Source organism: Chelatococcus reniformis, from assembly GCF_014640075.1.
Lineage (GTDB): Bacteria > Pseudomonadota > Alphaproteobacteria > Rhizobiales > Beijerinckiaceae > Camelimonas > Camelimonas reniformis.
This window is the reverse complement of record NZ_BMGG01000004.1, coordinates 113,012-167,975: the sequence shown is the minus strand read 5'-3', so window position 1 is coordinate 167,975 and position 54,964 is coordinate 113,012. Positions and strand designations below refer to the sequence as shown.

Here is a 54,964-nt window from a genome sequence, read left to right as displayed (position 1 = left end):
AGGCAGACGCTGGTGTTGGAGCGGGTCTGCGGGACCTTGGCGAGGTTGCCGATCCAGCTGCTGCGCGCCGTCCAGTCGAACAGCGCGGCCGCGTTGGCATTCGCCCGGGCGATCAGCCCTTCCAGGCCGCCGACCGACTGGGCCCATGTCAGGCCGTCGATGTAATCTTCGACGCAGAGCATCGAGGGCGTGTTGATGGTCTCGCCCTCGAACAGCCCCTCGATCAGCTTGCCGCCCGAAGTCATGCGGAAGATCTTCGGCAGCGGCCACGGCGGGGCGTAGCTCTGCAATCGCGCCACTGCGCGCGGCGACAGGATGAGCACGCCGTGGCCGCCCTCCCCGCCCAGGACCTTCTGCCAGGAGAAGGTGACCACATCGAGCTTGGCGAAGTCGAGACGCTGGGCGAAGGCCGCCGAAGTCGCGTCGCAGATCGTGAGGCCCTCGCGATCGGCGGCGATCCAGTCGGCGTCGGGAACGCGGACGCCCGAGGTCGTGCCATTCCAGGTGAACACCACGTCACGGCCGCGGGTATCGACCTGCGACAGGTCCGGCAACTCGCCGTACGGCGCCTTGATGATGCGCGCATCCGCGAGCTTGAGCTGCTTGACCACATCGGTCACCCAGCCTTCGCCGAAGCTCTCCCACGCCAGCATGTCGACCGGCCGGGCGCCGAGCAGCGACCATAGAGCCATCTCGACGGCGCCGGTGTCGGACGCCGGCACGATGCCGATGCGATAGTCCGCAGGCACCTGAAGGATCTCGCGGGTGAGGTCGATGGCGAGCTTGAGCTTGGCCTTCCCGACCTTGGCTCGGTGCGAGCGGCCGAGCGGCGCATCGCGCAGGGCCTCGGGGTGCCAGCCCGGACGCTTGGCGCAGGGGCCGGACGAAAATTGCGGCCGCTCGGGCCGCACGTTTGGCGTCGTCGTCATGATCCATCCTTTCAGATGGGCGCTTCCCGTTGGGGGGAAGTGTCCCGCCGATGCAGGTACGCCCCCCCGCCACTGGGCGCAAGGCGAATTTGAGCCCGCCTGGACGGTCATCTAGCGCTCCGAGCGCCTCTCGGTCTTGCAGTGCGTTGCGGGCGCGCCGCTCGCCGGCGCGGTGAAGACCAACGACGCTCCCAACGTTACGTCCGTTTCATATTTCGGACGAACGGCGGAATGGGCGTCATCGTCTTGATGGTAGCGCGAGCAGCCAGGTCCGGTGCGCGCCGGGAGAAGTAAGCGGCCTCGGCCGCGTTCATAGGCCCTGTCGAGAAAGACAGCATGGCGTCCTTGAAGGTGAATTCGATAACCCCCGCGTTCACGATTTCACCTGGACGAACGCTGAAATGTGCGACGGGAGTACGCAGCTTGAAATGTATCGCGCCCGTGTGACACTGAACAAGATTTACTACATATTTCCCAGCAGGAAGTGTTAGTAAATCGATTCCATATTCTTGTATTATTATACTATGAAGTCGATATAACTTTACCGGTGTTTTTATATTCATGTGGATACTATTTCGATCGACGTCGAAGCGCGCCGCGGGATCGGTGAGGCTCTGGATGCCAAATGCCGGGCTACCGCAAAAGAACTGTGGGGATCGCGCACCCAAGATCACCGCGCCGCGACCAGGCCCACCGAAATCGAACTCCTCGGCGTTGCCGATCGATACGACGCTGAGGAGAATACCAACTGCGCATGCCAGATGCAGCGCAGCCTTGACGACGCAACGCATGACGAACTCCACGCCCTCCGCGGATACCGCGATATCGACAACCGACGGTTGGATACCGCGCATCGCTCCCTAGGGGGTGGATGACTGCTGGCAAGGCCCGCGGCGGAGCGCTGACGGCTCCCACGCCCCGAACGGATCCGGCGCTATGCGCCGTTCAGGCTCCAGCGGACGCCGATGGTCACCTCCTGGCTGTCGATGCTCTTGACCCGCAGCGGCGTCGCGGCCGCGCAGAGGTAGCCGGTGCCGCAGATGGCGGAGTTGCTGCCCGCGGAGCCGACGTTGAGGTAGCGGTAGGCCACCTCAGCGGTCAGCCCGGGCATGATCTCATAGGCGAGGCCGGCATAGAGAGCGAAGGCCGCCTGGGTGCGGCCGCCGCGGGCGATGGCGTCGTAGCCCGCCGCCGGCCCGAGCGGCGCGCCGACGTCGAGCCGGCTGATGCCGCCAAGGCGATTGTAGGCGACGCCGACGCCCGCGCCGACGAAGGGCGTGATGCCCTCCCAGGTGGCAATGTCCCAATAGGCGTTGACCAGGGCCACCGTCGAACTCAGCCCGGCTCGGTAGTAGGCCGCGGGGGAGTTCGGGTTGCCGACATTGGCAGCGTCGATGCCCACGGCACGAAAATTCTGGTTGACCAGGCCACCGACCGTCAAGTCCGTGCGGAAGTTGGCTCCGAAGCGATAGCCGATGCCCCCGCCGATGCTCCAGCCGCTCTCGATGCGCTGGCGGACCAGGGCCGTGTCGACCGGGACGAGGGCGACGGTGGGCGTCCGCGCGCGCGACGTGCTGGTGGAGCCGACCCCCGCATCGCCGCGCAGGTACCAGCCGCCGCCAACGGCTATCGGCGTGCTGGGTTCGAGATCCGGCAGAGGCGGCAGTTCCGCGGCGAGGGCCGGCAGGGCGGCAATGGCCGTGACTGCCACGACAACGGAAAGACCTCGGACCATTGGCACACCGTGTTGGCGCCCCGGGCGGCCAAACGCCGCCGCCGGGGGAACGCCCGCAAGGTGCCAGACACCCGTTAATGCGCGCTTAACCTTAACCCGCATGGTTAAGGGAGGCGGCGCCCCGGGCCTGCTGCGATCCTACAATGCCGCCGGCGGGGTCGCGGCTCCGCCCAGCCCGCCGGCGCCGGTCAGGCGGCAGACTTCGTCAAAGCTTCGATCACGTCGTCGACCACCTGCTCCACCAGCTGGCGGTTGCCGCCCTCGCCCATCACGCGGATGACCGGTTCCGTACCCGACGGGCGGACGACGAGCCGCCCTTCATTGCCGAGACGGCCGCGCGCGGCTTCGACGATCGATACGACGTTTTCCTCGGCGGGCCGTTGGCCAGCCTTGTAGCGCATGTTCTTGAGCACTTGCGGATAGGGCTCGAAGGAATGACAGACCTCGCTGACCGGCTTGCCGGAACGCTTGACCACCGCAAGCACCTGAAGGGCCGACAGCAGGCCGTCGCCCGTCGTCGCGTAGTCCGACAGGATGATGTGGCCGGACTGCTCGCCGCCGACGTTGTAGCCGTTGCGGCGCATGTGCTCGAGCACGTAGCGGTCGCCGACGGCGGTGCGCTCGAGCGCCAGGCCGAGACCGCCGAGATAGCGCTCCAGGCCGAGATTCGACATGATGGTCGCGACGATGGCCGGCTTGGACAGCAGATCATCCTCCTGCCAGCTCCGGGCGATCACCGCCATCAGTTGGTCGCCGTCGATGAGGTGCCCCTTCTCGTCGACGACGATGACCCGATCAGCGTCGCCGTCGAGCGCGATGCCCACGTCGGCGCGCACCTCACGCACCTTGCGGGTGAGCGCCTCTGGAGCGGTGGAGCCCACGTCCTTGTTGATGTTGAGGCCGTTGGGCTCGACGCCGAGCGGAAACACCTCGGCGCCCAGCTCCCACAGAGCCTCCGGGGCGACGCGGTAGGCGGCGCCGTTGGCGCAATCGATGACCACCCGCAACCCCTCGAAATCCAACGCCCGCGGCAAAGTCCGCTTGGCGAACTCGATGTAGCGGGCGTGCACGCTCTCGATACGCTTGGCGCGCCCGAGGTCGGACGAGCCGGCCAGCCGCTTGCCCAAGTCGTTCCCAAGTAGCGTCTCGATCTCCATTTCCACCTCGTCCGACAGCTTGTAGCCGTCGGGCCCGAACAACTTGATCCCGTTGTCCTCGTAGGGATTGTGCGAGGCTGAGATCATGACGCCGAGGTCGCAGCGCATGGAGCGGGTGAGCATGGCGACCGCGGGCGTCGGCATCGGTCCGAGCAGCAGCACATCCATGCCGACGGAGGTGAAGCCGGCCTGCAAAGCCGACTCGATCATGTAGCCGGACAGCCGGGTGTCCTTGCCGATGACCACCCGGTTGCGGTGATCGCCACGGCGGAACAGCAGCCCTGCGGCTTGGCCGACCTTCAGCGCGAGCTCTGGGGTGATCTCGCTGTTGGCGCGCCCGCGGATGCCGTCGGTACCGAAGTAATTGCGCGTCATCTGATCTGGTCTCCGGAGAATCAACGGTTCCGCACGGCGGTCATGCTCTTTACCCGTCGCCACGACGTTCCGACAGTTTCGATATCGGCCGAGCAAGCTTGATCAAAGGGATTTGATGGCGCCCCGAGCGCTTGGCGCATCGACGGGCGGTCACTGCGACGAAAGCGATCGCCGAGATCTCGCCGTCCCCTGACGAATACTCGCCGATCACAAAGCAGTGTCCGCCTGTCTGGGTCAAGATCGCAGATCCCTTCCTGCCATCACAGTTCATAACGGGCTGTTACGAAGGCAGCGAGCCGCCATCCCTCGCAGTCCTCACGCGCCGATGGGGCGCACTGGCGCCGGTTCCCGCCAGAGGCCGGCGCCTCTTTCGATTCCGCCTGATGTCACTTATCACTTGGCGTGCGATACGGATCGGCTGGCCATGTTCTGGATCATTGCAACGTCCATCGACGACGCGGCGCGACGCTCGGATCTGGAGACGCGCACGCGCGGCCAGATCACGGCCGATACGCCCGGCGTTCCGGATGAGGTGGCGCAGGCGCTCGCGCGCAACCGCGCGAACTGGTGGCACCGGATCGCAGTGCTCGACAATACGGCGCGCATGAGCTGGTTCGCCTGCGCTGCCGTCCTCGCGGCTTCAATCCTGATCCTGATCTAGAGCGTTTTCGAGCGAAGTGGACGCCGGTTCGCGTGAAGAAACGCGACAAAACAAAGAGATAGAGCATTTCGGCGTTTCGAAGAAACGCGGAAATGCTCTAGTTGAGCAGCCGCGTCATTGGCTGGGCCTCGCGCTGGCGGAATCATCAATCGCGAAGCGCTCCAGTTTCAGAAGGCTATCTGCCTTTCCAATGACCTGCGGCCACGCGACAAGCGGGAACGCCGCCGCTCCCAGGGGAATGGCGGCGTCCTCATGGGCATCGCGCGTCGGTCAGGCCTGAGGCTGAGGCTCCAGGCCGGCGTCTGGCTCGCCGCGCGGCGGCCGGTTGCGGCCGGCCGACGGGACCGGCGAGCCCCGGGCCGGCGTCACCGGCTCGCCGCTGTCGCGGATCGGCGGCTTGCCGTCGAGCAGGTCGCGGATCTCGTCGCCCGAAAGCGTCTCATATTCGAGCAGCCCCTTGGCGAGCGTTTCCAGCTCGTCGCGCTTCGTCGTCAGGATACGACGGGCTTCCGCCAACCCCTCCTCGACGAGGCGGCGGATCTCGGCGTCGATCTTCTGGGCCGTCGCCTCGGACAGCGTCTGCTGCTTGCCGATGGAATAGCCCAGGAAGACCTCGTCGTTGTTGTCGCCGTACATGACGGTGCCGAGCTCCCGCGAGAAGCCCCACTGGGTCACCATCATGCGGGCAAGCTTGGTCGCCTGCTGGATGTCGGACGCAGCACCGGAGGTGACCTTGTCGGCACCGAAGATGATCTCTTCGGCCACGCGGCCGCCCATCATGATGGCAAGCCGCGAGGTCATCTGCTCGTAGCTCATCGACAGCTTGTCCCGCTCGGGCAGCTGCATGACCATGCCGAGCGCGCGACCGCGCGGAATGATCGTCGCCTTATGCACCGGATCGGTGGCCGGCACGTTGAGCGCGACGACCGCGTGGCCGGCCTCGTGATAGGCGGTGAGGCGCTTCTCGTCGTCGGTCATGACCAGGGTGCGGCGTTCGGCGCCCATCATGACCTTGTCCTTGGCGTCCTCGAACTCCGCCATGGTCACGATGCGCTTGCCACGCCGCGCCGCAAGCAGCGCCGCCTCGTTGACCAGATTCATCAGGTCGGCGCCGGAGAAGCCGGGCGTGCCGCGCGCAATGGTCTTGAGGTCGACGTCGGGCGCCAGCGGCACCTTGCGCACGTGCACGCGCAGGATCCGCTCGCGGCCGATCACGTCCGGGTTGGGCACGACGATCTGGCGGTCGAAGCGGCCGGGGCGCAGCAGCGCGGGGTCGAGGACGTCCGGCCGGTTGGTGGCGGCGATGATGATGATGCCTTCATTGGTCTCGAAGCCATCCATCTCGACCAGCAACTGGTTCAGCGTCTGCTCGCGCTCGTCGTTGCCACCGCCAAGGCCCGCGCCACGGTGGCGACCGACGGCGTCGATCTCGTCGATGAAGATGATGCAAGGGGCATTCTTCTTCGCCTGCTCGAACATGTCGCGCACCCGCGAGGCGCCGACGCCGACGAACATCTCGACGAAGTCCGAGCCCGAGATGGTGAAGAACGGCACGTTGGCTTCGCCCGCCACGGCACGCGCGATCAGCGTCTTGCCGGTGCCGGGGGGGCCGACCAGCAGCACGCCACGGGGGATGCGGCCGCCCAGCCGCTGGAACTTCTGCGGGTCACGCAGGAACTCAACGATCTCCTGGAGGTCGTCCTTGGCCTCCTCGACGCCCGCCACATCCTCGAAGGTGACGCGGCCGTGCGCCTCGGTCAAAAGCTTGGCCTTCGACTTGCCGAAGCCCATGGCGCGGCCCGCCCCGTTCTGCATCTGGCGCGACAGGAAAATCCAGGCACCGATGAAGACGAGGATGGGCAGCCAGTTGACCAGCAGCGCCACGAACCAGGGCGTATCCGACTGCGGCGGCCGGGCGGAAATCTGCACGCCCTTGGCCTGGAGCTTGGAGATCAGGCCCGGGTCGAATGGCGCGTAGGTGTGGAACGACCGGTTGTCGGTGTAGGTGCCGTTGATCTCCTGGCCGGAGATCACGACGCTGGCGATGCGGCCGTTGTCGGCGTCGCTGAGCAGCTGAGAATAGGCGATCTCACTGCCGCCCGACCGTTGGCCAGGGTTCTGGAATAGCGTGACCAGAGCCAGAACCAACAGGAAAATGATGACCCAAAGGGCAAAGTTCCGAAAGTTGGGGTTCATCTTATTGCGATTGTCCTGGTCCATCCGGCCCGCTCGACATCTGCGAGCGCTCCCTGATCAATGTAAGTCGGTGCAGGCTTATTGCCAAGTGAATGCACGGTTCCGCGGCAAAACCGTGTTAACGGGGTCAGACTTGGCCGAGCGTCTTTCCGCCTGCGCGGCGCCCTCGCCTGCGATCACCCTCAGGGAGGATTGTCGCCTCTCCAGCGGAGTCGAGGCATAAGATCGTGCCGGCGAGTGACGATTTTAAGGGGCTGCGGCGCGCTTGCGCATCGGCGAAACGTCGCGCCAGCTCTTCCAGCCTCTCCAGCCGCAACGGGGCTCGCGGGCCCGGCGCAGCCGCCCGCGCCGCGTCGATGAAGGTGCCGAGCACGCGCGCTACGATCTCCGCCGGCTGCGCGGCGAGGGCTGCGGCGGTGAAGCTGAGGCCCTGGGCCGTCGCGCGGGGCGCGCAGGCGGCACAGGCGGTGTCCGTCATCTGCCGCAGCGCCGCGTCGGCTCTGGCGGCTCTGGCGGCCAGCCTCAGCAGACGGCCGCGGTCGAGGCCCTCGGCGGCGAGGGCCGTGCTGATCCGGCGCAGCCGCGGGCGCAGGAAGCGTGCGTCCGCGTTGCTCGGATCGCTGACGTAGCGCTGCCCAAACGCCCGGCAGGTGGCGATTAACCGCTCCTTGGGTACATCGAGCAGCGGGCGGGCGAGGACCAGTTCGTCGAGCGGTGACAGCGGCGCCATCCCCGCCAGGCCGGCGATGCCCGAGCCGGCGAGCAGCCGCAGCAGCACCGTCTCGGCGGCATCGTCGGCGTGATGCGCGACGACGACATGGCTGGCACCGATGGTCCGGGCGCGCTCGGCCAACAGGCGATAGCGCGCCTCGCGCGCGCGTTCCTGCATGGCGCCGACGGGCTTGTCGCCCTCCCAGGTCAGGATCGTGGCGGCGAGGCCCGCCGCCTCAGCCCAGCGCACGACCGCCTCGCACTCCTGCCGCGACTCCGCACGCAGGCCGTGATCGACGGTCGCGACTTCGACCCGCGGCCGCCCGGCCGCCCGGGCCCAGTCGGCCACGAGGCGCAGCAACGCCATGGAATCGGGACCGCCGGAGACGGCGAGCAGCAGCCCAGGGGCACGCTCGAGCGGACGCAGGCGCTCGGTGGCAGCGACCAGGTCCATGGGCGCGCCTTCGTCGTCGCGCCGGCTCTTCGCCCTGACCGGGCGCGGCATGGCATCGGGCACCGGCGGGCGGGCGGCCGGATCGCCCGCCGTCAGCACTTGGTACGGCGCCGCTCGCGGTCGATGGCCGAGCGGACCTCGGCGGAGGCCTGCGGATACCTGCGGATGACTTCGCCGTAGGTTGCGCAGGCCTGGTCGTGGGCACCGATGCGGTTCAGCGACATGCCGAGCTTCACCAGGCTGTCGGGCGCCTTGCCGGAGCCGCCGAAATCGGTCGACACCTTGAGGAATTGCTCCGCCGCTTCCCGGTAGCGGCCGCGCTGATAATAGCTCTCGCCGAGCCAGTAGGTGGCGTCGGGCACCAGCCGATCGCGCGGGTGCGATTGCAGGTAGCGCCGGAAGCCCATCTCGGCCTGATCGTAATGCCGCTCCGACATGTCGCTGAAGGCGGCGTCGTAGTCGGCACGCGGCGAGGCCGGATTGCCGGTCGAAGCGATCGACGTTCCGCCGCGGGGCGGCGGCGGCGCGCCGCTGTCGTCCATCGGCGCCTCGGGGTCGGCGGCAGCGACGCGGGTATCGCCGTCCTGGTCGTCGATGATCTGCACGCCGCCCGTCGCGATCGCGCCCTGCGGCACGCCGGGGACACCATCCGGCGCGAGCGGCGGCGCGGCGGAGCGGGGCGAGCCGAGCGGTTGAGGGGCGCCCGGAGCGCCTGGGCTGCGGCTCGGGTCAAAGGCGTCACCACGGCGCTGGGAGCCGCGCGGCGGCTGTTGCGACGCGGACGGCGGGCTCTGCTGGGGCGCCGAGCGCGCGCCGGCCCCGCCCCCGGGCTTATCCTGGAAGCGGAACTCGACGTCCTCCTGGAACTTGCGTAGTTGCTCGGTCAGGCGTCGGTTCTCGAACTGCAACTGCTCGATCTGTCCCGCCATCTGCCGCAGTTGGTTCTCCAGACGGCCGATGCGAACGATCATATCGCCCGGATCCTGCGCCAGAGCCGGAAAGGCGAACGCGGCAAGGGCCAGTACAGCTGCGATGTTGCGCACGAGCGGCCGGAGGACGGTCATCGATGAGTGGTCCGCGGGTTCATGGATGGCAATTGGCAGACGCCGCCTGTCTGGTTAGCACAAGCGGCCTCCCAGGGCCAAAATATGACTGCGGACGCGGAGTGAAGTGCTCCGTCGCACGGCCCGGCCAGACGATGGCTCCCGACCGGGCAATGATTCTCCGAGCTCCCGAATCCGGAGCCCTCCGTTCGATCGGATGATTCCATCCGATCAACTGCACAGAAGATTTGACCTTTTCAGCGGATGGATGGTCGGGGCAAGCCCGACCATGACGGGCTGGAGGCGGAAAGCCTTTTAGTCTCAACGTCATGATCGGGCTTGACCCGACCATCCATGGACTTGAAAGCCAGACCCCGTCGCCAGGGCCAAACGGTCACGATCCCAGTGCTGCGCCGCTACGAGGCGCTGCCATCTAGCACCGTGACGGCGCGGCGGTTCTGTGACCAGCAGGAAATGTCGTTGCACACGGCGACCGGCCGCTCCTTGCCATACGAGATGGTGCGCATGCGCGAGGCCGAGATGCCGCGGGTCGCGAGGTAGTCCCGCACCGCCTGGGCGCGACGGGCGCCGAGCGAGAAGTTGTACTCGCGGGTGCCGCGCTCGTCGGCGTGGCCTTCGATCAGGAAGGTGTAGCGAGGATATCGCGACAGCCACGCGGCCTGCTTGTCGAGCGTGGCCACGGCCTGGGGCGTCAGATCGGTCTGGTCGGATTCAAAGAACACGCGATCGCCCACATTGACGACGAAGTCCTGGGCGCTGCCCGGCGTCGCGCTGCCGGCGCCGAAGCCCGCCCCCCCGGCGACGTTGGAGGAGTCCTTGGCGCAGCCGGCCATGGCCAGCGCGGCGAGCACCGCAAAGGCAAGGGCTACGGAGCGCCGGCGCCCACCGCCCATCGCCCGGCTGCCGGTCCGCCCGGCCGAGGCCGCCGCCTGATCAAATCCCGTCAGCGACATCATCAACCATCCTTCAACTCTAGGCTCTTCGCGGATCCCAGACCGCGCCCAGGCCGCATGTTCGTTGACATAGGGATAGCCTCGCCCGGTTAAGCGAACGTTCCGTCAACCTTGACGAAGGCTTTCATCTGGGAGGCCGCGGCGCTGCGCGGGCTTGAAGCTGTCAGCAACGTTAATCGAGGGTAAATCGGACCGTTTGGTGACCTCGCCGCCCGGTTCATAGGCCCGTCGTCGCCCCGCGACAGCTTTGCTAGAGCGTTTTCGAGCGAAGTGGACGCCGGTTCGCGTGAAGAAAACGCGATAAATCAAACAGATAGAGCATTTCGGCGATTCGAAGAAATGCGGAAATGCACTAGAACGGGACAGGAGGGGCCGACATGAGCTTGACCGAGATCGATCCGCTGATTGCCTTGGGCGTCATTCTGGCAACCGCGGTGACCGACATGGCCTACGTGTTCTTCAACGCCGCGGTCGTCGCCCGCCATCGGATGCGGGCCGCCAACTGGAGCGCCGTCTGGTATCTGCTGTCGGCCTTCGCGGTCATCAACTACACCGGCAATGCCGCCTACGTGCTGTTCGCGGCGCTAGGCTCCTGGCTCGGCGCCTATGCTTCGGTCACCTGGCTCGTGCGCGGCGCCGCGCCGACGCTGCCGCCCCACCCGTGACGGAGGCCCGACCCGGCTGGGCCTTAGCGCATCTCGCTGAGCAGGCCCGACCATGCGGGATCCGAGGCGTATCCGGGCGTCGGAATCGGCACCTCCACGCGGCCGGTGACGTCGACCATGTAGAGCTTGCCGCCCGCCTCGCCGCCGGGATCGCGGAAGAACATCAGGAATTGGCCGTTCGGGGCCCAGGTCGGGCCCTCGTTGTGGAAGCCCTCCGTCAGGATGCGCTCGCCCGTGCCGTCCGGCTTCATGATGCCGATGGCGAAGGTGCCGCCCTTCTGGCGCGTGAAGGCGATATAGTCGCCGCGCGGCGACCACACGGGCTGGCCATAGCGGCCCTCGCCGAAGGAGATGCGCTTGGCCTCGCCGCCGGACGCACTCATCACGTAGATCTGGGGGCTGCCACCGCGGTCGCTTTCGAAGACGATGCGCTGTCCGTCCGGTGAATAGGACGGCGAGGTGTCGATGGCGCTCGCGGTCGTCAGACGCGTGGTCGTGCGCGAGGCGAGGTCCATGACGTAGATATTCGCGTTGCCGCCCTGCTGGAGGCTGAGCAGGATGCGTTGGCCGTCCGGCGAAAAGCGCGGGCTCGAGGTCATGTCCGGGAAGTTGCCGACCACCTGGCGCTGGCCGGTCTCGACGTTGACGATCTGCACGCGCGGCTGTTCGCCGCGCCGCTGCGACATGAAGGCGACGTCCTGCGAATTGAACGAAAACCGCGGCGTCACCACCATGTCCTCGCCGCGGGTGAGGTAGCGGACGTTGGCGCCATCCTGGTCCATCATGGCGAGCCGCTTGCGGCGGTTTTCCTTCGAACCGCTTTCATCGACAAAGGCGATGCGGGTATCGAACATGCCCTTGAAACCAGTGATGCGAGTCAGCACCGCGTCCGCGATGATGTGACCGATACGGCGCCAGTTGTTGGCGTCGGTGAAGAACTGCTGGCCATCGAGCTGCTGGCCGGCCGCGGTGTCCCACAACCGGTACTCGGTCTTCAGCCGGCCGCTGCCGTCGCGGCTCACGCGCCCCGTCACCAGGGCCTGGGCGTTGATCGCCTGCCAGGCGGCGAACTGCGGCGCCGCGTCGAAATTCATGGAGCGCTCGGGAAACGCGGCCTTGTCGATGGGGACGAAATAGCCGCAGCGTTTGAGGTCGGCGGCGATGATGCCGGCGATCTTGGCGCCGAGCTCGGGATCTCCGCTGAAATCCGTGACGGCGATGGGCAGCGGCTGGAAATTGCTCCGATCCACGGTGATCGTGATCTCGGCCGCGGCCGGCGCGGCAAGGCCGGCCAGGGCAAGCACGAGCATGACGAGCGCCCGCGGGCCGGCGACCAGGGCACGCCAGGCGCGGCCACCGGTTGCACCGGAACGAAAGCCGGGCGCCGTCGCCGGGCCGAGCGTTGCAAGCGTGGCGGCGCAGCGATCGCGCCCGGTATCAACAGTCATCGACCAGATCTTCTTTTGGAACGGCGGCTTGTCGCGATGGGAGATGGCAAAAGCATGTCGGCTCGGGCGCCAGCTCGGCTGTTTGGGGCGCGACGGCTGCGATATCGGGGCTGGTACCGGCAAAACGGCTCATGATGATGATCAGGCGGGAGGGTCGAACCAGATGTTCCAATCGCGCCAACCGTCCGCACTGTTGTAATAGGGCAGGTAGTTGGCCGGGATCCTATAGGGCGCACACTTGCGAATCGCGCGAATGGCCGCCTCCGCAGTCGAGCGGTCGCGGGGATTGCCCGAGGGATTGCTCCATACCGGCAGGGCGCCGAGCGTCCCGTCCTGGTTCAGCACCATGTGGATCAACGGCTTGAACGACTTGCCCGCGCCCAGGTCATCGTAGCATTGGGTGATCTGCTCCTTGATGATGGCGCCCAGGGCGTCCTTCATCGACATCGACATACGAGGCGCCCGGCCGGTCTGACTGCCGAGCGAGGCCGTGCGGCTCAGTTGATCGCCTGTCGCCGCCTGGCGACGCGGCTCGTTGTTGATCGTTTTCATGATCTCGCTCGGATTGAACGCCTGCTCCGGGGGCTTGGGTCGCGGCTTGGGCTTGGGCTGAGCCTTGGGCGGTTCGGCCTTGGGCTCCACCTTGGCGGGCTCGGGCGGCGTCGTCTTTTCGATCAGTCTGGCCAAGTCCTGTGGCTTGGGCGGCTCCGGTTTAGGCGGCTCCGGTTTAGGCTGGGCCTTGGGCGGCTCGGGCTTGGCCGGCTCTGGTTTGGCCGGCTCTGGTTTGGGCTCGACCTTGGCCGGCTCGGGCTTAGGTACCGGCTTGGGCTCCGGTTCGGGTTTAGGCTCAGGCTTGGGCTCAGGCTTGGGCTCGGCTTTGGCCTCGGCTCGAGCCTCGGGTTTTGGCTCGGGTCTTGGCTCGGGCGTAGGCGCAACCTTGGGCGGCTCCGGCGGCTTGGGGGCCTCGGCGGCGATATCCGGCGGACGCGGCGGCGGTGGCGGCGGCGCCTGCTCCTGCTGCTCCGCATCCTCGCCGGGGGCCGGCGACGGCAGCTTCAGCTCCGCGACCTTGTCGGCGCGCGCCTTGGGATCGGGCTGCACCTCCCTGGCGGTCCTGTCGCCCTGGGTGATGGCGCGCAACTGCTCTTCGGTGATGATCTCTGCCGGAACCGCCTCCTCCTGGTCGTCGAAACGCGGCGCAGCGGCAAGCGCGACGAGGCCAGCGACGACGAACGCCACGTGCATCACGCTCGAGACCGCCAGGCCAGGCTCCTGCCGGGAAAAGGGAAGCCGCATCGGCCGCGCTCAGCTCTGGTCCGGCTCGGTGACCAGGGCGACCCTCTTGAAGCCTGCCGCCGTGATGAGCCCCATCACCTGAGCGACGCGGCCGTAGTCGACCTTCTTGGCGCCGCGCAGGTAGATGCGCTCATCCATGCCGGCCTTGGCGGCCTGCTGCAGGCGGGCCACGATGTCGCCGTCGGGCAGTGGCTGCTCGCCGAGGAACACACGGCCCTGCTCGTTGATGGACAGGGTCACCGGCTTGTGGTCGAGGTTGAGCGGCTTGGCTGCGCTCTGCGGCAGATCGACCGGCACGCCCGCCGTCAGCAGCGGCGCCGCGACCATGAAGACGATCAGCAGCACCAGCATGACGTCGATGAACGGCGTCATGTTGATGTCGGCAAAGCCGGCTCGCCCCGCGCGGCGCCGGCGACGGCGTCCCCCTGCCTGGCCCGGCGCGCCTGCTGCCATACCCATGCGCTCAATCTCCGATCATCGTCGTCGGCCTGATCCGGTCAGGCTGCCATCCGCTCATCGATCTGACGTGACAGAATCGACGAAAATTCGTCGGCGAAGCCCTCGAGCCGCGCCTGGGCCTTGGCCGCCTCGGCCTGATACTTGTTGTAGGCGATGACCGCCGGCACCGCGGCGACCAGGCCGATCGCGGTGGCGAACAACGCCTCGGCGATGCCGGGCGCCACGACGGCGAGCGAGGTGTTCTTGGAGGCCGCAATCGAGCGGAACGAAGTCATGATGCCCCAGACCGTGCCGAACAGGCCGATGAAGGGGGCGGACGAACCGATCGTCGCCAGGACCAGCAGCTTGGATTCGAGCCGCTCCATCTCGCGCTGGATCGAGACGTCGAGCACCTTGTCGATGCGCTGCGGCAGCGAGGCGATGGAGCGCCCGGTGCCCTCGAACGAGCGCTTCCACTCGCGCATGGCGGCGACGAACAATGCTGCCATGCCGGTCGGCATCCCGGCGGCCAGCGAGCGATAGAGCTCCTCCAGCGACTGGCCCGACCAGAAGGTGTCCTCGAAGTCGTTCATCTGGCGCCGCGTGCGCGAGAACAGCAGCTCCTTGTCGATGATGATGGCCCAGGACCACACGGACGCTGCGGTCAATCCCAGCATGACCAGCTTCACGATGAAGTGGGCCTGCCAGAACATGTGCCACAGGGAGACTTCGCCTATGGGCAGGGCGCCCTGGGCCACGTCGGCGGGATTCATCGGCCATTCCTCTCGAACGGAAGCATCGGGATGCCGTGCGGCCCGACCGGGTCGATGCCGCCGTTCCATCTGAGTTGCGCACCGGACCGATCCAAGCCGGCTTGGCCGTCCAGCTCCGATGCGCGCGGGTAACGTGCCCGACCGTCGGGGTTATGCATCGACCGGCGCCTTCTTTTCGGCCGGCGCGCGCGATGCCCCGTCCGCGGAGCCGGCCGCGCGCGATGCCGAAGGGCTCGACCGCGCCATCACGCAACAACCTCGCCAACAGCCATCCTCATGGAGCAAGGCAAGCCTCATGAGAAATCGATCATCAGCGGACGGGGAGTTCACGACCCTCTCCCTCGTCTCAGAATCTGTCGAAAGCAGGGCCACAGCACGGGCTTACCGAGGCTGCCGCGCCGACGGCAGCCGTGCGCCGGATGAGACGCGATTAATGTTAACGGACGGTTGACGGCAGGGTCGGCCCGCGCCCCCGCGGCGGCCAATCGCGGCCCCGACGGCCGGCGCGGCAAAGCCGGCGCCCGCGGCGTTCCGCGATCGGCGAGATCCGCTCCCGGTTCGAAGACCTGGAGCGTCTCCAGATGCGCAGATGGCCGGGCGAGCCCGGCCATCACGCGGCCTGCGGCCGCAAGGCGGTGCCCGACGGCGCCGCGGCTGCCGCGATCCTACTCGGCGGTGATGTCCTCCAGCGGCACCCAGTCGTTGCCGTCGAAGCGCTGCACCTGCATGCGCTTGAAGGGCACGTAGTCGTCCGGCGTGGTGTTGTACGTAGTGCCGGGCAGCAGCGCCGGCGCCGGCACGTTCTTGAGGTTGATCGCCTGCTTCAGCAGGTTCGCGCGGGTGAGGTCGTCGCCGCTGGCGCGGATGATGTGCGCCATGACGTGGGCGAAGGAATAGGTAACGAAGCCGATCTCGTTCATCGGGTCGTCGTTGGGCAGATACTTCTTCTGGAATTCCTTGTAGGCGATCACGTCCGGATCGTTGGCCCAGCGCGGGCTGGTGAACTGCTTGTAGGCGGTGGCGCCGATAATGCCGTTGACCGTCTCCAGCCCCGCAGCCTCGAGGAAGACCCGGCCCGTCGACGGGCTGACCACCAGCTGCAGCGGCTTCCAGTTGAGCTCGTAGACCTTCTTGTAGACCTGCGAGGTCGCCTTGCCGAGGCTGACGTTAAAGAACACGTCGGCGTCGGAGTTCTTGAGCGCCAGCACCTGGCTGTCGAGCGTCGGGTCACTCAGCTCGTAGGTGACCTCCTTGATGATCATGGTCGACGCCTTGTCGCCGAGCGCCTTCTTAAAGCCGGCGACGTAATCCTTACCGAAGTCGTCGTTCTGGTAGAGGATGGCAATCTTGGCATCCGGCTTCACCTTCATCACGTAGCGGCCGAGCACCTCGCCCTCGGTGCCATAGAGGAAGAAGGCCGGCGTGCTCCACGGGAACAGCTTGGGCTGGTTCCACTTATTGGCGCCGGTGCTGAGCAGGACCTGCGGAATCTTCTTGCCGTTGAGATACTTCTGCACCGCGGACTGGGCGGCCGTGCCGCTCGATCCGAACAGCGCCAGCACGCCGTCCTGCTCCACCAGCTTGCGGGTCTGCTCCACCGTCTTGGGCGGCGAAAAGGCGTCGTCCAGCGAGATCAGGTTGATCTTGCGGCCGTTGATGCCGCCCTGCGTCTCGTTGAGCATCTTGAAATAGGCGACCTCGCTGCGCCCCTGGATGCCGTGCGCCGACAGCGGCCCGCTGTAGGGCATGGTCTGGCCGAGCTTCACCTCGGTGTCGCTGGCGCCCTCGTCGTATTTCTTGACCTGCGCCGTTGCGGCCGAAGCGGCGCAGGCGAGCGCCGCGGCGGTGACAAGACGGATGATCGACATCGTCATCAAAGGCTCCTCGGATCGTCCCCGATCTAACGCTTGTTTGTCCGCCTTGTAGCGCGTCCCGCGCCCCGATCAAGCCGCTAGAGCGCCTTCGAGCGAAGTGGACGCCGGTTCGCGTGAAGAAAACGCGATAAATCAAACAGATAGAGCGTTTCAGCGATTCGAAGAAACGCGGAATTACTCTATATCGCGCTATAGCTATTCGCCGCCGAGGCGGGCCCGCATGGCGTCGGGGATGCGCGCCGGCCGGCCACCCAGGATCGCCGCGACGCGAACCTCCGCGGTGAGCAGCACCTCCTCGCCGCGCAGCAGGCGCTGGTCGATGATCAGCGAGGCGCCGCGCACCTCGCGTGTGCGCGTCTCGACGAGGAGCACGTCGTCCATCCGCGCCGGCAGCCGCCAGTCGACGATCATCTTGCGCACGGCGAAGAACAGCCCGTCGCCGGCCAGAAGCTCCGACTGGTTGGCGCCGAGCAAGCGCAGCGATTCCGTGCGGCCCCGCTCCAGGAAGCGCAGGTAGTTGGCGTGGTAGACGACGCCGGAGAAGTCCGTGTCCTCATAGTAGACCCGCACCGCGAGCAGGTGGCGGCCGCCTTCGGCATGGCCGGAGCCTGGGGTGAGCGCAGCGCCATTGTCCATCGCCTCAGTCATCGGCGCGGCCCTCCCCGGCGAACAGGCCGAACTGCGCCGGTCGCGCCGGCTCGGCCAACCCCAGGTGGCGGAAGGCGTGGGGCGTCAGCAGCCGGCCACGGGGCGTGCGCTGCACGAAACCCTGCTGGATCAGGAACGGCTCGATGATCTCCTCGATGGCGTCGCGCGGCTCGGAGAGCGCCGCGGCGATGGTCTCGACACCCACCGGTCCGCCGCCGAACGAGGTCGCGATGACGCTCAGGTAGCGCCGATCCATGAGGTCGAGGCCGATGGCATCCACGTCCAGCAGGCAAAGCGCCCGGTCGGCGATGGCGCGCGTCACCCGGTCGGCGCCCTCGACGGCGGCGAAGTCGCGAACCCGCCGCAGCAGCCGCCCGGCGATGCGCGGCGTGCCGCGGGCGCGGCGGGCGATCTCGTCCGCTCCCTCGTCGGTCATGCCGATGCCGAGCACGCGCGCGCCGCGCTTCACGATCAGTTCCAGCTCTTCCACCGTATAGAACGACAGCCGCACGGGGATGCCGAACCGATCGCGCAGGGGTGTGGTCAGCAGGCCCTGGCGCGTGGTGGCGCCGACGAGCGTGAACTTGGGCAGATCGATCTTGACCGAGCGGGCCGCGGGCCCTTCGCCGATGATCAGGTCGAGCTGGTAGTCCTCCATGGCCGGGTAGAGGATCTCCTCCACCGCCGGGTTGAGCCGGTGGATCTCGTCGATGAACAACACGTCGCGTTCGTCGAGGTTGGTGAGCTGGGCGGCCAGATCCCCGGCCTTGGCGATGACCGGGCCGGAGGTCGAGCGAAAGTTGACGCCGAGCTCGCGCGCCACGATCTGCGCCAGCGTCGTCTTGCCGAGGCCGGGCGGGCCGACGAACAGCACGTGATCGAGCGCGTCGCCGCGCGTCTTGGCGGCCTGGATGAACACCGCCAGGTTGGCGCGCGCCTGTGCTTGGCCGATGAACTCGCCCAGTGCCAGCGGCCTGAGCGAGGTGTCGGGGTCGTCGTCGCGGCGCTCGGGCGTGACGAGGCGATCAGCCGCCATCGGATGCCGCCCCAAGGCGATCGTCATGATAGGTCAAGCCATCCTCCGAGCCCGCCAATGGTCGTGGGCGGGCAACCGGCCAGCCCTGCCCGGGCCGACGTTACCGCACTGATGGACGGCCGGATCAAGTCCGGCCATGGCCCGCCGGGGCATTGCGCTGGGATCCCCCGAAGCCGCGGCCCTATTTGCCCAGCTCCCGCAGGCCCAGGCGGATCAGGGTGCGCGCATCGGCATCGTCACCCGCCGCCCGGGCCGCTGCGGCGACAGCCGCCGCCGCCTGCGGCTGGGCATAGCCCAGGTTGACTAGGGCGGAGACCGCATCGGTCGCCGCCGCGGGCGCCGTGCCCCCGTCCACGGCGCCGGCGAGGCGGGCGACGATCGGATCGACATGGCCAAAGGCCGGCGCCTTGTCCTTGAGCTCGGCCACGATGCGGGCGGCGAGGCGAGGCCCAACGCCCGGCGCCCGCGCCAGCGACGCGCGGTCCGCCATGGCGATGGCGGTGGAGAGGGCCGGCGGATCCAACGCCGAGAGGATGCCCAACGCCACCTTGGCGCCGACCCCCTGCACGGTCTGCAGCAGCCGGAACCACTCCCGCTCCGCATCGGAGCGGAAGCCGTAGAGGCGGATCATGTCCTCGCGCACATGGGTCTCGATGGCCAGGCTCGCCGGCTCGCCGACCGGCGGCAGGTTCTGCAACGTGCGGGCCGAGCAGTGCACGACGTAGCCCACGCCGCCGACGTCGACGATGACGAAGTCTTCGCCGTAGCCGTCGATCAGCCCCTTGAGCTTGCCGATCATCGCCGCCGCCCGCTTATGCGAGCCCCAGCCGCCGCGCCGCTTGGCGGTGCTGGGCGTGGGTGATGGCGACAGCCAGCGCATCGGCCGCGTCGGCGCTGTCCGGCGAGGCTTTCGGCAGCAACACCCGCACCATGGCCTCGACCTGCCGCTTATCGGCGTGGCCGACGCCGACCACGGTCTTCTTGACCAGATTGGCCGCATATTCGGCCACGGCAAGGCCCGCCAGCCCCGGTACCAGCAGGGCGACGCCGCGCGCGTGGCCGAGCTTCAGCGTGGACTGCGCGTCCTTGTTGACGAAGGTTTCCTCGACCGCGACCTCGTCCGGCTGCCAGGAGGCGATGACGCCCTCGAGGCCCCGGTGCAGCTCGCACAATCGGCTGGCGAGGCTGGCGCCATCGCTCGAGCGCACATGGCCACAGGCGACGAAGCCCACCCGCGTGCCCTCGGACGCGATCACGCCCCAGCCGGTGCGCCTCAGGCCGGGATCGATGCCCAGGATGCGAATCGCATGAAAGCCCATGAGGTTATCTAGCCGAACAAATGACGAACGGCCAGTTAACGCGGCGTCCGGATCTCGACGGGCGCCGTCGCGAGACGCCGTTGCGCGGGAGCCTTCGCGACCGGGACGGACGCCCCCGTCGCGCACGAAGCGTCGCCGGCTTCGAGGCGGGGCATGTCCGTCGGATCGGGAAATGCCTTAGTCGCCGCTGAGCTTGGCCACCAGCGCGTCCGACAGCTCGAAGTTGCCGTAGACGGTCTGCACGTCGTCGTGACCGTCGAGCGCGTCGACGAGCTTCAGGATTTTCTCGCCAGCCTCGTCGTCGACGGCGACGGCGTTCTGGGGGCGCCAGACCAGCTTGGCCATGCGCGCCTCGCCGAACGTCGCCTCCAGCGCCTTGGCGACCTCGGCCAGGCTGTCCTGCGCGGTATAGATCTCGTGGCCGTCCTCGCTCGACACCACGTCGTCGGCGCCGGCTTCGATCGCCGCTTCCAGCACGGTGTCGGCGTCGCCCACCTTGGCGTCGTAACCCACCAGGCCCACCCGGTCGAACATGAACGAGACCGCGCCGGTCTCGGCCAGGCTGCCGCCGGACTTGGTGAACAGTGAGCGCACATCCGAGGCGGTGCGGTTGCGGTTGTCCGTCAAGGCCTCGACGATCAGCGCGACGCCGCCGGGCGCGTAGCCCTCGTAGCGGATCTCGTCGTAGTTCTCGGCATCACTGCCGGAGGCCTTCTTGATCGCCCGCTCGATATTGTCCTTCGGCATGTTCTCCGCCCGCGCCGCCAGGACCGCCGCCCGCAGCCGCGGGTTCATCGCCGGGTCGGGCAGGCCGAGCTTGGCGGACACAGTGATTTCGCGCGCCAGCTTGGAGAAGAGCTTCGACCGAGCCGCATCGGCCTTGCCCTTCTTGTGCATGATGTTCTTGAACTGGGAATGTCCGGCCATGGAAATACTCGATGTCTGAACCCGGCGATCTTAGGTCGGCTCGTGCGGCCCCCGCCCGTGATCCGGCGCCGCTCGAGCGAAGGCGGCCTTATAGGGCGACTTCGCCGCGAAAGGAAGGAAGCCCGCACGCCGCACGCCGTCGCCGCGGTGGCCCGGTGGGTTCGCTCGGAACCTTTGACGCGCCCCCGCGATTGAGGCAAGCGTGTACGGTGCCGGCTACAACCGCACGCCGCACCAATCCCTGAACAATCTTAAGGTGACAGCCATGGCCAAAGCGTCGACCCCCAAGGGCTCGCCCGCCAGACCGCCCGCCGCCCGCCGCGCGGCCGCAAAGCCTCCCGCCAAGAAGAGTTCCGCCGTCGCCCCGTCCAGGGTCGCGCCCAATCGCCTGGACACCCCGACCGACCTGTCGCCCGAAGCGGTGCTGGAGATTTCCGACGCGCTGAAGGCCCTGCTCGCCGACACCTTCACCCTGTACATCAAGACGAAGAACTTCCACTGGCACGTCAGCGGCCCGCACTTCCGCGACTACCACCTGCTGCTCGACGAGCAGGCCGAGCAGATCTTCGAGAGCACCGACGACTTGGCCGAGCGCGCGCGCAAGATCGGCGGCACGACGCTCCGCTCCATCGGACAGATCGCCAAGCTCTCGCGGATCTCCGACAACGAGGCGGAGTATGTCGACCCGCGCGACATGCTGCTGGAGCTCGTCGCCGACAACAAGGCGATGGTGGCCTCGCTGCGCGAAGCGCACGGCGTCGCCGACAAGCATGAGGATTTCGCCACGACGAGCCTCATCGAGAACTTCATCGACGCGACCGAGCGGCGGACCTGGTTCCTGTTCGAGGCGAGCCGGCGGGCGGACAACACCGGCCACTAGGAAGCGCGTCGGCGTCGCGGCCGGTCGCGACGAGGCGCGCTATTTTCCCGGAATCGTGGAGCCCCCCAGGCGGTCGAGCGCGCCCGGCGTCGCCGCCGGTGCACCGCCCTCGGCCGCCGCCGGCCAGACGGCGGCCCACGCCTGCGCGTCGGCGGCATCGGGCCTGGTGCAGCCGATCTCCCGCGTCTGGCTCACGAGTTCGAAGCGATCGCCCGCCGGACGCCATTGCGTCTCGACGGCGCAGGTGTAGCCCATGGACTGGCGGCCGACGAGGCGACGGTCGCGCCCATCCCACACCAGGTTCATGCCGCCGATCGCGGCGAGCCGCTTGCCATCGCTGACGAGCTCCAGCCGCTGGTTGATGGCGCGGCCGTCGGGCAGCAGCGTCACCGCCAGCATCGGCTGGTTGGCACCCGGCTCGCCGCACGGCAGCAAGAACAGCTCGGTTCCGCCGCCCAGCGCGATGCGCGCCGCGCCGGCCCCGTCGAAGTTGTCCGGCCGGATGGTCGCGCAAGCTGCGGCCGGCGCGGCGTAGACGGCCTCGACGGCGCGGGGCAACGGGTCCGATCGCAGCAGCGGCGCGGCATGCGGCGCGTCCTGCGCATCGGCTGAGCCGGCCTTCAGCAGGGCGCCGCTGGTAGCCGTCCGCTCCTGGCGCGCATCCATCCATTCAGCCAGGGCGACGAAGCCGGCGAGCGAGAGCGGCTCCGCCCGGCCGGAGCGTCGAATGATCGCCTGCCGGCTGGTGCCCAGCGCCTTCAGCAACTTGGTATCGGCCGCCGCAGGCCGACAGGCCGCCCGGCCGCTGCGGCCCTGCTGACGTACATAGGCGTCGAAGGCGTGGTGGCCCGCAGCGATCTGCTGGGCACCGACCAGCGACGGATCCGCCACCACGGGGTAGGCCTGCCCGTCGATGTCGACGGCAAGCTCGCCCTCCCCGTCGCCGGCGCCGTAGTAGCAGACCAGCGGCTTGGCATCCCACGCCCAGCCGCGCACGATCTCGACCGGGCCCGACGCAATGACGCACAGGCCAGTGCTCATGCAACGGCCGCTCCAGTCGCCGTGCTGCTTGTACAGCGGCGGCTGATCCGCCGCCGCCGCGGCTGACAGCATCAGCAGGGCCGCCGCAAAGGCGGCCGTCCCGATTCGCATGCGTCTTGCTTCCCTTGAACAGTCTTTCGCCGCCGCGCAGAGGCCGTACATATGGCTCGCCGGCGATCAGGGCTCCCAGAAATCGGGCCGAGCCTCGCCGAGGTGCGGGCCGAGCCGGACCGGCGCGATCCGGATGGCGAGGCCGGTCGCGTCGTCCGTCTCGACGGCGACACCGCACAGGGTGGCCTCGCCGCCGGCGGGCTCGAGCCGGCCTCCGGGAGTCTTCTGGAGGAAACGCCGCACCGGCTCCTCCTTGTGCATACCGATGACGCTGTCGTAGTCGCCGCTCATGCCCGCGTCGGAGATGTAGCCGGTGCCGCCGGCGAGGATACGGTGGTCGCCCGTCGGCACATGGGTGTGCGTGCCGACCACGAGTGACACGCGCCCGTCGACGAAATAGCCGAAAGCCTGCTTCTCGCTCGTCGCCTCGGCGTGAAAATCGACCAGGATCGCGTCGCAGGCGTGCCCCAGCGGCGCTGCCGCGAGTTCCCGCTCGGCAGCGGCGAACGGATCGTCCAGCGCCTCCATGAACACGCGCCCCATGAGGTTGACGACCAGCACGCGTGCGCCCTTCTGGGTCTCGACCACGGTAGCGCCACGCCCCGGCGTGCCGCTCGGATAGTTGGCCGGGCGAACCAGGCGCGGCTGGCGATCGGCGAAGACCAGGGCGTCGCGATTGTCGAAGGCGTGGTTGCCCAGCGTGACGGCATCGGCGCCGGCGTTGAGAAGTGCGTCGCAAATGTCCTCGGTGATGCCGAAGCCACCGGCGGAATTCTCGCCGTTGACGACGACGCAATCGAGGTCCCAACGCGCCCGCAGGTCCGGCAGGCGGTTGACGACCACCTGGCGGCCGGCGCGGCCACAGACATCACCGATGAAAAGAAGTCGCATGTCGAGCCCCACGGAAGCCGATCATGCGGCGGCCGTCAAACCGGTCGAGCCGGTGGGCTCACCCATTCGCGCTCGGTGACGATGGCGTCAAGGGGCCGGTCGTGCGCCTCGGTCGGCACCTGCTCCACCTCCTGGGTGGCGAACGCCAGCGCGATGGCCACGACCGGCCCCTCCGCGGCGAGCCGCGCCAGGGCCCTGTCGTAGTGGCCGGCTCCATATCCGAGCCGCCCGCCGCGGCGATCGAAGGCCAGGCACGGCACGAGCAGGATGCGCGGCGAGACGTCGAGCGCCTCCGGCGACGGACCCCTGGTGCCGAAGCCGGCGTCGTGCAGGGGGTCGCCCGCGCCGTAGGCGCGGAACCGCAGGGTGGGGGCGGCGACAACCGGCAGGCAGAGCGCCGCGCCGCGGCTGGCTAGCGCGACCATCAGAGGGCGCGGGTCCACTTCGCTGCGGATGGGCCAATAGCCGGCGACCGGGCCCTCCAGGGCGGCTTGGCCGAGGTGCGGCAGCAGCAGCGCGTTTGCGGCGATGGCCTGGGCGGCGGCCGCCCGAACCGCGGGGAGAAGCGCGTCCCGGCGCGCCAGGCACGCCCGGCGCAGCGCGGCCTTGCCGTCAGCCGCCGACATCGATGTGCTCTGCCCGGCGGCCGGTAGGCGCAGGGTACGGTCCCACCGCTTCGTCCATGATCTCCCCGCGCGCTCCGAATGCCTTGGCTTCTCGTAGCACGGGTTGCGTGCTGGCCGGTGGTCGCGCATGTCAGCGCCTCCGGCCCGATCCGGCGCGGCAGCCTAGTGCATTTCCGCGTTTCTTCGGACCGCCGAAATGCTCTATCTGTTTGATTTGTCGCGTTTTCTTCACGCGACCGGCGTCCACTTCGCTCGAAAACGCTCTAAAGGGTCAGCCCATGCCCCAGTTCTACGAACTCACGACGCTGTCGTGCCCGGTGGTATCGGTGTCCAGGGCGTCGGACGGCGTACAGGCCTTTCTGAGCACGCCGGATGCGAGGGGCGCGTTGCTCGGGTGCTGGCGAACCGACATCGGCACGCTCGGGCGCCTGCTGATTCTGCGTGCCTTCGCCAGCCAGGAGGATCTGGTGGCCGAGCGGCGACGGGCCCTGCTCGACGCCGACCCGTTCAACGCCGGCGATGCGGTGACGGCCATGGAGATGGACACCTACCTGCCGTTTCCGTTCCTGCCGCCCGTCGAGCCGGGGGCCTACGGCCGCGTCTACGAATTTCGCACCTATAAGCTGAGGCCGGGCGGGCTGGCGCCGACGCTGGCCGGCTGGGAGGCGGCCATGCCGGCCCGGGCGGCGCGGTCGCGTCTCGTCGTCGCTATGTATGCGCTCGACGGCACGCCACGCATCACCCACATCTGGCCGTACGCCGGGCTCGACGAGCGCTCGGCCGTGCGCGCCAAGGCCACCGCCGACGGCATCTGGCCGCCGCCCGGCGCTCCCGAACAGGTGCTGGAGGCGAGCTCCGCCATCGCGGTGCCGGAGCCCTATTCGCCCCTGGCGTGACGGTGGCGAGCCGCCACGCGGGAATGGATGAGAACGGTGCGGAGCCGCGAAAGCCGTTGGAGGATCGATCCCGGGAAACCTACAACGTAGGTGGGCGCCGTGTGCCCAAGTCCACGGACAAGGACAGGTACAGCTCCCGTTCGGATCGATAAGGCCCCGGGGATATGTGTCTCCTGACGCGCCCCACAGCCCCGCCCACCTAACCTAAGGTGGTTCCGGGCGGAATGCTAGATGCGCGCCGCGCCAACCTTGAGCGTGGCCGGCGGCGACACGACGACGTCGGGAGGATGCCTGTGCGGGTAGCAGTGTTCGGCTTGGCCGCTCTGGTGGCGCTTGGTGCCGCCAGGGCGGAGGCTCCACTCAATTCCGGGGGCGCGGCCCCGGCGGCGGTGTCGGTCGCGCCCGTCTTCCGCTCAGATCGGACCGCCGCGGACCAGCCGATCCGGCTGCCCGGCGGTGACGTCGAAGTCGTCGTCTCCCGCTACACCATTCCGCCGGGAGCCAAGCTGCCGGTCCACAAGCACCCCCACCCCCGCTACGCCTATGTCGAAGCCGGCACGCTGCGCGTCTCATCGGCCGACGGCGCGCGCAGCACCCTGTACCGGCCGGGCGATTTCATCGTCGAAATGGTCGACACATGGCATTTCGGCGCGGCCGAGGGCGCGGAGGCCGTCAAGCTCCTGGTCATCGACCAGATCCCGCCCGGCGCCGGCGCTACCGTTCTGCGATCCACGGACAAGGCGCAGTAGACCCGGTCTGGCGCCGCGGCGCGGCGCCCTCAGCCGGCGTTGGAGGGCGCGGGATTAAGCGCGCGCGCCAGCCGCTCGATCCGCTCGGCGACGTGGATGAGGGTTTCCGCCGCCTGCGCCTCGACGAGGTCGGTCCGCTCGTCCCCCGCCGTCAGCGCTTGCCGCAGCGCCCGCATCTCGTGCTCGACATCGAGCAGGCGCTTCTGCGCTTCTTCCAGTTCGTCGAGGGCCATCAGCGCGGCCATCACCTGGAGCCGCATGTCGCCGATCGGGCCGAACGACTCCTGCAAGGCGGCGATGCGCCGGTCGAAGTCCGCCGCAAGGCCTTCGAGGTGTTTCTCCTCCCCGTCCTCGCAGGCCATGCGATAGACCTTGCCGGCGATCGTCACCGATACGTGCGCCATGGCTTGGGGCCCCCAACTGGTTGTCTGGCGGGCACCGCATCCGGCCGGAGCGGTGCTCCCGACCGGGCGGCAGACGCGGCAACGCCTATCCGCCGATCCGAGTGCCTCGACTCGATCGTATTTTAGGACCGGGCGGCGGCCCGATCCAGAACGCCCCCGTGCTAATCCCCATCGTTGCGGAGGGCGACGGAGGCGGTTTCCGCGTCGAGGACCGCCTGCACCGCCGCCATGGCGAGTTCGAGCCTGCGACCGACGTCCGCCGTCGTCGCCTCCATGCGATCGAGCTTGGCGATCGTGCCGTCCAGGTCGACCGCCAGGCGCGCCCGGTCGTCCTGCATCAGCGACAGCTCGGTCTCCAGATCGCCGCTGCGGCGGTCCGCCTCCTCGCGGCGCGCCGCGGCCGCTTCCAGCGCGGTCAGAGCGGCATCGAGCCGCTTCAGTGCCTCGTTGAGGTTCATGGAGCCCCGCTGCACGCACCCCTGGTGGATCGAACCTGTCTGGTCCTTTTCATGACTATCCCGGCTCGCCGGGTGCGCCACCACAGGATTACCGCATATGCGGGTGCTCTTGAAACCCGCCGGACACGAAATCTTGAGCCGGCTCGCCGGCGATCCGGCGCTATCTGACGCCACTTGCTCGACAATTTGACTCACTAAGCTCAACTGCTATCAACCCCGGGCGCGTCCGGGCTCGACCCGAAGCCGGATCCGGATACCCCAAACCCGACGCAGGCGGACCTCCGATGACCAATCTCGTTGAACACCGTCACCTCGCGAACGCAATTCGTGCCCTCGCGATGGATGCTGTCGAGAAGGCCAATTCCGGTCACCCCGGCTTGCCCATGGGGGCGGCGGATATCGCCACTGTCCTGTTCACGCGCTTCCTGAAGTACGATGCGGCGCAGCCGCATTGGCCCGACCGCGACCGCTTCGTGCTGTCGGCCGGCCACGGTTCGATGCTGCTCTACGCCCTGCTCTACCTGAACGGCTACGAGGGCATGACGCTCGCCGAGATCGAGCGCTTCCGCCAGCTCCACTCCAAGACACCCGGCCATCCCGAGAATTTCATGACCACCGGCGTGGAGACGACCACCGGTCCCTTGGGGCAAGGCATCGCCACGTCCATCGGCATGGCGCTGGCGGAGCGCATGCTGGCGGCCGAATACGGCGACGACCTCGTGAACCACTACACCTATGTGCTGGCCTCTGACGGCGACCTGATGGAAGGCGTCAGCCAGGAGGCGATCGCGCTCGGCGGCCACCTCAAGCTCGGCAAGCTCATCGTCTTCCACGACGACAACGGCATCTCCATCGACGGCCCGCTGACGCTGTCCGACTCGGTCGATCAGGTGAAGCGCTTCGAGGCGGCGGGGTGGCATGCGGTGCGCGTCGACGGTCACGACCCCGATGCCATCGCCCAGGCCATCACCAACGCCCAGCAGGAGACCGGCCGGCCGTCGCTCATTGCCTGCAAGACGGTGATCGGCTTCGGCGCCCCCCACAAGCAGGGCACCTCCAAGGCGCACGGTGAGGCGCTGGGAGCCGACGAGTTGAAGGCCGCCAAGGAGCATCTCGGCTGGCCCTACGGGTCCTTCGAGATCCCCGCCGAGATCCTCGAGACGTGGCGCCGCTTCGGCGGTCGCGGCAGCCCGGCGCGGGAGGCCTGGCAGACGCGCTTCGATCAGGCGCCCGAGGCGCAGCGCAGCGAATTTACCCGCCGCATCGAGCACAAGCTGCCCCAGGGCCTGGACACGGCCATCGATGGGCTCAAGCGGCACCTGGTCGCCGAGCCACAAACGGTGGCGACGCGCAAGGCCAGCGAGATCGCGCTGGAGGTGCTGACGGTCGCGGTGCCCGAACTGATTCTAGGCTCCGCCGACCTGACGCCGTCCAACAACACCAAGACCAAGAATCTGATCGAGATCGCACCGGGTTCCTTCGGCGGCCGCTACATCCACTACGGCATCCGCGAGCACGGCATGTCGGCGGCGATGAACGGCATCACCCTGCACGGCGGCTTCCGGCCGGCGGGCGGCACCTTCTTCGTCTTCACCGACTATGCTCGGCCGGCGATCCGCATCTCGGCGCTCGCGCATATCCCGGTCATCTACATCATGACCCACGATTCGATCGGGCTCGGCGAAGATGGGCCGACCCACCAGCCCGTGGAGCACCTGGCGGCGCTGCGCGCCATGCCCAACCTGCACGTCTATCGCCCCGCCGACACGGTTGAGACCGCCGAGTGCTGGCAGCTCTCGCTGGAGCGCACCACGGGCCCCAGCATACTGGTGCTGTCGCGCCAGAATCTGACGCCCGTGCGCACCACCCACGTCCGCGAGAACCTCTGCGCCGCGGGCGCCTATGAGCTGTCGCCCGCCGACGGCGAGGCCGTCGCCACGCTGTTCGCCACCGGTTCCGAGGTGGGCCTCGCCATCCAGGCGCAGGAGTTGCTGAAGCAGCAGGGCATCGCGGCGCGCGTCGTGTCGGTGCCTTCGCTCGACCTGTTCCTCGAGCAGCCGGAGGACGTGCGCCGGGCGGTGATCGGCACGGCCAAGATCCGGGTCGCGGTGGAGGCGGCGGTGCGCTTCGGCTGGGATGCGGTGATCGGCGAGAACGGCGGCTTCGTGGGCATGTCGAGCTTCGGCGCCAGCGGGCCCTACAAGGATGTTTACAAGAACTTCGGCATCACGGCGGAGGCGGTCGTCGAGCAGGTCGTCAAACGCCACAACGCATGACGCATCGGCCGCGGCCGCCGCGGGCATGGCGGCGGGGCCGCCGCCCGGCGGACGGGCGGCAAGCCGTCGCTGATGTGCGATCGAGCATGGCGCTCCACGGCAATCCATGCTTAGGAGCGCAACGAGGGACGGCGGGCCGCCGGCGTCATCGGCGCCTGGGCGGCGTTCCTCCATCGGCCACACCGTTGGTGCCCGGATCGCCGCGATCCCGGGGCATGGTGGTCGAAGCAGCGGCGGCCGGTCCGACGGTGTCGGAGCGCGCCGTCAGGGCACACAACCAGGAGCGGTCGCCTGTCGCGCCGCGCGGTTGAACAGCAACACCCGGCTCCAGAACGTGGCGCCGGCGCTGAACGGGACGAGGAGAGAGGGTCATGACGGTTCGCGTTGCCATCAACGGCTTTGGGCGCATCGGGCGTAACGTGCTGCGCGCCATCGCCGAATCGGGCCGCACGGACATCGAAGTGGTCGCCATCAACGATCTCGGCCCCGTGGAGACCAACGCCCATCTGCTGCGCTTCGACAGCGTGCACGGCCGCTTCCCGAACGAGGTCAAGGTCGAGGGCGACAGCATCGTCGTCGACGGCCGCGCCATCCGGGTGACCGCCATCAAGGATCCGGCGGCGCTGCCGCACAAGGAACTCGGCGTCGACATCGCACTCGAATGCACCGGCATCTTCACCGCCAGGGACAAGGCCAAGGCGCATCTCGACGCCGGCGCCAAGCGGGTGCTGGTCTCGGCGCCGGCCGACGGCGCCGACCTCACGGTGGTCTACGGCGTTAACCACGACAAGCTGAAGGGAGAGCACCTGGTCGTCTCGAACGCCTCGTGCACGACCAACTGCCTGGCCCCGGTCGCCAAGGTGCTGAACGACGCGGTCGGCATCGAAAAAGGTTTCATGACGACGGTCCACTCCTACACCAATGACCAGCCGTCGCTGGACCAGATGCACAAGGACCTCTACCGCGCCCGCGCCGCCGCGCTGTCGATGATCCCGACCTCGACCGGCGCCGCCAAGGCTGTCGGCCTGGTCCTGCCTGAGCTCAACGGCAAGCTCGACGGCACCTCCATCCGCGTGCCGACGCCCAACGTCTCGGTGATCGATTTCAAGTTCGTGGCGCGCAAGGCCACGTCGAAGGAGGAGATCAACGAGGCGATCACGCGCGCCGCCGGCCAGCAGCTCAAGGGCGTCCTCGCCTTCACCGATCAGCCGAACGTGTCGATCGACTTCAACCACCATCCGGCCTCGTCGATCTTCCACCTCGACCAGACCAAGGTGCTCGACGGCACCCTGGTGCGTGTCATGTCCTGGTACGACAACGAATGGGGATTCTCCAATCGCATGGCGGATACCGCCGTCGCCATGGCCAAGCTGATCTGAGCTGCCGTAACGGTGCCCGCGCAGCCGCGCGGGCACCGCGACCGGAGCATTCGCCATCCCGGGTGCGGCATCCGGATCGCGGTGCTCCAGCTCTTTGCATCTGGAGCGCCGTCCGTCGTGCCGGGGATCAGCCCGGCGGGGCGCGCTCTAGCCCAGGAGTAGAGCATGAGCGACGAACCGAGTTCCCGCATCGAACCGACCTGGCCTGCCGGAGCCGTTCGCACCCCGCCCGCGACCTCTCCGTCCCCGCTGTCGGAATCCATTCCGGCCGACAAACTGCTGCACGATCAACTCGCACGCATCGAGGACAAGGTCGCCCGGGTCGAGGAGAAGTTCGCCCGCTCTGAAGCGCTGCTGCTGCGTGTGGAAGACCGGGTCGAGCACACCACCGGGGTCACCGGCGGCCTTGCCCGGCAGGACGAATTGGATCGCCTCGCCGTGCGCGTCGGCCGCCTGCCGGGCTTCGGCGCCCTGATCGCCACCGCCATCATCGCGGCGGTGCTGGCAGCGATCTTCGTCGTGCTGGCACAGCGCTTCGGCATTCCGGGATTGACCCCATGAGTTTTCGCACGCTCGACGATGCCGCTCCGGCCGGCCAGCGCATACTCCTGCGCGTCGACCTCAACGTGCCGATGGAGCACGGCCGCATCACCGACGCCACGCGCATCGAGCGCATCCTGCCCACCGTCCGTGAGATCGCGAAGGGCGGCGGCAAGGTCATCCTGCTCGCCCACTTCGGCCGGCCCAAGGGCCGCGACGCCAAGGACAGCCTGAAGCCGGTCGCGCCGGAGCTGTCGCGGCTGCTGGGCCAGCCCGTCGCCTTCGCCGACGACTGCATCGGCGAGCCGGCGGCGCGCCAGATCGCGGCAATGGCCGACGGTGACGTGCTGCTGCTCGAGAACACTCGCTTCCATGCCGGCGAGGAGAAGAACGACCCGGACTTCGTCAAGGCCCTGGCGGCCAACGGCGACATCTACGTCAACGACGCCTTCTCCGCCGCCCACCGGGCCCATGCCTCGACCGAAGGCCTCGCCCGGGTGCTGCCGGCCTATGCCGGCCGGGCCATGCAGGCGGAGCTGGAAGCGTTGTCGAAGGCGCTCGAGCAGCCCGTCCGGCCGATCGTCGCGGTGGTCGGCGGCGCCAAGGTGTCGAGCAAGATCGATCTCCTGGAGAACCTCGTCGCCAAGGTCGACGCGCTGGTGATCGGCGGCGGCATGGCCAACACTTTCCTTTACGCCCAGGGCCTCGCGGTCGGAAAATCGCTGTGCGAGAAGGACCTCGCCGACACCGCCCGACGCATCATGACCAAGGCCCAGGAGACCAACTGCGCCATCGTGCTGCCCGTCGATGCCGAGGTGGCCGACCGGTTCGCCGCCGATGCCACCCATCACGCCTACGGGGTGGATGGCATCCCGGCCGACGGCATGATCCTCGACGTTGGCGCGCTCTCCATCGATCGCATCCGGTCAGTCATCGACGATGCCGCGACCCTGGTCTGGAATGGCCCCCTCGGCGCCTTCGAGATCAAGCCGTTCGACCGCGGCACCGTCGAGGCGGCGCGCCATGCCGCCGAGCGGACGCGTGCCAAGAAGCTGCTGTCGGTGGCCGGCGGCGGCGACACGGTCGCCGCGCTCAACCATGCCGGTGTCGCCGACGACTTCAGCTACGTCTCGACCGCCGGCGGCGCTTTCCTCGAATGGCTCGAGGGCAAGGCGCTGCCGGGCGTCGAGGCGCTGCGCAAGGCCTGACGACCGGCGGCCCGAGCCGCGGCGGCCGCTGGCGCGCGCTGGCGGCCCCCGGGAGCGGCGGAGGGACGGCTTCTCGAATGAGCCGCCCTCTTTGGCTATGATTTCGGCGCGGTCTTCCCCCAGAGCGGCAGCCGTCCTTGGGGGTTCCGCGCCCCGTGCTATCCAGGTCCAGACGGGAGGTTGATGTGCAGCTCGATGAACTGAACAAGATTGCCGAGGCGATGGTCGCGCCCGGCAGGGGCATCCTCGCGGCGGATGAGAGCTCATCCACCATCGCCAAGCGTTTCGACGCCATCGGCGTTCCGTCCACGGCCGACACGCGGCGGGACTATCGCGAGTTCATGTTCCGCACCACGGACGCGATGACGAACAACATCTCGGGCGTCATCCTGTTCGACGAAACCATCCGCCAGCAGGCCAAGGACGGCACGCCGCTGGTCAAGCTGATCGAGCAGGCGGGGTCGATCCCGGGCATCAAGGTCGATGCCGGCGCCAAGCCCCTGCCCTTCTCCCCGGGCGAGACGGTGACCGAGGGCCTCGACGGCCTGCGCGAGCGCCTGAACGAGTACCACAAGCTGGGCGCGCGCTTCGCCAAATGGCGTGCCGTGATCGACATCGGCACCGGCATCCCGAGCTACAACTGCATCAGCGCCAACGCCCAGGCCCTGGCGCGCTATGCCGCCCTGTGCCAGGAGGCCGGCATCGTCCCGATCGTCGAGCCGGAAGTGCTGATGGACGGCGGTCACGACATCGGCCGCTGCGCCGAAGTCACCGAGTGGACGCTGAAGGAGGTCTTTCAGCAGCTCTTCTACGCGCGCGTCGCGCTCGAGGGCATCGTGCTCAAGCCGAACATGATCGTGCCGGGCAAGAAGTCGCCCAAGCAGGCATCAGCCGAGGAGGTGGCGCAGGCGACCATCGCCGTGCTGAAGCGTTGCGTGCCGGCGGCCGTGCCGGGCATCGCCTACCTGTCCGGGGGGCAGAGCGACGTGGAGGCGACGGCCCATCTCGACGCCATGAACCGCATCGGCGGCTTCCCGTGGAAGATGACTTTCAGCTATGGTCGCGCCCTCCAGGCGGCGCCGCAGAAGGCCTGGTCGGGCAAGCCGGAAAACGTTCCGGCGGGCCAGAAGGCGTTTGCTCACCGCGCGCTGATGAACGGGCTTGCCTCGAAGGGCGAGTGGACCCGGGCGCTGGAGAGCCAGGCCGCGTGAGCCAGGCCGACCGGACGCGATCGTCCGGTCGCTCGTCCTCGCGTGGTCTTCGCGCCTCGGGCGCCGCTCCAGCGCGCGGCGCCCATTTTTGGGCATCTTGCTCGCGCAGAAGCGAGCCGTGGGACGGCCTCTGGTGGGCCATCCCGTCGCTGTAACATCCTGTTGAGCCATGGCCGAGCCAGCCCGCCTCTATCTCATGACACCGACCATCGCCGACGCGCAGGCCTTTGCGCCGCTGCTGGCGCAGGTGTGCGCGTCCGGCAACGTGGCGGCGGTCCTGATCGATCTGCCGCGCGACGACGAGCGCAGCACCATCAATCGCATCAAGTGCCTGGCGCCGATCGTTCAGGAGCGTGGCGCGGCGCTGCTGGTCACGGCCAGCCCCCAGGCGGCCGTTCGCGGCGGCGCCGACGGCGTGCATCTGAGCGGCGCCGATCCGGCGACCTTGCGGGACGCCACCGGGACGCTCCAGCCCGATCGCATCGTCGGCGTCGGCGCCCTCTCGCTGCGCCACGACGCCATGGTGGCCGGTGAGGTTGACGTCGATTACGTGATGTTCGGCGAACCGCGCGCCGACGGCTTCGTGCCCGACGTGGAAGCCACGGTGGAGCGCGCCGCCTGGTGGGCGGAGCTGTTCGCCGTGCCGTGCGTCGCCTACGCCGCGCAGCTCGACGCCGTGCCGCTGCTCGCCTCGACCGGGGCCGAGTTCGTGGCCCTTGGCGATGCCGTGTTCAACGCGCCCGAGGGCCCCGCCGCGGCCGTCGCCCGGGCCTGCGATCTGTTGGCTGGCGCGGAGACCGTCCTCCGATGACGACGGTTCGCCGCCGCCGACCGGTCCTCGCCATCGGCTTGCCGCTTCTGCTCGCCGTCGGCGCCGCGCCATCGGCCGCGCCCGCCCAGGCGCCGGGACCCTCGGCGCCGATGCCGCTCCCGGTACCGACCCTGCCGCCGGACGGCAGCGTCTTCGGCAAGCCCACCCTGCAGCCCGGCATGCCGGGCTCGCCGATCTTCACGCTGCCACGGCCAACTGACCGCGCGCCCTCGGAGGCGGAGCGCCGGGGGGCCGTGCGCGGACCGATCCTGCCCAATTCCTACGACGTGAAGCCCGAGGCGGGGCAACCGCCAGCCGGCGAGGACACGCTGGACGCCGCCTATGGCGCCTACCAACGAGGCTACTTCGCCACGGCTTTGCAGGAAGCGCAGCGCCGGCTGACGCGCGACTCCGGCGACAGCGCCGCCATGACGCTGCTGGGCGAGCTCTATAGTCAGGGCCTCGGGGTGCCGGAGGACCTCGCCAAGGCGGCCGTCTGGTACGAGCGCGCCGAAGCTGCCGGCAGCGCCAACGCCGCCTTTGCGCTGGCCATGATGAAGTTGCAGGGCCGCGGGGTGCCCAAGGACGAGCCCGGCGGCCTGGCGCTGCTGGAGAAGGCTGCGGCCGCGCGTCAGCCCGCCGCCTGCTACAATCTGGCGCTGGTCAAGCTTGCCCAACCCGGCGATGCCGGGACGCCGGAGGCGGTGCTGCTGCTGCGCATCGCCGCCGAGGCGGAGGTCGCCGAGGCCCAGTATGTGCTGGCGACGCTCTACCGGAAGGGGACCGGGGTTCCCCGCAACGATGCCGAAGCGACGGCCCTGCTGGCGAAGGCTGCCGCCAACCGCTTCGTCGCCGCCGAGGTGGAATACGCCATCGCGCTGTTCAACGGCGTCGGCGCCGAGAAGGACGAGGCGGCCGCCGCCAGGCTGTTCCAGCGCGCCGCCGGCCAGGGCAACGCCATCGCCCAGAATCGTCTGGCGCGCCTTCTCGTCACCGGCCGCGGCGTCCCGCGCGACCTGGCGGAGGCCGGCGGCTGGCACATGCTCGCGGCTGGACAGGGCCTCACGGACCCCTGGCTCGACGAGGCACTGAAGGGGCTGAGCGCCGAGGAGCGCAAGCAGGCCGACGCGCTGGCGGCCCGCCACCGGGCGGAGCTGGTCGGCGAGACGCCTTGACGGCGCCCCACGCTGCGATGCACATGAACGGCGGCTCTCCCCGCTTCGCATCGGCCTGCAGCGGCGCGCGACACCCCTCGTCGGCGGCAACCGCGCGACGCGCGGCACGCTGGAGTGGACTCCCCGGATCGGGGAGAGACGCTCCAGGATCAAAGCGTTGAAGAACGACTATCCGCCAAGATGAGCGCTTCCGATCCGATGGACATGCTCGAGCGCGCAAAGGTTGCCCGATGATCCGTTCGCCGCTGATGACCGTGATGACCGATGCCGTTGCCAAGGCGGCACGCTCGCTGAAGCGCGACTTCGGCGAGGTTGAGCAGCTTCAGGTCTCGCGCAAGGGCCCCGGCGACTTCGTCTCGGCCGCCGACCGCAAGACCGAGAACATCCTGCGCGGCGCCCTCGAGAAGGCGCGGCCCGGCTATGGCTTCGTGCTGGAGGAAGGCGGCATCGTCGACGGCACCGATACCTCGCACCGCTGGCATATCGACCCGCTCGACGGCACCACCAACTTCCTGCACGGGCTGCCGCACTTCTGCATCTCCGTCGGCCTGGAGCGCGAAGGCATCCCGGTGGCGGGCGTGGTCTACGACCCGATCAAGGACGAGTGGTTCATCGCCGAACGGGGCAAGGGCGCTTTCGTCAACAACAGGCGGCTTCGGGTCGCCGCCCGCAACACGCTCGACCAGGCCATCGTATTGTGCGGCATTCCCCACATCGGTCGTCCCGATCACGAGCGCTTCCTGCGCGAGCTGTCGGTCATGATGGTCAATTTTGCCGGCATACGTCGCCAGGGGGCGGCGGCACTCGACCTCTGCTATGTCGCGGCCGGCCGCGCCGACGCGTATTGGGAGCGCAATCTCAAGTCCTGGGACCTGATGGCGGGGCTTTGCATCCTGCGGGAGGCCGGCGGGATGGCGAGCGAAGCGGACGGCGGCGATGATCCGGCCGGACACGGCAGCGTCGCCTGCGGCAACGAGCACATGCATCGGGAATTGCTGCGGCTGATCAGATCGGCCGCCTGACAGGCGGCGCACGAGGCCGGCACGAGTTAGCGGACACGAGTTAGCGGACACCTGGGCTTGACCCGGGCGGCGGCCCGCCCGGAGAGTGGCGAAGATCTTTGGGGTTCAACCGCGCGCCGACCGGCACAGCGCGCGCCAACCGACGCGAGGCCGCCGATGGCTGAGGCCGATCCGCTGCATCTCACCTCCCCGCGCATCCACCTGGTGCGCATGGCGGTGTTCCTGATCCTCGTCGGCTTTCTCGCCTTCATCCTGTACCAGCCGATCTGGACCGCATTCCTCAACAATCCGGGGCTCAACGGGCTCATCGGCCTGGTGCTGCTGATCGGCATCGTCATCGCCATCAGCCAGGTGGCGCGCCTGTTCGGCGCGGTGAGCTGGGTCAATGCGACGACGTCCGCCGACCTGCTGCGCGGGCGCCTGCCGGAGGCTCCGCCCCCGCCGCTCCTCGCCCCGATGGCCGCGCGGCTCGGTGCCGGGCGCGCCGTCAGCACGCCGGTCATGCGGTCCGTCCTCGATGCCATTGCGCTGAGGCTCGACGAAAACCGCGAGATCGTGCGTTACCTCGCCGGCCTTCTTGTGTTCCTCGGTCTGCTCGGTACCTTCTGGGGCCTGCTGGAAACGGTGAGCTCCGTCGGCACCGTGATCCGCTCCATGCGCACCGGGGGAGAGGCCGCCGCGCTCTTCGACGAACTCAAGAGTGGCCTGGCAGCCCCGCTCGCCGGCATGGGCATCTCGTTTTCGTCGTCGCTGTTCGGCCTGGCCGGATCGCTGATCCTGGGCTTCCTCGACCTGCAGCTGGGGCAGGCGCAGACGCGCTTCTATACGGGCCTCGAGGACGGACTAGCCGCCCGCGTCAACGACGAGGTGCCGGTGATCAGCGCCGGCGACGACGCCTCGCCGGCGCTGACGGCGGCGATCGAGCGACTCAACCAGAATTTTGCGGGAATGTCGGCCGGCGACGGCCATCGCGGCCAGGCCCAGGCGGTGGCCAGCCTCGCCGACGGCATTCGTGATCTCGTCCAGCACATGCGCCAGGAACAGCAGTTGATCCGCGATTGGGTGGAAGCGCAGGCCGACCAGCAGCGCGCGATCCAGGCCGCGCTGGAGCGGCTGGCGGGAGGTGAGCCGGACGAGCCGCTGAAGGCCAAGCCGCGCCGCCGCGCCGAGGAGCTGGGCTGATGGCGCTGGCGCGCCATCGCCACGCCGACCGCGGGCTCAATTATTGGCCGGGCTTCGTCGATGCTCTGTCGACCCTGGTGCTCGCCGTCGTGTTCATGCTGTCCGTCTTCGTGATGGTGCAGTTCTTCCTGAGCCAGGAGATCAGCGGCAAGGACACGGCGCTGCAGCGCCTGAACCGGCAGATCGCCGAGCTCAACGACCTCCTCGCCCTGGAGCGATCAGGCAAGAAGAACCTGGAGGACAGCCTGGCGATGCTGCAATCCTCGCTGAAGGCGGCCGAGGGTGATCGCGATCGTCTTCAGGGCCTGATGGCGTCGGGCGCCGCCCAGGACGCGGCGGCCACGGCGCGGACCGGCCAGCTCACCGCCGATCTGGACAAGCAGAGACAGATCTCCGACCAGGCCCTGGCGCAGGTGGAGATCCTCAACCAGCAGATGGCGGGGCTGCGCCGCCAGCTCGCCGCCCTGGAGGAGGCGCTGGCCGCCTCCGAGGCCCGCGACAAGGAGAGCCAGGCCCGCATCGCCGATCTCGGCAGCCGCCTCAACGTGGCGCTGGCGCAGAAGGTGCAGGAACTCGCCCGCTACCGCTCGGACTTCTTCGGCCGGCTGCGGCAGATCCTGGGCAACAGGGCGGACATCCGCGTTGTCGGGGACCGTTTCGTCCTCCAGTCGGAGGTGCTGTTCGACACCGGTGCCGCGACGCTGCGACCGCAGGGCAATGCGGAACTCGACAAGGTCGCCGACGCGATCCTCGACATTGCCAAGGAAATCCCGCCGGACATCCCCTGGGTGCTCAGGGTGGACGGCCACACGGACAAGCGTCCGCTCTCGGGCACCGGCGAGTTCAAGTCGAACTGGGCGCTCTCGGCGGCCCGCGCCATCTCGGTGGTGCAGTATCTGGCATCCAGAGGCGTGCCGCCGCAGCGGCTGCTGGCCGCCGGCTTCGGCGAATACCAGCCGGTCGATCTCGCCAGCACGGACGAGGCCTTGGCTCGCAACCGCCGCATCGAGCTCAAGCTCACGGAACGGTGAGGGTCCCGCAGCCTTCGCCAGGCTCCGCGGGGGCCTCGCTCAACGCCGCGCGGCTTGTCACGCGTTCCCATGAGCCAAGCACGGCGGCGCTTGGGATCACTCCGCCGCCCGCACCGTCATGTCGCCGAACTGGAGGCGCGCCAGGCGCTGATAGAGCCCGCCTGCCCGCGCCAGCTGGCCGTGCGTGCCCTCCTCGACGACGCGGCCTTCGTCCATGACCAGGATCCGGTCGGCCGACAGCACCGTCGCGAGGCGGTGGGCCACAACCAGCGTGGTGCGACCCCGCATCAGACGGTCGAGGGCCGCCTGCACCAGTTGCTCACTCTCGGCGTCGAGGGCGGACGTCGCTTCGTCGAGCAGCAGGATCGGCGCATCCATGAGCACCGCCCTGGCGATGGCGATGCGCTGGCGCTGGCCGCCGGAGAGGGTGACACCGCGCTCGCCGAGCGGCGTCTCATAGCCCTGGGGCAGCGCCCGGATGAAGGCGTCGGCGGCGGCGAACTCCGCCGCGCGCGTCACCTCGGCGTCGCCGGCCTCCGGCCGACCGTAGCGGATGTTGTCGGCAACGCTGGTGCCGAATACGACCGGATCCTGTGCGACGAGTGCGAAGCGCCGCCGCAGCGCTTCCGGATCGGCTCGGGCCGCCTCGACACCGTCCACCCGCACCACGCCGGCCTGGGGATCGTAGAAGCGCAGCGCCAGCTGAAAGACCGTGCTCTTGCCCGCTCCCGACGGGCCGACGATCGCGACGCGCTCGCCCGCGGCGATCGCAAAGCTCACGCCCCGGAGCGCCGGAGCCGCGCGGCGGGAAGGATAGGCGAACGCGACATTCTCGAAGGCGAGCGTGGCCAGCGGCGGCTCCGGCAGGGCCACCGGCGCGGCGGGCGCCACGATGGCCGGCTTCGTGGCCAGGAGATCGCCGAGCCGGCCCGCCGCCCCTGCCGCCTGCACCACCTCGGTCCATACCTGCGAGAGCTCGCCGAGCGCACTGGCCGCAAGCACGGCATAGAGCAGGAATTGGGACAGCCGGCCGGCAGTCATGGTGCCGCTCAGCACGTCGTGGGCGCCGTACCACAGCACGCCGACGACGCTGGCGCTGATCAGGAACATGGCAAAGCCGGTGAGGAGGGCGCGCGCCCCGGTCGACAGCCGGGCGGCCGTGTACGCCTCTTCCGAAGCCGCTTCGAAGCGGCCCGCCGTCGCCGTCTCGGCGCCGAAGGCCTGCATGGTGCGCGAGGCGCCGATGGCCTCGACCGCATAGGCCGAGGCGTCGGCCAGCCGGTCCTGCGCGGCGCGCGAGCGGCGGCTGACGCCGCGGCCCGAGGCCACAAGCGGCAGTACGATGATCGGGATGGCGATCAGTACCATCAGCGACAGCTTGGGGCTGGTGACCACCATCAACCCGACGCCGCCCAGGAACAGGAACAGATTGCGCAACGCCAATGAGGCGCTGGCACCGAAGGAGGCCTTGATCTGTGTGGTGTCGGCGGTGAGCCGCGAGACGATCTCGCCGCTCTTGACGCTGTCGAAGAACGAGGGATCGAGACGCGTCAGATGGCGGAACACGGCGCTGCGCACGTCCGCCACGACGCGCTCACCCAGGGTGATGACGAGGTAGTAGCGGGCGGCGCTGGCCAGCGACAGGACCAGGGCGACGGCGCCGAGCGCCAGGAAATAGACGTTCACCAGCCCGCCGCTGTCGGGCGAGAAGCCAAGATCGATCAGGCGGCGGATGGCAATGGGCAGCGTGAGCGTGGCGGCGGCGGCCACCGTGAGCGCCACCAGGGCCGCGGCCATGCGGCCGCGGTAGCGCATGGCGAAAGGCAGCATCGCCCGCAGGGCGTCAAAGTTGGGCCGCTTGCGTGAAGGCCCGTCGGATCGCTGCTGCATGTCCTGCGCGTCGGCGCCGGTGCCGCTGTCGGTCATCTCACGCATCTCAATCCAATCGGCCCCGAAGCACTCTAACTTCCACTAGCTTGGAGCATGTCCCGATCACATCGTTCCATCTGATCGGGACATGCTCGATCGCGCGGGCCTGCCTAATTGCAGAAGCGCGCTGCAGCTCTTTTGACTTGGAGCATCTCTATCCGATCGGACGGCCGCGTCTGACTGTGACATGCTCTCGCGCTCCCGGCGCGCCGGCGAAATGCGCTCTCCCCTTGGCCTTGTCATGTCCGGACCGCTGCGCTATAGGGTCGCGACTTCGGACATTGCCAATTGTGATGCGCCGGCCTCGTTTGGGCTGAGCGCGAGGATGCTGCCATGAAGCCGGACACGCACCCGGATTACCACCTGATCAAGGTCGTCATGACCGACGGCACCGAGTATATGACGCGCTCGACCTACGGCAAGGAGGGCGACACGCTGACCCTCGACATCGACGCCAGGACCCATCCGGCCTGGACCGGCGGGTCGCAGACGCTTCTCGACCGCGGCGGCCGGGTCTCGCGCTTCGCCAATAAGTTCGGCGGCCTGAGCTTCGCCAAGAAGTAACGGCCGGGGGCGGCCATCGCCCCCTGCCGCCGGCAGCCCAGAGCGCTTGCCGATTGGGTGGATCCACCCGATCGGCAAGCGCTCTCGATTCAAGGGCCCGGGGGCGTGCCGTTCAGGGCTTGTCCCGCAGCGATGCCGGCCGGCTGCCGAACGCCGCCTTGAGCAGCGTAAGGTCTCGCCGCACCGGGGACGGCCGCGGCGCATCCGGCATTTCGCTCGCGTCGATGTGGAGCATGCGGATCTCCAGGCGGGCGGCAACAGCAATCAGATCGGTCAGGTAGTCGGGCAGCAGCGCCAGGGTCTCGTCCGGGGGCGGCGGCTCGGCGTAGCTCTCGCTCTTGCGACGCTGCTGCTCCGCCTCGACCTCTGTCATATCGCCGTCGGCAACCGCGCGGCGGATGAGCAGCCACGACATGAGGCGCATGAGGCGCGTCGACAGCCGCGTGCTTTCCTGGGCGAAGGTGAGCGCGGCAATGCCCCGCAGGCCGGCCGAATCGACCCGGCCGGGGCCGTCCAGATAGGCCGCCGTCTTTTCGACCAGCTGGGTCGCCTCCGCGAACAGAAGATTGAAGGCGTTGCTGCTGGCGAAGCGGGCGGCGAACGAGATCGGGTCAGCAGAATCCTCGCTCGGCAAACGTCGTGCGCTTTCGCTCATGGCCCCCAAGCTCCACAGCATCTTCGGATCGCCGCGACTGTAGCGAAGCGCCGAGCGAGCGAAAGCTTTACCCTTCGTTAAGCCTAACGGTGCCGCCCCGGTTCTTCGACGCTCGGATCCAGCGCCTCCAGTCCCGGTGGACCAGCGCATTTCGCAATTGGATGAACTCATCCCATGCACGGAAATGCTCCTAGAGCGTTTTCGAGCGAAGTGGACGCCGCATCGGTGAGATCAGGTGATCCTTGATCGGGCGCTGCGCGAGCGGGCATGGCCGCGGCGCCAAGGCACGCGCGCCGCGGGAGCGGCCCAAAAAAGAAGCCGCCCCGTGGGCGGCTTCGAAGTGCTAACAACAGGGAGGCGTCAACAGAGTGGACAGAACCACTCGACATCCAGCGAAACTGGATGACGCCAGTAATAGCTTGGAAACCCTAAGGGCCGGTTAACAGGAAGGCCTGCTCCCGCGCGAGTTGCAAGCGCCGGGGCTCGCACCGTCGCGGCAGCTCGCCTTACGGCCGCCCGAGCGCTGGCGCGCGGGCCGCCAGCGCCGACTTCAGCCGCTCGGTCTCGCCCTTCAGCCGCTCGGCTTCGCGCCGGTTGAGGCGGGCTGCGCGCCGATGCCGCCCCTGCACCAGCCACGAGGCGAGGCCGCCGACCAGGACGCCGAGCAGCAGCGCCGCGAACATGACCACGAACAGCGGCAGCTGGATCCCGAGGGCCGGCGCGTCCGGCGTGAACGGATCCAGCGAGACCAGCACCGGTGTGCGATTGGCGATAGCCAGCAACACGATGACGATCGCCAGCGGCAGCAGCACCAGCAGTCGAAGCAGCGTCTTCAAGGCGTCGTCTCCGCGGGCGTCAGGCTTCGGCCGCGACACGCCCCTTGATGGGGGCGGCATTGAGGCGTTGGCGCATCTCTTTGCCGGTCTTGAAGACCGGCACCGCCTTGCGCGACACGTCTACAGTTTCGCCGGTGCGGGGGTTCCGCCCGGTGCGGGCATCGCGTGTCTTGACCGAAAAGGCACCGAATCCGCGCAGCTCGACCCGGTCACCGCGGGCGAGAGCCCGTGTGATCTCGTCTAGGATGGCGTTGACGATGTTCTCGACGTCGCGCTGGTAGAGATGCGGGTTGTGCTCAGCGATACGCTGGACGAGCTCCGATTTGATCATCGTCGATCCGTATCCCTTTGATCAATCGTCACTTTTCAGAGGGACCGTGCCAGAGCGCGAGCATCCCGTCAAGCCGCGAGGCATCGATCGCGAGTTCGCTGCGCGCGAGCGTATTGGCGAGATCACCAAAGCCCAGCACCGCGGCGATATGGCTCGCATAGGTCAGCACGTCGAATCGGCTGCCGGATCGGGCTCGCCACTCTCGGACCGGAAGGTCCTTGGCGACGCCCCGGTTCGCCTCGAGCCAGGCGACGGCATCGCGCTCGCCACCCATCTGGTCGATCAGCTTCAGAGCGAGAGCCTGATGGCCGGTGAAGACGCGCCCGTCCGCGACGGCCGCCAGTTGCGCGTCATCGTAATGCCGGCGCTGCCGCACCAGGCCCTTGAACCAATCGTAGGAATCCGAGACCACGCTGGCGAGGGCGGCACGCGCCTCCGGCGACGTCGGCTCGAAGCCGTTCGGCGCGGCCTTGAGCGGGCTCGACTTCACCTCTTCCATCTTGACGCCGACGATGTCGAGCAGCCTGGCGAAGTTGGGGAACTGGACGAGGACGCCGATGGAGCCGACGAGCGCCGTGTGGCGCGCAAAGATGCGGTCCGTGCCCATGGCGGCAATGTAGGCGCCGGACGCGCCGATGGAGTCGATCGCCGCGACGGTGGGCTTCTGCGCCGACAGCCGCCGCAGCGCATCGTAGATCGCCTCCGACCCGGTGGTGGTGCCGCCGGGGCTGTCGACCACCACGAGCACCGCCTTGGCGGCGGCGCTCTCGCCCACGCGCTTCAGCAACTCGATGGTCTTGCGATCGCCGGTGATCAGGCCCGAGACGTGCACGCGCGCGACATGGGCGGTGCCGGGGATATCGTCACCGGCGGCCCAGAAGCTTCCGACCACGATCGCCGCGAGCACCGCGAGCAAGGCTACGATCCGCCAGCCGCTCAGTCGCCGCCTCAGCGAGCGGCGTTCGGCCAACTGCTCCGCATCCGTCGCCATAGATGTCTCCATCCTCAGTGCGTTACCGGCTCTCGACCTGCATGAACGAACGAGCGAGGTTCATGCCGCCTGCCGCGACGCCTGTCATCCGAAATCGTATGGAGACGTTTGCGGCAATCGCAGGGACGCCGAACGGGCGCGCCGGGCGCGCCGCCCCGGCGATTGGCCGAGCTAGAGCTCGGACCGTGCCGGGGGCAGAACGGGCGGATCGCCTGAGAGGATGGCGGCCTCCAGGAGGTCGAGTCGGTCCTGGCCCCAGAACGGCTCGCCCCCGGGCTGAAGCACGGCCCGCCGGGGACGCCGCCGCCGTCGCTCCCAACGCGACATGGCCGCTGCGCCGGTCCCGGCGATATTGCGCTTCACCGCGTCCACAACGACGAACGGCCGGGCGTGGGAGCGCCCGGCCGTCGCAAATCGTCGGTGGCGCCGGGCCTAAAGGGCCCGGCCGTCGCGTCACTTCTTCTCGTTCGCCTTGCGCAAAGCGGCGCCGAGGATGTCGCCGAGCGAGGCGCCGGAGTCGGTCGAGCCGTAGGCGGCGATCGCCTCCTTCTCCTCGGCCATTTCCAGCGCCTTGATCGAGAGCTGGATGCGACGCGCCTTGCGGTCGAACTGGACGACGCGGGCGTCGACCTTCTCGCCCGGGGCAAAACGCTCCGGCCGCTGGTCGGCACGCTCACGAGCGAGCTCGGCGCGCTTGATGAACGAGGTCAGGTCGCTGTCGACCAGCTTCACCTCGAGACCGCCGTCCTTCACCTCGAGCACCTCGCAGGTGACCACCTGGCCGCGGCGCAGTTCGCCCGCCTCGATGAAGGGATCGCCGGCGAGTTGCTTGATGCCGAGCGAGATGCGCTCTTTCTCCACGTCGACGTCGAGGACCTGGGCGCGCACGAGGTCGCCCTTCTTGAACTCCTCGATGACCTGCTCGCCGGGACGGTTCCAGTCCAGGTCCGACAGGTGCACCATGCCGTCGACGTCGCCGTCGAGGCCGATGAACAGGCCGAACTCGGTCTTGTTCTTGACCTCGCCCTCGACCTCGGAGCCGATCGGGTGCTGCTCGGCGAAGCCTTCCCAGGGGTTCTGCAGGGTCTGCTTGAGGCCGAGCGAGATGCGGCGCTTGACCGGATCGACCTCGAGGATCTGCACGTCGACCTCCTGGCTCGTCGAGACGATCTTGCCAGGGTGGACGTTCTTCTTGGTCCAGCTCATCTCCGAGACGTGAATCAGGCCTTCGATGCCCGGCTCCAGCTCGACGAAAGCGCCGTAGTCGGTGATGTTGGTGACGCGGCCGGTCAGGCGCGAGTTCACCGGATAGCGCTCGGCGATGCCCTCCCACGGGTCGGCGAGCAATTGCTTGATGCCGAGCGAGATGCGGTGCGTCTCGTGGTTGATCTTGATGATCTTGACCTGAACGCTCTGGCCGATGTTGACCACCTCGCTCGGGTGGTTGACGCGGCGCCATGCCATGTCGGTGACATGGAGCAGGCCGTCGATGCCGCCGAGGTCGACGAACGCACCGTATTCGGTGATGTTCTTGACCACGCCGTCGATGACCTGGCCCTCTTCCAGATTGGCGACGAGCTCGGAGCGGGCCTCGGCGCGCGTCTCCTCCAGCACCGTGCGGCGGGAGACGACGATGTTGCCGCGGCGCCGGTCCATCTTGAGGATCTGGAACGGCTGCGGCACGCCCATCAGCGGGGTGACGTCGCGGACGGGGCGGATGTCCACCTGCGAGCGCGGCAGGAAGGCCACGGCACCGTCGAGGTCGACGGTGTAGCCGCCCTTGACCTGGTTGAAGATGACGCCCGTCACCTTCTCGTTGCTCTCGAAGGCGCGCTCGAGCTTGACCCAGCTCTCCTCGCGGCGCGCCTTGTCGCGGCTGATGACCGCTTCGCCGAGCGCGTTCTCGATGCGCTCCAGATAGACCTCGACCTCGTCGCCGACGTTCAGCGCCTGGTCACGGCCGGGGCCGATGAATTCCTTGAGAGCGACGCGCCCTTCGGTCTTCAGACCGATGTCGATGACGGCGACGTCCTTTTCGATGGCGACGACGGTGCCGCGAATGACGGAGCCTTCGTGGGCTTCCGAACGGCCGAACGACTCTTCGAGCAGCGCGGCGAAATCTTCACGCGACGGGACGTGGTCGCTGTGGGCGCGGTTGGTGGATGGGACAGCGGACATTCAAACTCCTGGGATCCCGCGGGATCCATGCGCCGACGGCTGGTGTTGCGATACGCCCCCGACCCGCGGTGCCCGCCCCGGAGGGGGTCGGAGCAACTGCCCGCAAATTGCGGGCAGGCCGGCGCATAGGGCCGCCGGTGGGAGCATGGCCGGCTAGGTGCCTGAACTTCGAAAGTCCCGCAACACAAAAAGGGCGCGGTCTGGGCCGCACCCTCGTCGCGCCAGCCTGTGGCTGCCGTAGTCGGATGGCGGTTATATAATTGGGGGAGCACGGCGCGGCAAGCATGGGATGGCTGCCTCGCCCTTGATCCCCGGCCGGCCTGGTGTTCAGCGCGCGAGGCCCGGTAGCGGCCCGTCCATGGCCCAGGCGAGCGCCGCCTCCAGGCGGTCGTTGCCCCAGAACACCTCGCCGTCGGCAGTCACGAAGGTCGGCGCGCCGAAGAGCCCGAGGCGCTTGGCGCGCTCGCCCTGCTGCCGCAGCGCGGTCTTGACGAGCTCGCTGGCCGCCGCCGCGAGCACGGCGCCCGCGTCATGACCGAGCCCGGCCAGGACCTCGGCAAGGACGGCCGTATCCGAGATCGAGCGGCCGCGCTCGAACTCCTCGCGAAAGAGCGCCTCGGAGAAGGCGGGCCGCCCGGCGGGACCGACCGCCAGCCCGACGCGAGCGGCGAGCAGTGAATTCTGCGGAAAGGGGGCGGGGCGCACCAGCGGCAGGCCGAGCGCCGCCGCCTGCCGCTCGATATCGCGCCAGGCGTGAGCGCCCTTGGCCGGATAGATGTTGAAGGGCGAGGTATCCCAGCCCTGGCTCGCGAAGATCGGCCCGAGCAGAAACGGCTCCCAGGCCACCGCCACGCCGCGGGCGGCGGCGAGCGCCGCGATGCGCCGGGCGGCAAGCCACGAATAGTTGCTGGCGAAGTCGTACCAGAAGGCGATCGACGGCTGGCTCACGCGCCTTCCCGCCTCAGAGTTTGAAGACGGAATCGGCCGCGTTGCGCGACGCCTCCTTGCGGGTGCGCGCCGCCTTGAGCCGCTCGATCTCGGCCGTGAGCGCCGCGACGCGCTCGTCAAGCTCGGCCAGGGACAACGTCGCCAGATCCTGGCCGATCTCGTGCACCGGCGGCTTGGGACGGGGCCTGTCGTCCACGAACGGCTCGTTCATCGCGCTACCCTCCCATTCTGCCGCCAGGGCCTGCCTGCGACCCCCGCAGAGTAGCCCTCGCGCCGTGGATTTGAAGCACGATGTTGAGCCCGCCGCGGTCCATCGTGCCGGCGACCGATTGTCGGTCGCCGCGCCGCATGTCATGTGCAGATACAGCGATTGAGGAGATCCTGGCGATGGCGGCCGATCACACCACCCTTCCCAGCACCATGACGGCAATCGGCATCAAGACGCCGGGCGGGCCCGACGTGTTGCAGCCGGAGACCCGGCCGGTGCCGCGCCCGGGCGCCGGCGAGATCCTCGTCCACATCGCCGCCGCCGGGGTCAATCGCCCTGACGTCATCCAGCGTCTGGGCGCCTATCCGGCTCCGCCGGGGGCCAGCGACATCCCGGGGCTGGAGCTCGCCGGCGACGTGATCGCCATCGGCCCCGGCGCAAGCCGCTTCAAGGTCGGCGACCAGGTCTGCGCCCTCGTCGCCGGGGGCGGCTACGCCCAGTACGCGACGGTGCACGAAAGCAACGCGCTGCCGGTCCCCGCCGGACTTGGCCTCACCGAGGCTGCGGCCCTGCCGGAGACCTTCTTCACGGTGTGGACCAATGTGTTCGAGCGCGGCGGCCTCAAGGCCGGGGAGACGCTTCTCATCCACGGCGGCACATCCGGCATCGGCACCACGGCGATCATGCTGGCCAAGGCGCTCGGGGCCAAGGTCATCGCCACCGCCGGCTCCGACGACAAATGTGCGGCCTGCCGCGACCTCGGCGCCGACATCGCCGTGAACTATCGCACGGAAGACTTCGTCGCGGCGGCCAAGGCGGCGACCAACGGCCAGGGCGCAGAGGTGATCCTCGATATGGTCGGCGGCGACTACATCCAGCGCAACTACGACGCCGCCGCGGTCGACGGGCGCATCGTGCAGATCGCCTTCCTGAACGGGGCCAAGGCCACGGTGGATTTCACCCGGCTGATGCTGAAGCGGCTGACGCACACGGGCTCGACGCTGCGCGCCCGGCCGGTGGAGGCGAAAGCGGCCATCGCGCGGGCGCTCGAGGCCGACGTGTGGCCCCTGCTCGCGGCGGGCCGAATCAAGCCGGTGATCCACGCCACATTCCCGCTGGCGGAGGCGAACAGGGCTCATGCGCTGATGGAATCGAGCGCCCACGTGGGCAAGATCGTTCTGACCGTAGCGGCGTGAAGAGCAAGGCTCTGCGGCGGCGTGGGGCCGCCGCTCCCAGGCGGACGCGGCCGCGTTGCCTCGCGCAGCGGAACGTCCTATAGCTTCACATGTTCCCCTCCAAGTCGTGGTGACGCGCTCTGGCCGATCAGCCGGCCCGGAGCAGCCGAGGGGGCTTGCCAATTTTCCTCCGCGCGAGAGCGCGTCGAGGACCTTCATCGGAGGAACTTCGTCATGTCCGCCGGCCCGCTGATGCCCAAGGCCACCGCCGTCTGGCTGGTGGAGAACACCTCGTTGTCGTTCGAGCAGATCGGCGATTTCTGCAAACTGCACCACCTGGAGGTCAAAGGCATTGCCGACGGCGAAGTCGCCGCCGGCATCAAGGGCCTCGATCCTGTGGGCACCGGCCAGCTCACGCGCGAGGAGATCGAGCGCGGACAGCGCAACCCCGAGTACCGCCTCAAGCTGGCCGATCCGAAGGTCCGCCTGCCCGAGGTCAAGCGCTCCAAGGGTCCGCGCTACACGCCGGTGTCGCGCCGCCAGGACCGCCCCAACGCCATCCTCTGGCTGCTGCGCAACCATCCGGAGCTCAAGGACGCGCAGATCATGCGCCTGGTCGGCACGACCAAGAACACGATTCAGCAGATTCGCGAGCGCGGCCACTGGAACATGCAGAACCTGAGCCCGCTCGATCCGGTCACGCTCGGCCTCGCCTCGCAGATCGACCTCGACATGGAGGTGGCCAAGGCGGCCAAGGACCGCCCGCCGGCGGAAGAAGGGGGCCAGACCCTGCTGCCGGCGGAAGTCACGACAGCCCATGCCGAGGAGGAGCCCGCCCCCTTCGCCGACCGCGAACCGCCGCCCCGGCACGGCCAGGAGAAGATCGACGTCGATTCGGTCTTCGCCAAGCTCAAGGGCTTGAAGCGCACCGACGAAGACGACGACGAATAGGGCTCAGGCACCGAGGCCACGGCCGGCCCGGAGAGCGGCGAAGGTTAGCCGAGTGCGCGAGCCGGCCGTCCCGGCCCAGGCGCGCCATTCCGCAGCGGGCCGCGCCGCCGGGTGCAGCCCGGTTCCGCCTGCGCGGCCGTGACCCGATCAGATAGGGGCATCTGGTCCGGTGGACATGCTTCAAGTCGTTGAACGGGAAGTGCTCCCCTCCGATCGGGTGGTTCCCACCCGATCGGACCGCGTTACGAAGACCGGTCGCACGGCCCCCATGAGCGCGAGACGCCCCGGGCCCGAGGCCGCGTGGTCACTGCTTCTTCATCTTCGACTGCCGCTCCGCCCGCGCCTCACTCATGGCGCTCTTGCATCCATCGGAGACCTTGTCGCGCTTCTCGGTGAGGCACTGCACGAGTCGCCCGCCGCCCGGCTTGGCGTCGGAGCAGAGCGTGCGGATGTCACCCGTGCACGCCTGGCGCAGCTTGGCCTGCGTTTCGGCGCTGAGTTTCGGCTGGCTCTGCGCTGCCGCCGGCAGGGCCCCCGCGAGCAGCACCACGGCGACCCCCGCCACGGCAGCAAATTTCGTCAGCATCAGTTGTCCTCTCCTGTTTGTCGTGCTGCATCATGTGACCGGACTGGTGCATTTTGGTGTCGACGTCGGCGACTCACCGATTGTCACATCGCCTGTGGGGCGCCCACTTCGATGCGGTCGACCCGCTCCGTGTAGAAGGCCAGGTGCCCCTTGATCTCCGCCATGGCAGGGAACGGCTCCTCGTAGGACCAGATTGCGTTCTCCGAGCGCCCCTCGCCGGTGCGGATGCTGAAGTAGCTGGCGTCGCCCTTGTAGGGGCAATGGGTGCGGTGCTCCGTGCGCTCCAGCAGCGCCATCGCGGCGTCCTCGCGCGGAATGTAGAGCACGGACGGATAGGTTGCCTCCTTGAGCTCGAGAGCGCGCGTGCTGTCGGCGATCGTCTCGCCGTTCAGGATCACCCGCACGCGCTGGCCTGCGGGCTTGATGGTGATGGGGTGATCGGGACCGGGCAGTTTCATGGGTCACGGCTCCACAGTCTGGCTGGCTCGACGGGCGCATGGCAGCTCCGGCAACGCCGGCGTGGCGTCCGGCCGGCCCGTATCGCATGATGCAGATGGGAATGAGCCGCTCGAAAGGGGAGAGCACCATGGCCAAGCGCGAGCTCGGACGTTCGGGAATTTCAGTGCCGCCGCTGTGCTTCGGCGGCAACGTCTTCGGCTGGACCGCGGACGCCAAGGCGTCCTTTGCGCTGCTTGATGCCCTGGTCGCCGAGGGGCTCAACTTCATCGATACTGCCGACGTCTATTCGGTCTGGGTTCCCGGCCACACGGGAGGCGAGTCCGAGACGGTGATCGGCGACTGGCTCGCCGCCCGGGGCGGCCGTGACAAGGTGATCATCGCCACCAAGGTGGGCGCCCCGATGGCGGAAGACCGCAAGGGCTTGAAGCGTGCCTACATTCTGAAAGCGGTCGAGGACTCGCTCACGCGGCTCAAGACCGACTACATCGACCTCTACCAGTCGCATTTCGACGATGCCGACACCTCGGTCGAGGAGCCGCTCGAGGCCTTTGCGGAGCTGATCAAGGCCGGCAAGGTGCGTGCCATCGGCGCCTCCAACTTCTCGCCGGAGCGGCTGAAGAGCGCGCTCGACGCCAGCACCCGGCTCGGCCTGCCGCGCTACGAGACCATGCAGCCCGAATACAACCTCTACAGCCGCAGCACCTACGAGGGGCCGCTCGAGGAGCTGTGCCGGGCCGAGGGGCTCGGCGTCATCCCGTATTTCTCACTGGCGGCCGGCTTCCTCACCGGCAAGTACCGATCGGAGGCCGACCTCGGCAAGAGCCCGCGCGGCGCCCGCGCCATCCCAAAATACCTGAACGAACGCGGCTTTCGCATCCTCGCCGCGCTCGACGAGGTGGCTGCGGAGGTCAAGGCCAATCCGACACAGGTGGCGCTCGCCTGGCTGATGGCGCGCCCGACCGTGACCGCGCCGATCGCCAGCGCCACCAGCGTCGCGCAGCTCGGCGACCTGATCAAGGCGACACGCCTCGTGTTGCCGTCGCCCGCGGTGGAGCGGCTCAGCGCGGCGAGCGCCCCGTAGGCCGAGGGTGCCGCTGCACTGCCGAGGCTGACCTCGAGCGACGTATTCGCGGCTGGCCGGCCGGCGCACGCCGGCCGGACGCCCGGCACGCCAGCGGCCGGTCCGGGCCCGACGCGGCTGACGGGCCTGCTACGCGCCGTCCCGTCCGCCCAGGGCGGCCGCCACCTCGTCGAGGGCGCCGGCGTCCTCGATGGTGGCGGGCATCGTCCAGCTGTCGTGGTCGGCGATCTTCTTCATGGTGCCGCGCAGAATCTTGCCGGAGCGGGTCTTGGGCAGGCGGCCCACCGTCACGGCCGCCTTGAACGCGGCCACCGGGCCGATCTTCTCGCGCACCAGGGCGATGATCTCGCGCTCGATGTCGGCCGGGCTCCGCTCGACGCCGCGCTTGAGCACGATGAAGCCGCACGGCACCTCGCCCTTGATCTCGTCGCGCACGCCGATCACCGCGCACTCGGCCACGTCCTGGTGAGCGGCGATGACCTCCTCGATGCCGCCCGTCGACAGGCGGTGACCGGCCACGTTGATGATGTCGTCGGTGCGGCCCATGACGAAGACGTAGCCGTCCTCGTCGATGAACCCCGCATCGCCACTGCGGTAGTAGCCGGGAAAATCGGCCAGGTAGCTCTCGCGAAAGCGCTCGTCGGCCTGCCACAGGGTCGGCAGGCAGCCGGGGGGCAACGGCAGCTTGATCGCGATCGAGCCCATGGTGCCCGTCGGCACCGGCTTGCCGGCCTCGTCGAGGGCGTCGAGCCGGTAGCCGGGCATGGGCACGCCGGTCGAGCCGTACTTGACCGGCAACTGGCCCAAGCCGACCGGGTTGCCGCAGATGCACCAGCCCGTCTCGGTCTGCCACCAATGGTCGATGACGGGCACCCCGAGCAGCTTTTCCGCCCATTGGATGGTGGCGGGGTCGGCCCGCTCACCCGCCAGGAACAGCGTGCGGAAGCCCTTCAGGTCGTAGCGCTTCAGCAACTCGCCGTCGGGGTCTTCCTTCTTGATGGCGCGGAGCGCCGTCGGCGCCGTGAACAGCGCCTTGACGCTGTGCTCGGCGATCACGCGCCAGAAGGCTCCGGCGTCGGGTGTGCCCACGGGCTTGCCTTCGTAGAGCAGGCTGGTGGCCCCGAAGATCAAGGGGGCGTAGACGATATAGCTGTGACCCACGACCCAGCCGACGTCGGAGGCGGTCCAGAACACCTCGCCGGGCTCGATGCCGTAGAGCGCCTTCATCGACCAGAGCAGCGCCGCCATGTAGCCGCCGTTGTCGCGGACAACGCCCTTCGGCCTCCCCGTCGTGCCCGACGTGTAGAGGATGTAGAGGGGGTCGGTGGCGGCCACCGGCACGCAGTCGGCGCCCTTCTCGGCGGCCCGGGCCTTGTCGGTCATCGCCGCCCAGTCGAAGTCCCGCCCCTTGACCAGCTTGGCCTCGGCCTGCGGGCGCTGCAGGATCAGGCAGGCCGACGGCTTGACGCTGGTGAGCGTGAGGGCTTCGTCGAGCAGCGGCTTGTAGGGGACGACGCGCTGAGGCTCGACCCCGCAGGAGGCGGCGAGCACCACCTTGGGCTCCGCGTCCTCCAGCCGCGTGGCGAGCTCGTTGGCGGCGAAGCCGCCGAAGACGACCGAGTGGATCGCCCCCAGCCGCGCGCAGGCCAGCATGGCGAACACGGCTTCGGGTACCATCGGCATGTAGATGACGACGCGGTCGCCCTTGCTCACTCCCATCTCGCGCAACACGCTCGCCAGGATGCGCACTTCGGCCAGCAGCCCCGCGTAGGAGATCACCCGCTTCGAGCCGGTGACCGGGCTGTCGTAGATGATCGCCGGCTGCGCCCCGCGCCCGCGCTCGACGTGGCGGTCGACGGCATTGTAGCAAGTGTTGCAGACGGCGCCGGAGAACCACCGGCCGTAGGGGCCCGCCGACGGGTCGAACACTGTCGCGGCGGACCTCATCCAGTCGATGCCGCCGGCGACCTCGCCCCAGAACGCCAGGGGCTCCCGCTCCGCCCGTGCATAGTCCTCGTGGTAGCGGCTCCCGGCCGAGACCTCACCAGACGCGCCGGCGGCGGACCCGACGGCAGGTTTCGTCGGACGTTGGGCAGATTTGGAATCGGCGACCACGTCGTTTCCCTTCTCGCTATTGCACGAGGGCCGGTCGGCGAATCGCTGCTGCGCCGGCGGATGTCACGGTTCGGCGCGCGGAGCCATGGCCATGGGAATACGACGGGGCCCCGCGGGCGGCTGCGGGCCCGGGCGGATCTCCAGCGCGGCCGCCGGACCGTTGTAGCGCGCGCGGCGCGGTGAATGCAAAGACCGCGACGCGGCACCGCGCCGGCCCCCATGGGGCCGCGGGCGGCCCGCGCCGGCGACGCTCTTCCCCGGGCGCCGGCGGGCGCTTCCGATCGGAAGCGCTACCGACCGGGTGCAATTCTCCAAGAGCAAAAGAAGCGCTCCAGTTTCAAAAGTTTATGAGCATTTCGGCGCCTTTGGATGATCCCATCCGAAGGCAAGATGCTCTAAAATGCCAGCAGCAGGGGAAACGCCATGACGACCGCCTTCGACCGTGACCTCGATCGCAATCCAGCCAACCACCAGCCGCTGACGCCGCTGAGCTTTCTGGAGCGCGCATCGAGCGTGTTCCCCGACCGCACGGCGATCGTGCACGGCCCGCTGCGCCGCAGCTACCGCGAGCTGTACGAGCGCGCGCGCCGGCTCGCCTCAGCTTTGCAAGGTGCCGGCGTCGGCCGCGGCGACACGGTCTCGGTGATGCTGCCCAATACGCCCACCATGGTGGAGTGCCACTACGGCGTACCGATGGCCGGCGCCGTGCTCAACACGCTGAACACCCGCCTCGATGCGGCGATCCTGGCATTCACCTTCGACCATGCCGAGACGCGTGTGCTGATCACCGATCGGGAGTTCTCACCGGTCATCCGCGAGGCGCTGGCGCTGGCGCGCGTGCGGCCGCGGGTTATCGACGTCGACGATCCGCAATACGCAGGGCCCGGCGAGCGGCTGGGGGCCGACGACTACGAAGCATTCATCGCCGCTGGCGATTCGCAGTTCGCCTGGGCGATGCCGGGCGACGAGTGGGACGCCATCAGCTTGAACTACACCTCCGGCACCACCGGCGATCCGAAGGGGGTGGTGTACCATCACCGCGGCGCTGCCCTGCTCGCCACCGGTAACGTGCTCAGCTGCGACATGCGCCGCCATCCGGTCTATCTGTGGACGCTGCCAATGTTCCATTGCAACGGCTGGTGCTTCCCGTGGACCGTGTCGCTGCTCGCTGGCACCCACGTCTGCCTGCGCCAGGTCCGGGCCAAGGCCATCTACGATGCCATCGCCGACCACGGCGTCACGCATCTGTGCGGCGCCCCGATCGTCATGGCGACGCTGCTCGACGCGCCGCAGGCGGAGCGACGCGGCTTTCCGCAGCGCGTGTCATTCACCACCGCTGCGGCGCCCCCACCCGAAGCGGTGCTCGCCGCCATGGCCGCGGCCGGCTTCGACGTGACCCACGTCTAC

General features: G+C 68.7%; 54 protein-coding genes and 1 other RNA gene (2 of these 55 cut by a window edge). 20 read left to right on the top strand and 35 right to left on the bottom strand.

The window, feature by feature from the left end; all coding sequences use genetic code 11:
- From IEW34_RS11895 to glmM, 4 genes are all read right to left on the bottom strand, one after another.
- A protein-coding gene (locus tag IEW34_RS11895; protein ID WP_188609404.1) for a phosphoserine transaminase crosses the window boundary here: on the bottom strand, window positions 1-929 show its 5' portion. 244 nt of this gene lie to the left of the window's left edge; 929 of the gene's 1,173 nt are visible here — the first part of the coding sequence; the start codon lies at window positions 927-929; its stop codon lies off the left edge, out of view.
- A 197-nt stretch (window positions 930-1,126) separates the two neighbouring features.
- Window positions 1,127-1,783, bottom strand: a complete 657-nt coding sequence (locus IEW34_RS11890; protein WP_188609403.1) for a hypothetical protein — start codon at window positions 1,781-1,783, stop codon at window positions 1,127-1,129.
- Between the two features lie 80 nt (window positions 1,784-1,863).
- Window positions 1,864-2,640: an outer membrane protein gene (locus IEW34_RS11885; protein ID WP_188609402.1), complete on the bottom strand. Its 777-nt coding sequence runs from the start codon at window positions 2,638-2,640 to the stop codon at window positions 1,864-1,866.
- Window positions 2,641-2,852: 212 nt separating this feature from the next.
- Window positions 2,853-4,196, bottom strand: coding sequence for a phosphoglucosamine mutase (glmM, locus tag IEW34_RS11880; RefSeq protein WP_188609401.1), 1,344 nt, complete (start codon window positions 4,194-4,196; stop codon window positions 2,853-2,855).
- A gap of 424 nt (window positions 4,197-4,620) precedes the next feature.
- Between glmM and IEW34_RS11875 the strand changes: the two genes are divergently transcribed.
- The gene (locus IEW34_RS11875; protein WP_188609400.1) at window positions 4,621-4,857 is read left to right on the top strand and encodes a hypothetical protein; all 237 of its coding nucleotides are present in this window, start codon (window positions 4,621-4,623) and stop codon (window positions 4,855-4,857) included.
- Between the two features lie 270 nt (window positions 4,858-5,127).
- On the opposite strand, the gene ftsH is transcribed toward IEW34_RS11875, so the two are convergent.
- The 4 genes from ftsH to pal form a co-directional block, all read right to left on the bottom strand.
- A complete protein-coding gene (gene ftsH / locus IEW34_RS11870) occupies window positions 5,128-7,053 on the bottom strand; it encodes an ATP-dependent zinc metalloprotease FtsH (protein WP_188609768.1) in 1,926 nt (641 codons plus the stop codon).
- A gap of 127 nt (window positions 7,054-7,180) precedes the next feature.
- Window positions 7,181-8,218, bottom strand: a complete 1,038-nt coding sequence (gene tilS, locus IEW34_RS11865; RefSeq protein WP_188609399.1) for a tRNA lysidine(34) synthetase TilS — start codon at window positions 8,216-8,218, stop codon at window positions 7,181-7,183.
- Window positions 8,219-8,310: 92 nt separating this feature from the next.
- A complete protein-coding gene (gene ybgF / locus IEW34_RS11860) occupies window positions 8,311-9,282 on the bottom strand; it encodes a tol-pal system protein YbgF (protein WP_188609398.1) in 972 nt (323 codons plus the stop codon).
- 395 nt (window positions 9,283-9,677) lie between these two features.
- The gene (pal, locus tag IEW34_RS11855) at window positions 9,678-10,175 is read right to left on the bottom strand and encodes a peptidoglycan-associated lipoprotein Pal (protein ID WP_188609767.1); all 498 of its coding nucleotides are present in this window, start codon (window positions 10,173-10,175) and stop codon (window positions 9,678-9,680) included.
- Between the two features lie 443 nt (window positions 10,176-10,618).
- Here pal and IEW34_RS11850 point away from each other — a divergent pair, with 443 nt between their 5' ends.
- On the top strand, window positions 10,619-10,900 hold the full coding sequence (locus IEW34_RS11850) for a hypothetical protein (RefSeq protein WP_210324500.1): 282 nt from the start codon (window positions 10,619-10,621) through the stop codon (window positions 10,898-10,900).
- A gap of 23 nt (window positions 10,901-10,923) precedes the next feature.
- On the opposite strand, the gene tolB is transcribed toward IEW34_RS11850, so the two are convergent.
- From tolB to IEW34_RS11800, 10 genes are all read right to left on the bottom strand, one after another.
- Complete coding sequence (gene tolB, locus IEW34_RS11845; protein ID WP_188609766.1) at window positions 10,924-12,210, bottom strand: Tol-Pal system beta propeller repeat protein TolB; 1,287 nt, start codon at window positions 12,208-12,210, stop codon at window positions 10,924-10,926.
- A 279-nt stretch (window positions 12,211-12,489) separates the two neighbouring features.
- Complete coding sequence (gene tolA / locus IEW34_RS11840) at window positions 12,490-13,644, bottom strand: cell envelope integrity protein TolA (protein ID WP_188609396.1); 1,155 nt, start codon at window positions 13,642-13,644, stop codon at window positions 12,490-12,492.
- Between the two features lie 9 nt (window positions 13,645-13,653).
- A complete protein-coding gene (locus IEW34_RS11835; protein ID WP_188609395.1) occupies window positions 13,654-14,103 on the bottom strand; it encodes an ExbD/TolR family protein in 450 nt (149 codons plus the stop codon).
- 38 nt (window positions 14,104-14,141) lie between these two features.
- Window positions 14,142-14,855 (bottom strand): protein TolQ, encoded by a 714-nt coding sequence (gene tolQ / locus IEW34_RS11830; protein ID WP_188609394.1) that lies wholly within the window; start codon window positions 14,853-14,855, stop codon window positions 14,142-14,144.
- A gap of 665 nt (window positions 14,856-15,520) precedes the next feature.
- Window positions 15,521-16,729, bottom strand: a complete 1,209-nt coding sequence (locus IEW34_RS11825; RefSeq protein WP_244641941.1) for an ABC transporter substrate-binding protein — start codon at window positions 16,727-16,729, stop codon at window positions 15,521-15,523.
- Between the two features lie 195 nt (window positions 16,730-16,924).
- On the bottom strand, window positions 16,925-17,377 hold the full coding sequence (gene ybgC, locus IEW34_RS11820; protein WP_188609393.1) for a tol-pal system-associated acyl-CoA thioesterase: 453 nt from the start codon (window positions 17,375-17,377) through the stop codon (window positions 16,925-16,927).
- A complete protein-coding gene (gene ruvB, locus IEW34_RS11815; RefSeq protein ID WP_373288243.1) occupies window positions 17,370-18,440 on the bottom strand; it encodes a Holliday junction branch migration DNA helicase RuvB in 1,071 nt (356 codons plus the stop codon). The genes ybgC and ruvB overlap by 8 nt, the downstream gene beginning before the upstream one ends.
- Before the next feature lie 154 nt (window positions 18,441-18,594).
- A complete protein-coding gene (ruvA, locus tag IEW34_RS11810; protein WP_188609392.1) occupies window positions 18,595-19,212 on the bottom strand; it encodes a Holliday junction branch migration protein RuvA in 618 nt (205 codons plus the stop codon).
- A 13-nt stretch (window positions 19,213-19,225) separates the two neighbouring features.
- Complete coding sequence (gene ruvC, locus IEW34_RS11805) at window positions 19,226-19,732, bottom strand: crossover junction endodeoxyribonuclease RuvC (RefSeq protein ID WP_188609391.1); 507 nt, start codon at window positions 19,730-19,732, stop codon at window positions 19,226-19,228.
- Between the two features lie 177 nt (window positions 19,733-19,909).
- Entirely contained in the window at window positions 19,910-20,659 is a 750-nt protein-coding gene (locus tag IEW34_RS11800; RefSeq protein ID WP_188609390.1) for a YebC/PmpR family DNA-binding transcriptional regulator, read from the bottom strand.
- A gap of 265 nt (window positions 20,660-20,924) precedes the next feature.
- Here IEW34_RS11800 and IEW34_RS11795 point away from each other — a divergent pair, with 265 nt between their 5' ends.
- Window positions 20,925-21,539, top strand: a complete 615-nt coding sequence (locus tag IEW34_RS11795) for a Dps family protein (RefSeq protein ID WP_188609389.1) — start codon at window positions 20,925-20,927, stop codon at window positions 21,537-21,539.
- A gap of 39 nt (window positions 21,540-21,578) precedes the next feature.
- On the opposite strand, the gene IEW34_RS11790 is transcribed toward IEW34_RS11795, so the two are convergent.
- The 3 genes from IEW34_RS11790 to IEW34_RS11780 all read right to left on the bottom strand — a co-directional run bounded on the left by IEW34_RS11790 (window position 21,579) and on the right by IEW34_RS11780 (window position 24,208).
- Complete coding sequence (locus IEW34_RS11790; protein ID WP_188609388.1) at window positions 21,579-22,691, bottom strand: DUF1176 domain-containing protein; 1,113 nt, start codon at window positions 22,689-22,691, stop codon at window positions 21,579-21,581.
- A gap of 66 nt (window positions 22,692-22,757) precedes the next feature.
- A complete protein-coding gene (locus IEW34_RS11785; RefSeq protein WP_188609387.1) occupies window positions 22,758-23,582 on the bottom strand; it encodes a TIGR00282 family metallophosphoesterase in 825 nt (274 codons plus the stop codon).
- A gap of 35 nt (window positions 23,583-23,617) precedes the next feature.
- Complete coding sequence (locus IEW34_RS11780; RefSeq protein WP_188609386.1) at window positions 23,618-24,208, bottom strand: 5-formyltetrahydrofolate cyclo-ligase; 591 nt, start codon at window positions 24,206-24,208, stop codon at window positions 23,618-23,620.
- A 278-nt stretch (window positions 24,209-24,486) separates the two neighbouring features.
- Between IEW34_RS11780 and IEW34_RS11775 the strand changes: the two genes are divergently transcribed.
- Window positions 24,487-25,104: an NIPSNAP family protein gene (locus IEW34_RS11775; protein ID WP_188609385.1), complete on the top strand. Its 618-nt coding sequence runs from the start codon at window positions 24,487-24,489 to the stop codon at window positions 25,102-25,104.
- A gap of 37 nt (window positions 25,105-25,141) precedes the next feature.
- Here the strand turns inward: IEW34_RS11775 and ssrS are convergent.
- A non-coding RNA gene (ssrS, locus tag IEW34_RS11770) (6S RNA) lies at window positions 25,142-25,299 on the bottom strand.
- 98 nt (window positions 25,300-25,397) lie between these two features.
- On the opposite strand from ssrS, the gene IEW34_RS11765 reads away from it, so the two are divergent.
- Entirely contained in the window at window positions 25,398-25,853 is a 456-nt protein-coding gene (locus tag IEW34_RS11765; protein ID WP_244641940.1) for a cupin domain-containing protein, read from the top strand.
- A gap of 29 nt (window positions 25,854-25,882) precedes the next feature.
- Here the strand turns inward: IEW34_RS11765 and IEW34_RS11760 are convergent, their stop codons facing one another.
- Entirely contained in the window at window positions 25,883-26,257 is a 375-nt protein-coding gene (locus tag IEW34_RS11760) for a cell division protein ZapA (RefSeq protein WP_188609383.1), read from the bottom strand.
- 161 nt (window positions 26,258-26,418) lie between these two features.
- Window positions 26,419-26,715 (bottom strand): DUF4164 family protein, encoded by a 297-nt coding sequence (locus IEW34_RS11755; RefSeq protein ID WP_188609382.1) that lies wholly within the window; start codon window positions 26,713-26,715, stop codon window positions 26,419-26,421.
- Window positions 26,716-26,999: 284 nt separating this feature from the next.
- Here IEW34_RS11755 and tkt point away from each other — a divergent pair, with 284 nt between their 5' ends.
- From tkt to IEW34_RS11705, 10 genes are all read left to right on the top strand, one after another.
- Window positions 27,000-28,991 (top strand): transketolase, encoded by a 1,992-nt coding sequence (gene tkt, locus IEW34_RS11750; RefSeq protein WP_188609381.1) that lies wholly within the window; start codon window positions 27,000-27,002, stop codon window positions 28,989-28,991.
- Between the two features lie 371 nt (window positions 28,992-29,362).
- Window positions 29,363-30,370 (top strand): type I glyceraldehyde-3-phosphate dehydrogenase, encoded by a 1,008-nt coding sequence (gap, locus tag IEW34_RS11745; protein ID WP_188609380.1) that lies wholly within the window; start codon window positions 29,363-29,365, stop codon window positions 30,368-30,370.
- 165 nt (window positions 30,371-30,535) lie between these two features.
- Window positions 30,536-30,931, top strand: a complete 396-nt coding sequence (locus IEW34_RS11740) for a hypothetical protein (protein ID WP_244641939.1) — start codon at window positions 30,536-30,538, stop codon at window positions 30,929-30,931.
- Window positions 30,928-32,118 (top strand): phosphoglycerate kinase, encoded by a 1,191-nt coding sequence (locus tag IEW34_RS11735; RefSeq protein WP_188609379.1) that lies wholly within the window; start codon window positions 30,928-30,930, stop codon window positions 32,116-32,118. The genes IEW34_RS11740 and IEW34_RS11735 overlap by 4 nt, the downstream gene beginning before the upstream one ends.
- 185 nt (window positions 32,119-32,303) lie before the next feature.
- Window positions 32,304-33,329 (top strand): class I fructose-bisphosphate aldolase, encoded by a 1,026-nt coding sequence (locus IEW34_RS11730; protein ID WP_188609378.1) that lies wholly within the window; start codon window positions 32,304-32,306, stop codon window positions 33,327-33,329.
- 169 nt (window positions 33,330-33,498) lie between these two features.
- The gene (locus IEW34_RS11725; protein ID WP_188609377.1) at window positions 33,499-34,140 is read left to right on the top strand and encodes a thiamine phosphate synthase; all 642 of its coding nucleotides are present in this window, start codon (window positions 33,499-33,501) and stop codon (window positions 34,138-34,140) included.
- A complete protein-coding gene (locus IEW34_RS11720; protein ID WP_188609376.1) occupies window positions 34,137-35,315 on the top strand; it encodes a tetratricopeptide repeat protein in 1,179 nt (392 codons plus the stop codon). Before IEW34_RS11725 ends, IEW34_RS11720 begins: the two co-directional genes overlap by 4 nt.
- Window positions 35,316-35,545: 230 nt before the next feature.
- On the top strand, window positions 35,546-36,337 hold the full coding sequence (locus IEW34_RS11715; protein WP_188609375.1) for an inositol monophosphatase family protein: 792 nt from the start codon (window positions 35,546-35,548) through the stop codon (window positions 36,335-36,337).
- 156 nt (window positions 36,338-36,493) lie between these two features.
- Window positions 36,494-37,519, top strand: coding sequence for a flagellar motor protein MotA (locus tag IEW34_RS11710; protein WP_188609374.1), 1,026 nt, complete (start codon window positions 36,494-36,496; stop codon window positions 37,517-37,519).
- The gene (locus tag IEW34_RS11705) at window positions 37,519-38,550 is read left to right on the top strand and encodes a peptidoglycan -binding protein (protein ID WP_188609373.1); all 1,032 of its coding nucleotides are present in this window, start codon (window positions 37,519-37,521) and stop codon (window positions 38,548-38,550) included. Before IEW34_RS11710 ends, IEW34_RS11705 begins: the two co-directional genes overlap by 1 nt.
- 96 nt (window positions 38,551-38,646) lie before the next feature.
- Here the strand turns inward: IEW34_RS11705 and IEW34_RS11700 are convergent, their stop codons facing one another.
- Window positions 38,647-40,440 (bottom strand): ABC transporter transmembrane domain-containing protein, encoded by a 1,794-nt coding sequence (locus tag IEW34_RS11700; RefSeq protein WP_188609762.1) that lies wholly within the window; start codon window positions 40,438-40,440, stop codon window positions 38,647-38,649.
- Between the two features lie 372 nt (window positions 40,441-40,812).
- Here IEW34_RS11700 and rpmE point away from each other — a divergent pair, with 372 nt between their 5' ends.
- Entirely contained in the window at window positions 40,813-41,043 is a 231-nt protein-coding gene (rpmE, locus tag IEW34_RS11695) for a 50S ribosomal protein L31 (RefSeq protein ID WP_188609372.1), read from the top strand.
- A 112-nt stretch (window positions 41,044-41,155) separates the two neighbouring features.
- Here rpmE and IEW34_RS11690 read toward each other — a convergent pair whose 3' ends face one another.
- The 7 genes from IEW34_RS11690 to IEW34_RS11660 form a co-directional block, all read right to left on the bottom strand.
- Complete coding sequence (locus IEW34_RS11690) at window positions 41,156-41,698, bottom strand: DUF1465 family protein (protein WP_188609371.1); 543 nt, start codon at window positions 41,696-41,698, stop codon at window positions 41,156-41,158.
- Window positions 41,699-42,204: 506 nt separating this feature from the next.
- A complete protein-coding gene (locus IEW34_RS11685) occupies window positions 42,205-42,534 on the bottom strand; it encodes a lipopolysaccharide assembly protein LapA domain-containing protein (RefSeq protein WP_188609370.1) in 330 nt (109 codons plus the stop codon).
- Between the two features lie 19 nt (window positions 42,535-42,553).
- Window positions 42,554-42,865, bottom strand: coding sequence for an integration host factor subunit beta (ihfB, locus tag IEW34_RS11680; protein WP_188609369.1), 312 nt, complete (start codon window positions 42,863-42,865; stop codon window positions 42,554-42,556).
- Between the two features lie 28 nt (window positions 42,866-42,893).
- A complete protein-coding gene (sppA, locus tag IEW34_RS11675; protein WP_188609368.1) occupies window positions 42,894-43,856 on the bottom strand; it encodes a signal peptide peptidase SppA in 963 nt (320 codons plus the stop codon).
- A 453-nt stretch (window positions 43,857-44,309) separates the two neighbouring features.
- On the bottom strand, window positions 44,310-46,034 hold the full coding sequence (rpsA, locus tag IEW34_RS11670; RefSeq protein ID WP_188609367.1) for a 30S ribosomal protein S1: 1,725 nt from the start codon (window positions 46,032-46,034) through the stop codon (window positions 44,310-44,312).
- Between the two features lie 327 nt (window positions 46,035-46,361).
- Window positions 46,362-46,982: a 2-hydroxychromene-2-carboxylate isomerase gene (locus IEW34_RS11665; RefSeq protein WP_188609366.1), complete on the bottom strand. Its 621-nt coding sequence runs from the start codon at window positions 46,980-46,982 to the stop codon at window positions 46,362-46,364.
- 13 nt (window positions 46,983-46,995) lie between these two features.
- On the bottom strand, window positions 46,996-47,193 hold the full coding sequence (locus IEW34_RS11660) for a DUF1192 domain-containing protein (protein ID WP_188609365.1): 198 nt from the start codon (window positions 47,191-47,193) through the stop codon (window positions 46,996-46,998).
- Between the two features lie 176 nt (window positions 47,194-47,369).
- Between IEW34_RS11660 and IEW34_RS11655 the strand changes: the two genes are divergently transcribed.
- Both IEW34_RS11655 and IEW34_RS11650 read left to right on the top strand, forming a co-directional pair.
- Window positions 47,370-48,386, top strand: coding sequence for an NAD(P)H-quinone oxidoreductase (locus IEW34_RS11655; protein WP_188609364.1), 1,017 nt, complete (start codon window positions 47,370-47,372; stop codon window positions 48,384-48,386).
- A gap of 213 nt (window positions 48,387-48,599) precedes the next feature.
- Window positions 48,600-49,316, top strand: coding sequence for a DUF1013 domain-containing protein (locus tag IEW34_RS11650; protein WP_188609363.1), 717 nt, complete (start codon window positions 48,600-48,602; stop codon window positions 49,314-49,316).
- Window positions 49,317-49,620: 304 nt separating this feature from the next.
- Here the strand turns inward: IEW34_RS11650 and IEW34_RS11645 are convergent, their stop codons facing one another.
- Window positions 49,621-49,902, bottom strand: coding sequence for a cysteine rich repeat-containing protein (locus tag IEW34_RS11645; RefSeq protein WP_188609362.1), 282 nt, complete (start codon window positions 49,900-49,902; stop codon window positions 49,621-49,623).
- An 83-nt stretch (window positions 49,903-49,985) separates the two neighbouring features.
- Complete coding sequence (locus tag IEW34_RS11640) at window positions 49,986-50,360, bottom strand: DUF427 domain-containing protein (protein WP_188609361.1); 375 nt, start codon at window positions 50,358-50,360, stop codon at window positions 49,986-49,988.
- A 128-nt stretch (window positions 50,361-50,488) separates the two neighbouring features.
- On the opposite strand from IEW34_RS11640, the gene IEW34_RS11635 reads away from it, so the two are divergent.
- On the top strand, window positions 50,489-51,442 hold the full coding sequence (locus IEW34_RS11635; protein WP_188609360.1) for an aldo/keto reductase: 954 nt from the start codon (window positions 50,489-50,491) through the stop codon (window positions 51,440-51,442).
- 129 nt (window positions 51,443-51,571) lie between these two features.
- Here the strand turns inward: IEW34_RS11635 and IEW34_RS11630 are convergent, their stop codons facing one another.
- Window positions 51,572-53,557, bottom strand: coding sequence for a propionyl-CoA synthetase (locus tag IEW34_RS11630; protein WP_188609359.1), 1,986 nt, complete (start codon window positions 53,555-53,557; stop codon window positions 51,572-51,574).
- A gap of 423 nt (window positions 53,558-53,980) precedes the next feature.
- On the opposite strand from IEW34_RS11630, the gene IEW34_RS11625 reads away from it, so the two are divergent.
- Window positions 53,981-54,964: the 5' portion of an acyl-CoA synthetase gene (locus IEW34_RS11625; protein ID WP_188609358.1), read on the top strand. Its footprint extends 657 nt past the window's final position; the window shows 984 of its 1,641 coding nt (coding positions 1-984); the start codon lies at window positions 53,981-53,983; its stop codon lies off the right edge, out of view.

What these genes read in the sequence shown, in the direction of transcription:
- IEW34_RS11775 (WP_188609385.1), top strand. Translation starts at nt 24,487, where the DNA reads ATGCCCCAGTTCTACGAACTCACGACGCTGTCGTGCCCGGTGGTATCG.
- IEW34_RS11710 (WP_188609374.1), top strand. Translation starts at nt 36,494, where the DNA reads ATGGCTGAGGCCGATCCGCTGCATCTCACCTCCCCGCGCATCCACCTG.
- ybgC (WP_188609393.1), bottom strand. Translation starts at nt 17,377, where the DNA reads ATGACTGAGGCGATGGACAATGGCGCTGCGCTCACCCCAGGCTCCGGC.
- IEW34_RS11655 (WP_188609364.1), top strand. Translation starts at nt 47,370, where the DNA reads ATGGCGGCCGATCACACCACCCTTCCCAGCACCATGACGGCAATCGGC.
- IEW34_RS11720 (WP_188609376.1), top strand. Translation starts at nt 34,137, where the DNA reads ATGACGACGGTTCGCCGCCGCCGACCGGTCCTCGCCATCGGCTTGCCG.
- IEW34_RS11790 (WP_188609388.1), bottom strand. Translation starts at nt 22,691, where the DNA reads ATGCGAATCGGGACGGCCGCCTTTGCGGCGGCCCTGCTGATGCTGTCA.
- IEW34_RS11700 (WP_188609762.1), bottom strand. Translation starts at nt 40,440, where the DNA reads ATGCAGCAGCGATCCGACGGGCCTTCACGCAAGCGGCCCAACTTTGAC.
- IEW34_RS11690 (WP_188609371.1), bottom strand. Translation starts at nt 41,698, where the DNA reads ATGAGCGAAAGCGCACGACGTTTGCCGAGCGAGGATTCTGCTGACCCG.
- IEW34_RS11660 (WP_188609365.1), bottom strand. Translation starts at nt 47,193, where the DNA reads ATGAACGAGCCGTTCGTGGACGACAGGCCCCGTCCCAAGCCGCCGGTG.
- ftsH (WP_188609768.1), bottom strand. Translation starts at nt 7,053, where the DNA reads ATGAACCCCAACTTTCGGAACTTTGCCCTTTGGGTCATCATTTTCCTG.
- pal (WP_188609767.1), bottom strand. Translation starts at nt 10,175, where the DNA reads ATGGGCGGTGGGCGCCGGCGCTCCGTAGCCCTTGCCTTTGCGGTGCTC.
- ruvC (WP_188609391.1), bottom strand. Translation starts at nt 19,732, where the DNA reads ATGGGCTTTCATGCGATTCGCATCCTGGGCATCGATCCCGGCCTGAGG.
- IEW34_RS11715 (WP_188609375.1), top strand. Translation starts at nt 35,546, where the DNA reads ATGATCCGTTCGCCGCTGATGACCGTGATGACCGATGCCGTTGCCAAG.
- ihfB (WP_188609369.1), bottom strand. Translation starts at nt 42,865, where the DNA reads ATGATCAAATCGGAGCTCGTCCAGCGTATCGCTGAGCACAACCCGCAT.
- IEW34_RS11835 (WP_188609395.1), bottom strand. Translation starts at nt 14,103, where the DNA reads ATGGGTATGGCAGCAGGCGCGCCGGGCCAGGCAGGGGGACGCCGTCGC.
- IEW34_RS11825 (WP_244641941.1), bottom strand. Translation starts at nt 16,729, where the DNA reads ATGACGATGTCGATCATCCGTCTTGTCACCGCCGCGGCGCTCGCCTGC.
- IEW34_RS11795 (WP_188609389.1), top strand. Translation starts at nt 20,925, where the DNA reads ATGGCCAAAGCGTCGACCCCCAAGGGCTCGCCCGCCAGACCGCCCGCC.
- IEW34_RS11635 (WP_188609360.1), top strand. Translation starts at nt 50,489, where the DNA reads ATGGCCAAGCGCGAGCTCGGACGTTCGGGAATTTCAGTGCCGCCGCTG.
- gap (WP_188609380.1), top strand. Translation starts at nt 29,363, where the DNA reads ATGACGGTTCGCGTTGCCATCAACGGCTTTGGGCGCATCGGGCGTAAC.
- IEW34_RS11785 (WP_188609387.1), bottom strand. Translation starts at nt 23,582, where the DNA reads ATGCGACTTCTTTTCATCGGTGATGTCTGTGGCCGCGCCGGCCGCCAG.
- IEW34_RS11760 (WP_188609383.1), bottom strand. Translation starts at nt 26,257, where the DNA reads ATGGCGCACGTATCGGTGACGATCGCCGGCAAGGTCTATCGCATGGCC.
- IEW34_RS11725 (WP_188609377.1), top strand. Translation starts at nt 33,499, where the DNA reads ATGGCCGAGCCAGCCCGCCTCTATCTCATGACACCGACCATCGCCGAC.
- IEW34_RS11640 (WP_188609361.1), bottom strand. Translation starts at nt 50,360, where the DNA reads ATGAAACTGCCCGGTCCCGATCACCCCATCACCATCAAGCCCGCAGGC.
- ruvB (WP_373288243.1), bottom strand. Translation starts at nt 18,440, where the DNA reads ATGACGATCGCCTTGGGGCGGCATCCGATGGCGGCTGATCGCCTCGTC.
- tolB (WP_188609766.1), bottom strand. Translation starts at nt 12,210, where the DNA reads ATGCTCGTGCTTGCCCTGGCCGGCCTTGCCGCGCCGGCCGCGGCCGAG.
- tolQ (WP_188609394.1), bottom strand. Translation starts at nt 14,855, where the DNA reads ATGAATCCCGCCGACGTGGCCCAGGGCGCCCTGCCCATAGGCGAAGTC.
- IEW34_RS11740 (WP_244641939.1), top strand. Translation starts at nt 30,536, where the DNA reads ATGAGCGACGAACCGAGTTCCCGCATCGAACCGACCTGGCCTGCCGGA.
- IEW34_RS11780 (WP_188609386.1), bottom strand. Translation starts at nt 24,208, where the DNA reads ATGTCGGCGGCTGACGGCAAGGCCGCGCTGCGCCGGGCGTGCCTGGCG.
- IEW34_RS11890 (WP_188609403.1), bottom strand. Translation starts at nt 1,783, where the DNA reads ATGCGCGGTATCCAACCGTCGGTTGTCGATATCGCGGTATCCGCGGAG.
- IEW34_RS11705 (WP_188609373.1), top strand. Translation starts at nt 37,519, where the DNA reads ATGGCGCTGGCGCGCCATCGCCACGCCGACCGCGGGCTCAATTATTGG.
- IEW34_RS11875 (WP_188609400.1), top strand. Translation starts at nt 4,621, where the DNA reads ATGTTCTGGATCATTGCAACGTCCATCGACGACGCGGCGCGACGCTCG.
- glmM (WP_188609401.1), bottom strand. Translation starts at nt 4,196, where the DNA reads ATGACGCGCAATTACTTCGGTACCGACGGCATCCGCGGGCGCGCCAAC.
- tolA (WP_188609396.1), bottom strand. Translation starts at nt 13,644, where the DNA reads ATGCGGCTTCCCTTTTCCCGGCAGGAGCCTGGCCTGGCGGTCTCGAGC.
- rpsA (WP_188609367.1), bottom strand. Translation starts at nt 46,034, where the DNA reads ATGTCCGCTGTCCCATCCACCAACCGCGCCCACAGCGACCACGTCCCG.
- IEW34_RS11755 (WP_188609382.1), bottom strand. Translation starts at nt 26,715, where the DNA reads ATGAACCTCAACGAGGCACTGAAGCGGCTCGATGCCGCTCTGACCGCG.
- tilS (WP_188609399.1), bottom strand. Translation starts at nt 8,218, where the DNA reads ATGGACCTGGTCGCTGCCACCGAGCGCCTGCGTCCGCTCGAGCGTGCC.
- IEW34_RS11645 (WP_188609362.1), bottom strand. Translation starts at nt 49,902, where the DNA reads ATGCTGACGAAATTTGCTGCCGTGGCGGGGGTCGCCGTGGTGCTGCTC.
- rpmE (WP_188609372.1), top strand. Translation starts at nt 40,813, where the DNA reads ATGAAGCCGGACACGCACCCGGATTACCACCTGATCAAGGTCGTCATG.
- ybgF (WP_188609398.1), bottom strand. Translation starts at nt 9,282, where the DNA reads ATGACCGTCCTCCGGCCGCTCGTGCGCAACATCGCAGCTGTACTGGCC.
- tkt (WP_188609381.1), top strand. Translation starts at nt 27,000, where the DNA reads ATGACCAATCTCGTTGAACACCGTCACCTCGCGAACGCAATTCGTGCC.
- sppA (WP_188609368.1), bottom strand. Translation starts at nt 43,856, where the DNA reads ATGGCGACGGATGCGGAGCAGTTGGCCGAACGCCGCTCGCTGAGGCGG.
- ruvA (WP_188609392.1), bottom strand. Translation starts at nt 19,212, where the DNA reads ATGATCGGCAAGCTCAAGGGGCTGATCGACGGCTACGGCGAAGACTTC.
- IEW34_RS11650 (WP_188609363.1), top strand. Translation starts at nt 48,600, where the DNA reads ATGTCCGCCGGCCCGCTGATGCCCAAGGCCACCGCCGTCTGGCTGGTG.
- IEW34_RS11735 (WP_188609379.1), top strand. Translation starts at nt 30,928, where the DNA reads ATGAGTTTTCGCACGCTCGACGATGCCGCTCCGGCCGGCCAGCGCATA.
- IEW34_RS11800 (WP_188609390.1), bottom strand. Translation starts at nt 20,659, where the DNA reads ATGGCCGGACATTCCCAGTTCAAGAACATCATGCACAAGAAGGGCAAG.